53 protein-coding genes and 1 tRNA gene are annotated in these 57671 nt (G+C 71.5%); 41 read left to right on the top strand and 13 right to left on the bottom strand.

The window, feature by feature from the left end; translation table 11 throughout:
* Positions 1-34 precede the first annotated feature (34 nt).
* The 4 genes from DJ010_RS00265 (at position 35) to DJ010_RS00250 (ending at position 4915) form a co-directional block, all read left to right on the top strand.
* Positions 35-1150, top strand: coding sequence for an NAD(P)-dependent malic enzyme (locus DJ010_RS00265; RefSeq protein WP_109692437.1), 1116 nt, complete (start codon positions 35-37; stop codon positions 1148-1150).
* Between the two features lie 151 nt (positions 1151-1301).
* A complete protein-coding gene (locus tag DJ010_RS00260; protein WP_109691642.1) occupies positions 1302-2243 on the top strand; it encodes a sulfite exporter TauE/SafE family protein in 942 nt (313 codons plus the stop codon).
* Positions 2244-2253: 10 nt separating this feature from the next.
* On the top strand, positions 2254-3222 hold the full coding sequence (locus DJ010_RS00255) for a zinc-binding dehydrogenase (protein ID WP_109691641.1): 969 nt from the start codon (positions 2254-2256) through the stop codon (positions 3220-3222).
* A gap of 187 nt (positions 3223-3409) precedes the next feature.
* Entirely contained in the window at positions 3410-4915 is a 1506-nt protein-coding gene (locus DJ010_RS00250; protein WP_109691640.1) for an MDR family MFS transporter, read from the top strand.
* 55 nt (positions 4916-4970) lie between these two features.
* On the opposite strand, the gene DJ010_RS00245 is transcribed toward DJ010_RS00250, so the two are convergent.
* Positions 4971-5612 carry a TetR family transcriptional regulator gene (locus tag DJ010_RS00245; RefSeq protein WP_109691639.1) on the bottom strand — a complete coding sequence of 214 codons (642 nt, stop codon included), beginning with the start codon at positions 5610-5612 and terminating at the stop codon, positions 4971-4973.
* Positions 5613-5736: 124 nt separating this feature from the next.
* Here DJ010_RS00245 and DJ010_RS00240 point away from each other — a divergent pair, with 124 nt between their 5' ends.
* From DJ010_RS00240 to DJ010_RS00230, 3 genes are read left to right on the top strand one after another with little or no spacing between them, the layout of a single operon-like run.
* Positions 5737-6837 (top strand): ferredoxin reductase, encoded by a 1101-nt coding sequence (locus DJ010_RS00240; protein WP_109691638.1) that lies wholly within the window; start codon positions 5737-5739, stop codon positions 6835-6837.
* 44 nt (positions 6838-6881) lie between these two features.
* The gene (locus DJ010_RS00235) at positions 6882-8003 is read left to right on the top strand and encodes a fatty acid desaturase family protein (RefSeq protein WP_109691637.1); all 1122 of its coding nucleotides are present in this window, start codon (positions 6882-6884) and stop codon (positions 8001-8003) included.
* 23 nt (positions 8004-8026) lie between these two features.
* On the top strand, positions 8027-8278 hold the full coding sequence (locus DJ010_RS00230) for a hypothetical protein (protein ID WP_109691636.1): 252 nt from the start codon (positions 8027-8029) through the stop codon (positions 8276-8278).
* Here the strand turns inward: DJ010_RS00230 and ptsP are convergent.
* Positions 8275-9948: a phosphoenolpyruvate--protein phosphotransferase gene (gene ptsP / locus DJ010_RS00225; RefSeq protein WP_109691635.1), complete on the bottom strand. Its 1674-nt coding sequence runs from the start codon at positions 9946-9948 to the stop codon at positions 8275-8277. The genes DJ010_RS00230 and ptsP overlap by 4 nt on opposite strands.
* A gap of 127 nt (positions 9949-10075) precedes the next feature.
* Here ptsP and DJ010_RS00220 point away from each other — a divergent pair, with 127 nt between their 5' ends.
* Positions 10076-11032: a 1-phosphofructokinase family hexose kinase gene (locus tag DJ010_RS00220; protein WP_109691634.1), complete on the top strand. Its 957-nt coding sequence runs from the start codon at positions 10076-10078 to the stop codon at positions 11030-11032.
* Positions 11033-11060: 28 nt separating this feature from the next.
* Positions 11061-11321, top strand: coding sequence for an HPr family phosphocarrier protein (locus DJ010_RS00215; RefSeq protein WP_109691633.1), 261 nt, complete (start codon positions 11061-11063; stop codon positions 11319-11321).
* A 31-nt stretch (positions 11322-11352) separates the two neighbouring features.
* On the opposite strand, the gene DJ010_RS00210 is transcribed toward DJ010_RS00215, so the two are convergent.
* Genes DJ010_RS00210 through DJ010_RS00205 form a run of 3 tightly spaced genes read right to left on the bottom strand, consistent with a single transcriptional unit; the run spans position 11353 to position 15875 of the window.
* On the bottom strand, positions 11353-11925 hold the full coding sequence (locus DJ010_RS00210) for a hypothetical protein (protein ID WP_109691632.1): 573 nt from the start codon (positions 11923-11925) through the stop codon (positions 11353-11355).
* Between the two features lie 33 nt (positions 11926-11958).
* Positions 11959-12135 (bottom strand): DUF6104 family protein, encoded by a 177-nt coding sequence (locus DJ010_RS22215; protein WP_170124595.1) that lies wholly within the window; start codon positions 12133-12135, stop codon positions 11959-11961.
* Positions 12135-15875 carry a multifunctional oxoglutarate decarboxylase/oxoglutarate dehydrogenase thiamine pyrophosphate-binding subunit/dihydrolipoyllysine-residue succinyltransferase subunit gene (locus tag DJ010_RS00205; RefSeq protein ID WP_245927111.1) on the bottom strand — a complete coding sequence of 1247 codons (3741 nt, stop codon included), beginning with the start codon at positions 15873-15875 and terminating at the stop codon, positions 12135-12137. The genes DJ010_RS22215 and DJ010_RS00205 overlap by 1 nt, the downstream gene beginning before the upstream one ends.
* A 209-nt stretch (positions 15876-16084) precedes the next feature.
* Here DJ010_RS00205 and DJ010_RS00200 point away from each other — a divergent pair, with 209 nt between their 5' ends.
* Complete coding sequence (locus DJ010_RS00200; RefSeq protein WP_146207200.1) at positions 16085-16672, top strand: hypothetical protein; 588 nt, start codon at positions 16085-16087, stop codon at positions 16670-16672.
* Positions 16669-17577, top strand: coding sequence for an LCP family protein (locus DJ010_RS00195; RefSeq protein ID WP_109691629.1), 909 nt, complete (start codon positions 16669-16671; stop codon positions 17575-17577). Before DJ010_RS00200 ends, DJ010_RS00195 begins: the two co-directional genes overlap by 4 nt.
* 12 nt (positions 17578-17589) lie before the next feature.
* On the opposite strand, the gene DJ010_RS00190 is transcribed toward DJ010_RS00195, so the two are convergent.
* A complete protein-coding gene (locus DJ010_RS00190) occupies positions 17590-18483 on the bottom strand; it encodes a hypothetical protein (RefSeq protein ID WP_109691628.1) in 894 nt (297 codons plus the stop codon).
* Positions 18484-18779: 296 nt separating this feature from the next.
* Here DJ010_RS00190 and DJ010_RS00185 point away from each other — a divergent pair, with 296 nt between their 5' ends.
* Positions 18780-19403 (top strand): C40 family peptidase, encoded by a 624-nt coding sequence (locus tag DJ010_RS00185; protein ID WP_146207199.1) that lies wholly within the window; start codon positions 18780-18782, stop codon positions 19401-19403.
* Positions 19404-19554: 151 nt separating this feature from the next.
* On the opposite strand, the gene DJ010_RS00180 is transcribed toward DJ010_RS00185, so the two are convergent.
* A tRNA-Arg gene (locus tag DJ010_RS00180) sits at positions 19555-19627 on the bottom strand.
* Positions 19628-19722: 95 nt separating this feature from the next.
* On the opposite strand from DJ010_RS00180, the gene argS reads away from it, so the two are divergent.
* The 22 genes from argS (at position 19723) to DJ010_RS00070 (ending at position 40805) form a co-directional block, all read left to right on the top strand.
* Positions 19723-21378 carry an arginine--tRNA ligase gene (argS, locus tag DJ010_RS00175; protein ID WP_109691627.1) on the top strand — a complete coding sequence of 552 codons (1656 nt, stop codon included), beginning with the start codon at positions 19723-19725 and terminating at the stop codon, positions 21376-21378.
* An 11-nt stretch (positions 21379-21389) separates the two neighbouring features.
* A complete protein-coding gene (gene lysA / locus DJ010_RS00170) occupies positions 21390-22796 on the top strand; it encodes a diaminopimelate decarboxylase (RefSeq protein ID WP_109691626.1) in 1407 nt (468 codons plus the stop codon).
* Positions 22793-24136, top strand: a complete 1344-nt coding sequence (locus DJ010_RS00165) for a homoserine dehydrogenase (RefSeq protein WP_211318586.1) — start codon at positions 22793-22795, stop codon at positions 24134-24136. The genes lysA and DJ010_RS00165 overlap by 4 nt, the downstream gene beginning before the upstream one ends.
* Positions 24133-25224 carry a threonine synthase gene (gene thrC, locus DJ010_RS00160; RefSeq protein ID WP_109691625.1) on the top strand — a complete coding sequence of 364 codons (1092 nt, stop codon included), beginning with the start codon at positions 24133-24135 and terminating at the stop codon, positions 25222-25224. The genes DJ010_RS00165 and thrC overlap by 4 nt, the downstream gene beginning before the upstream one ends.
* Positions 25225-25312: 88 nt before the next feature.
* Positions 25313-26218, top strand: coding sequence for a homoserine kinase (gene thrB, locus DJ010_RS00155; protein WP_211318585.1), 906 nt, complete (start codon positions 25313-25315; stop codon positions 26216-26218).
* Positions 26219-26490: 272 nt separating this feature from the next.
* The gene (gene rho / locus DJ010_RS00150) at positions 26491-28128 is read left to right on the top strand and encodes a transcription termination factor Rho (RefSeq protein WP_109692433.1); all 1638 of its coding nucleotides are present in this window, start codon (positions 26491-26493) and stop codon (positions 28126-28128) included.
* A 121-nt stretch (positions 28129-28249) separates the two neighbouring features.
* Positions 28250-28471, top strand: a complete 222-nt coding sequence (gene rpmE / locus DJ010_RS00145) for a 50S ribosomal protein L31 (RefSeq protein ID WP_109691624.1) — start codon at positions 28250-28252, stop codon at positions 28469-28471.
* A gap of 153 nt (positions 28472-28624) precedes the next feature.
* The gene (prfA, locus tag DJ010_RS00140; RefSeq protein WP_109691623.1) at positions 28625-29704 is read left to right on the top strand and encodes a peptide chain release factor 1; all 1080 of its coding nucleotides are present in this window, start codon (positions 28625-28627) and stop codon (positions 29702-29704) included.
* Complete coding sequence (gene prmC / locus DJ010_RS00135; RefSeq protein WP_109691622.1) at positions 29701-30555, top strand: peptide chain release factor N(5)-glutamine methyltransferase; 855 nt, start codon at positions 29701-29703, stop codon at positions 30553-30555. The genes prfA and prmC overlap by 4 nt, the downstream gene beginning before the upstream one ends.
* Before the next feature lie 13 nt (positions 30556-30568).
* Positions 30569-31273: an L-threonylcarbamoyladenylate synthase gene (locus tag DJ010_RS00130; RefSeq protein WP_245927110.1), complete on the top strand. Its 705-nt coding sequence runs from the start codon at positions 30569-30571 to the stop codon at positions 31271-31273.
* A 3-nt stretch (positions 31274-31276) separates the two neighbouring features.
* Positions 31277-32458, top strand: a complete 1182-nt coding sequence (locus DJ010_RS00125) for an MraY family glycosyltransferase (protein WP_109691620.1) — start codon at positions 31277-31279, stop codon at positions 32456-32458.
* Positions 32459-32555: 97 nt separating this feature from the next.
* A complete protein-coding gene (locus DJ010_RS00120; protein ID WP_109691619.1) occupies positions 32556-33041 on the top strand; it encodes a hypothetical protein in 486 nt (161 codons plus the stop codon).
* 30 nt (positions 33042-33071) lie between these two features.
* On the top strand, positions 33072-33299 hold the full coding sequence (locus DJ010_RS00115; protein ID WP_109691618.1) for an AtpZ/AtpI family protein: 228 nt from the start codon (positions 33072-33074) through the stop codon (positions 33297-33299).
* A 16-nt stretch (positions 33300-33315) separates the two neighbouring features.
* On the top strand, positions 33316-34119 hold the full coding sequence (atpB, locus tag DJ010_RS00110) for a F0F1 ATP synthase subunit A (protein ID WP_109691617.1): 804 nt from the start codon (positions 33316-33318) through the stop codon (positions 34117-34119).
* A 65-nt stretch (positions 34120-34184) separates the two neighbouring features.
* A complete protein-coding gene (gene atpE, locus DJ010_RS00105; RefSeq protein WP_281271102.1) occupies positions 34185-34388 on the top strand; it encodes an ATP synthase F0 subunit C in 204 nt (67 codons plus the stop codon).
* A 48-nt stretch (positions 34389-34436) separates the two neighbouring features.
* Positions 34437-35000: a F0F1 ATP synthase subunit B gene (locus DJ010_RS00100; RefSeq protein WP_109691615.1), complete on the top strand. Its 564-nt coding sequence runs from the start codon at positions 34437-34439 to the stop codon at positions 34998-35000.
* Positions 35000-35791, top strand: a complete 792-nt coding sequence (locus tag DJ010_RS00095; RefSeq protein WP_109691614.1) for a F0F1 ATP synthase subunit delta — start codon at positions 35000-35002, stop codon at positions 35789-35791. The genes DJ010_RS00100 and DJ010_RS00095 overlap by 1 nt, the downstream gene beginning before the upstream one ends.
* A 75-nt stretch (positions 35792-35866) precedes the next feature.
* Positions 35867-37504 carry a F0F1 ATP synthase subunit alpha gene (atpA, locus tag DJ010_RS00090; protein WP_109691613.1) on the top strand — a complete coding sequence of 546 codons (1638 nt, stop codon included), beginning with the start codon at positions 35867-35869 and terminating at the stop codon, positions 37502-37504.
* A 9-nt stretch (positions 37505-37513) separates the two neighbouring features.
* Entirely contained in the window at positions 37514-38431 is a 918-nt protein-coding gene (locus tag DJ010_RS00085; RefSeq protein WP_109691612.1) for a F0F1 ATP synthase subunit gamma, read from the top strand.
* A gap of 45 nt (positions 38432-38476) precedes the next feature.
* Entirely contained in the window at positions 38477-39916 is a 1440-nt protein-coding gene (atpD, locus tag DJ010_RS00080) for a F0F1 ATP synthase subunit beta (RefSeq protein WP_109691611.1), read from the top strand.
* Between the two features lies 1 nt (position 39917).
* Positions 39918-40352, top strand: coding sequence for a F0F1 ATP synthase subunit epsilon (locus tag DJ010_RS00075; protein ID WP_109691610.1), 435 nt, complete (start codon positions 39918-39920; stop codon positions 40350-40352).
* A 9-nt stretch (positions 40353-40361) separates the two neighbouring features.
* Positions 40362-40805, top strand: a complete 444-nt coding sequence (locus DJ010_RS00070) for a DUF2550 domain-containing protein (protein WP_109691609.1) — start codon at positions 40362-40364, stop codon at positions 40803-40805.
* Between the two features lie 384 nt (positions 40806-41189).
* Here DJ010_RS00070 and DJ010_RS00065 read toward each other — a convergent pair whose 3' ends face one another.
* Together DJ010_RS00065 and DJ010_RS00060 are read right to left on the bottom strand one after the other, a co-directional pair.
* A complete protein-coding gene (locus DJ010_RS00065; RefSeq protein WP_109691608.1) occupies positions 41190-44387 on the bottom strand; it encodes a DEAD/DEAH box helicase in 3198 nt (1065 codons plus the stop codon).
* 69 nt (positions 44388-44456) lie between these two features.
* Complete coding sequence (locus tag DJ010_RS00060; protein ID WP_109691607.1) at positions 44457-45896, bottom strand: FAD-binding oxidoreductase; 1440 nt, start codon at positions 45894-45896, stop codon at positions 44457-44459.
* Between the two features lie 140 nt (positions 45897-46036).
* Between DJ010_RS00060 and DJ010_RS00055 the strand changes: the two genes are divergently transcribed.
* Complete coding sequence (locus DJ010_RS00055) at positions 46037-49411, top strand: ATP-binding protein (protein ID WP_109691606.1); 3375 nt, start codon at positions 46037-46039, stop codon at positions 49409-49411.
* Positions 49412-49417: 6 nt separating this feature from the next.
* Here the strand turns inward: DJ010_RS00055 and DJ010_RS00050 are convergent, their stop codons facing one another.
* Both DJ010_RS00050 and DJ010_RS00045 read right to left on the bottom strand, forming a co-directional pair.
* Complete coding sequence (locus DJ010_RS00050; protein WP_109691605.1) at positions 49418-50410, bottom strand: lytic transglycosylase domain-containing protein; 993 nt, start codon at positions 50408-50410, stop codon at positions 49418-49420.
* On the bottom strand, positions 50407-50985 hold the full coding sequence (locus tag DJ010_RS00045) for a cob(I)yrinic acid a,c-diamide adenosyltransferase (protein ID WP_109691604.1): 579 nt from the start codon (positions 50983-50985) through the stop codon (positions 50407-50409). Before DJ010_RS00045 ends, DJ010_RS00050 begins: the two co-directional genes overlap by 4 nt.
* Before the next feature lie 150 nt (positions 50986-51135).
* On the opposite strand from DJ010_RS00045, the gene DJ010_RS00040 reads away from it, so the two are divergent.
* Positions 51136-51447, top strand: a complete 312-nt coding sequence (locus DJ010_RS00040) for an STAS domain-containing protein (RefSeq protein WP_109691603.1) — start codon at positions 51136-51138, stop codon at positions 51445-51447.
* Positions 51448-51514: 67 nt separating this feature from the next.
* Positions 51515-53554 (top strand): protein meaA, encoded by a 2040-nt coding sequence (locus tag DJ010_RS00035; protein ID WP_109691602.1) that lies wholly within the window; start codon positions 51515-51517, stop codon positions 53552-53554.
* Positions 53555-53566: 12 nt separating this feature from the next.
* On the opposite strand, the gene DJ010_RS00030 is transcribed toward DJ010_RS00035, so the two are convergent.
* Positions 53567-53926, bottom strand: coding sequence for an ArsC/Spx/MgsR family protein (locus DJ010_RS00030; RefSeq protein WP_245927109.1), 360 nt, complete (start codon positions 53924-53926; stop codon positions 53567-53569).
* Between the two features lie 86 nt (positions 53927-54012).
* Between DJ010_RS00030 and DJ010_RS00025 the strand changes: the two genes are divergently transcribed.
* The 3 genes from DJ010_RS00025 to DJ010_RS00015 are packed head-to-tail and all read left to right on the top strand — an operon-like array spanning position 54013 to position 55737.
* A complete protein-coding gene (locus DJ010_RS00025; RefSeq protein ID WP_109691601.1) occupies positions 54013-54213 on the top strand; it encodes a hypothetical protein in 201 nt (66 codons plus the stop codon).
* Between the two features lie 44 nt (positions 54214-54257).
* Positions 54258-54782, top strand: coding sequence for a ferritin (locus DJ010_RS00020; RefSeq protein ID WP_109691600.1), 525 nt, complete (start codon positions 54258-54260; stop codon positions 54780-54782).
* A gap of 16 nt (positions 54783-54798) precedes the next feature.
* Positions 54799-55737, top strand: a complete 939-nt coding sequence (locus tag DJ010_RS00015; protein ID WP_109692431.1) for an FAD-dependent oxidoreductase — start codon at positions 54799-54801, stop codon at positions 55735-55737.
* On the opposite strand, the gene DJ010_RS00010 is transcribed toward DJ010_RS00015, so the two are convergent.
* Positions 55721-56284, bottom strand: coding sequence for a DUF952 domain-containing protein (locus tag DJ010_RS00010; RefSeq protein WP_109691599.1), 564 nt, complete (start codon positions 56282-56284; stop codon positions 55721-55723). The two genes, DJ010_RS00015 and DJ010_RS00010, sit on opposite strands and share 17 nt — an antisense overlap.
* Positions 56285-57108: 824 nt before the next feature.
* Here DJ010_RS00010 and DJ010_RS00005 point away from each other — a divergent pair.
* The coding region (locus DJ010_RS00005) for a DUF222 domain-containing protein (RefSeq protein ID WP_146207198.1) at positions 57109-57671 on the top strand (563 nt) is incomplete at its 3' end.

Here is a 57671-nt window from a genome sequence, read left to right as displayed (position 1 = left end):
AGACCCGGTCTTCGACCTGCACGTCGGCGGCAAGATGGAGACCGTCGCGACGGTCGGGCTGACGAACAAAGCAGAGCTCTCGCTCGCCTACACGCCCGGCGTCGCCGAGGTGTGCGAGGCGATCGCCGCCGACCCCGGGCTCACCCGCCACTACACGTGGGTCCCCAACACGGTCGCCATCGTCACCGACGGCACCGCGGTGCTCGGCCTCGGCGACATCGGCCCGGCCGCGGCGATGCCGGTGATGGAGGGCAAGGCCGTCCTCTTCAAGCAGTTCGGCGGTGTCGACGGCGTCCCGATCTGCCTGGCCACCACCGACGTCGACGAGATCATCGAGACCGTCGTCCGTCTCGCGCCGAGCTTCGGCGGCATCAACCTCGAGGACATCTCGGCACCGCGGTGCTTCGAGATCGAGGACCGCCTCAAGGAGCGGCTCGACATCCCGGTCTTCCACGACGACCAGCACGGCACCGCCGTGGTGACGCTCGCTGCGCTCGTCAACGCCCTCAAGCTGACCGGCCGCAACGCCGAGTCGACGCGGGTCGTGATCTCCGGAGCCGGCGCGGCCGGTGTCGCGATCGCCAAGATCCTGCTCGAGGCCGGCATCAAGGACCTCGTCGTCACCGACCGGAAGGGCGTGGTGAGCTCCGACCGCCACGACCTGACCCCGCAGAAGTCGGCGCTGGCCGAGCTCACCGCCGACCGCACCGGCCGCAGCGGCACCCTCGCCGAGGCGTTCGTCGGCGCCGACGTCTACGTCGGTGTCTCGGGTGGCACGGTGCCGGAGGAGGTCGTCGCCACCATGGCGGACGACGCCATCATCTTCGCGATGGCGAACCCCAACCCCGAGGTGCACCCCGAGGTCGCCCACCGGCACGCGCGGGTCGTCGCCACCGGCCGCTCCGACTTCCCGAACCAGATCAACAACGTGCTCGCGTTCCCCGGCATCTTCCGGGGTGCGTTCGACGTGCACGCCTCGGCGATCACCGAGGGCATGAAGGTCGCTGCGGCCACGGCGCTCGCCGATCTCGTCGGCGACGACCTGGCCGAGGACCTGGTCATCCCCTCGCCGTTCGACCCCCGGGTGGGTCCCGCGGTCGCCGCAGCCGTCGCCGCCGCCGCTCGGCGCGACGGCGTCGCCCGCGCCTGACGCGGGTCTCCCGACCCGGCCGGCACCCCGGCCGGGGTGCAAGCGCGCCTCCGACACGCCGGAGGAGTTGTGCTCCTGTCAAGACCTAAAGTAGATTGGATTTGTCAACATACAAAGTTTGTTTGTTTAACCGTTAAAGGGTGCCCCTGTCATGTGGATCCTCGCCGTGTTCGCCGTCGCCGGCGGCCTCGCCCAGTTCATCGACGGCACGCTCGGGATGGGCTTCGGCGTCACCTCCGCGACCGTGCTGCTCTCCATGGGCGTCGCTCCGGTGACCGCCAGCGCCGCGACCCACGCCGCGAAGCTGCCCACGACGCTCATCAGCGGGCTGTCGCACTGGCGTGCGGGCAACGTGGACGGCCGGATCCTCGCCCGGGTCGCCATCCCCGGCGCGCTCGGCGGCTTCCTCGGCGCCGTGGTCCTCACCAACATCAGCCTCGCGTCCGCGAAGGGCTGGATGTCGGGGCTGCTCGTGTTCTTCGGCGCGGTGATCTTCGCCCGGTTCGGCTTCGGCGCGAAGCTGATCCCCACGCCCCGCAACGGCCACACCGCGCGCTGGCTGGCCCCGATCGGCGTGGTCGGCGGCTTCGTCGACGCCACCGGTGGCGGCGGCTGGGGCCCGGTCGTGACCCCCAGCCTGATGACGGTCACCAAGCACGAGCCCCGCAAGGTCGTCGGCACGACGAACGCCGCCGAGTTCGTCGTCGCCGTCTCGGTCTCGAGCGGCTTCCTGACCGGCGCCGCGCAGCACGGCATCCCGTGGCTGCCCGTGCTCGGACTGGTCCTCGGCGGCGTCATCATGGCGCCGATCGCCGCGCGGCTGGCCGGCCGACTTCCGCACCGCCCGATGGGCACCCTCGTCGGCGGCCTGGTCATCCTCGTCAACGGCGTCACGATCATCGCCGCTCTCGGGGGCATCCCGCTCTGGCTCGACTGGACCCTGTTCGGTGTCGCCGTCGCGGTCCCGGCGATCGTCGCCTGGCGGGCCTGGCAGACCGAGCGCGCGGAGAAGGCCGCGTCGACTGCGGCGCCAGGCGAGCAGCCCGAGCAGCCCGAGCGGGCCGAGGTCGAGGCGGGCACCACCGCTCGCTAGCGTTCTCCGCATGTTCGCCGTCACCGCCCAGTCCTTCAGCAACGACGACCCGCTGTCCGGCCTGGTGCTGGGCGAGCGGCCCGACCCGGAGGTGCCGGACGGCTGGACCACCGTCACGGTCAAGGCGGCGTCCCTCAACCACCACGACCTCTGGTCGCTGCGCGGAGTGGGGCTGAAGGAGGAGGCGCTCCCGATGATCCTCGGCTGCGACGCCGCGGGTCACGACGAGGACGGCAACGAGGTGGTCGTCCACGCGGTGGTCAGCAGCCCGGACTGGACGGGCGACGAGACCCTCGACCCGCGCCGGTCGCTGCTGTCGGAGCGCTACCAGGGCACGTTCGCCGAGCGGGTCGCCGTGCCCCGGCGCAACGTGGTGCCCAAGCCCGCGTCGCTGTCCTTCGAGGAGGCTGCCTGCCTCCCGACCGCCTGGCTCACGGCGTACCGGATGCTCTTCACCCAGGGCGGCCTGAAGGCGGGCGACACCGTCCTGGTCCAGGGCGCCGGCGGCGGCGTGGCCACCGCGTTGATCTCGCTGGCCCGGGCCGGCGGCCTGCGGGTCCTCGCCACCAGCCGTGACGAGGCGAAGCGCACCAAGGCACTGGAGCTGGGGGCCCACGAGGTCTTCGAGTCCGGCGAGCGGCTCCCGGTCAAGGTCGACGCGGTCATGGAGACCGTCGGGCGCGCCACCTGGCAGCACTCGATCCGCTCGCTGCGTCCCGGCGGCGCGGTCGTGATCTCGGGCACCACCTCCGGCCCGAAGCTCGACGACGCCCTGCTCACGAACATCTTCTTCCTCCAGCTCCGCGTGATCGGCTCGACGATGGGCACGCGCGCCGAGCTCGCATCGCTCGTCACGATGCTCGACGCCACGGGCGTCCGGCCTCTGATCGACCGCGCGATCCCGATGGACCGGGCGCGCGACGGCTTCGCGGCGATGGCCGGTGGCGACGTGTTCGGGAAGATCGTCCTCACCCGCTGAGCAATAAATGCTTGGCCCGATGTCGGCGGCATCGGGAAGCATGGGTCCTGCGATCGCGTTGCGGCAGACCGATGAGAAATCTTTCGCCGCCGTGTCGAAATGAGCACCGCCGGTTCGTGGAACACATGAACGGCGGGCCCGACACGACCGATCGGCTCCGCTCCCTCGACGTAGACAGGACCCAGAGATGACTGCGCCCGCAACCCCCGCAGGGCCGGGAGGCCTCTCCCCGGAGGAGAGCCCCGAAGCCGACGTCGCCGAGTTCGAGCACGAGTTCACCGGCGCCCGCAAGACGCCGCTCGTCGTGAAGCTGCTCGTCGCGGCGACCTTCGTCGTGATCCTCAACGAGACGATCATGATCAACGCCGTCCCCACGCTGATGGAGGACTTCCGGATCGACGAGCGCGCCGCCCAGTGGCTCTCGACGATCTTCATGCTCACGATGGCGGCGGTCATCCCGGTCACCGGCTGGTTCCTGCAGCGGGTGAGCACGCGGTCGGCGTACGCGACCGCGATGACGACCTTCGCCGCCGGCACCCTCCTCGCCGCCGTGGCCCCGGCCTTCGAGGTGCTCCTCGTGGCCCGGGTGATCCAGGCTGCCGGCACCGCGGTGATGATGCCGCTGCTGATGACGACGCTGATGACCGTCGTCGCCGAGAGCGACCGCGGCCGGGTCATGGGTCAGGTGACCCTGGCGATGTCCTGTGCTCCCGCGCTGGGTCCGGCGGTGTCGGGCGTGCTGCTCCAGCTCGGCTCGTGGCGGCTGATCTTCGCCGTGGTGCTGCCGATCGCGGTGGCCGTCGGCCTCTTCGGGTTCCGCCAGCTCGAGAACGTCGGCGAGCCCCAGGCGAGCTCGGTGAGCTGGACCAGCGTGGTGCTCGCGGCTCTCGGCTTCGGCACCCTGGTCTACGGCCTCAGCGAGATCGGCAGCGGCAACGACGGCACCGCCGCCTACATCACCGTCGGCGCCGTGCTGGTGGCGGCGTTCGTCGGCTACCAGCTGTTCCTGCAGCGGTCGGACTCGCCGCTGCTCGACCTGCGCACGCTGCTGCACCGCACCTACGCGACGTCGCTGCTGCTGATGGCGGCGGGCTTCATGGCCTTCCTCGGCTCGATGATCCTGCTGCCGCTCTACCTGCAGGACCCCCAGGTGCGCGACCTGAGCCCGCTGCAGACCGGCCTGATGGTGATGCCCGGTGGTCTCGTCATGGGGCTCATGGGACCGCAGGTCGGCAAGCTTTACGACCGGTTCGGCTCGCGGCCGCTGGTGATCCCGGGAGCGATCGGCATGGTCGGTGCGCTGGTGACGCTGGCACAGATCTCGCTGACCACGCCGCTGTGGCTGATCGTCGCGGTCCACATCGGGCTGATGGCCTGCCTCGCCGCGATCTTCACGCCGGTGTTCACGCTGGGTCTCGGCGACCTGCCGCCGCAGCTCTACTCCCACGGCAGCTCGCTGCTCGGGACGCTGCAGCAGGTGGCCGGCGCGGTTGGCACCGCGGTGCTGATCGTCGTGATGTCGAACCGCAGCGAGGACCTCGCCGCCGGTGGCACGCCGGTGCCGGAGGCGTTCGTGGGCGGCCTGCAGTGGGCGTTCTACGGCGGGGCGATCATGGGTGTCGTGGTGGTCGTGCTGGCACTGTTCCTGCCCTCGCGCGTGGAGTCGCCGGCCGGCGCTCCCGCCGTCCACTGACGCCGACCCGGCTCCACCTCGACCCGGCTCGTTCGAACGAGCCGGGTCGACGTGCTCAGCGGGACGAGTCCCAGCCGAGCGCGCCGATCAGGACCATCCGGAGCTGACGGCGTGCGGTGGTCTCCACCCGGCGGACGACGTCGTCGCGGTTGCCGGCCAGTGCCAGCTCCTCGGCATGGGTGAGCATCGCGCTCACCAGCAGGTTGGCGAGGATCCGCAGGTCCTCGGTGGTCCAGCGGCCGGCGCCCGGCACCCGCGCGATGTCGGTGGCGAGCTCGCGCTCGATCAGCTCGAGCTGGTGGCGGACCGCTTCCCGCACCGGCGCGGGGCCCGCGAGCCGCTCGCGTGCGATGAACCGGAAGTGGCGTTGGGCGCGCGGCACGTGGGTGACCAGCGCCTTGACCGAGTTGTCGGCGACGGCGTGGAAGAGCGCGCGGTCGTTGGGCGGGGGAGTGTCGAACGTCCGCGCCGCCCGCAGCAGGTCGCGCAGCGAGGAGAAGGACTCGTCGACGAGCACCAGGCCGAGGTCCTCGATCGACTCGAAGTGGCGGTAGAAGGCGGTCGGCACGATCCCGACCTCCTTGGCGACCTGGCGCAGCGACAACGCGGCCAGCGGCTGGGTCTCGCAGAGCCCGAGGGTCGCGTCGAGGATCGCGCGGCGGGTGCGTTCCTTGCGCTCGACGCGGGTCTCAGTCACTAGCCCAGCCTACCGTTGGTGAACATGTGTGCACGCTCACGCCGCTGGGTCCTTGCCAGCACGCGTCGCGCTCCGGCACTCTTTTGAGAGTACACACGTACACTCAAACTTCCGGAGGTACCCGATGAGCATCGTCGCCGACGCGACCACCCGGGTCTTGCGCTCCCGCCTCGCGGCAACCCTGGCCACCCCGCACGGTGTGGACCGCTACCTCGAGCTGGTCAACCCGATGTGGGCCGCCCACGAGGTGCGTGCCCGCATCGTCGACATCACCCGTGAGGTCGACGTGCTCGGCCACCCGCCGGTCGCCACGCTGACCCTGCAGCCGACCTCGACCTGGCGTGGGCACCGTGCCGGTCAGCACGTCCAGCTGGGCGTCGAGGTCGACGGCGCGCGTCGTACGACGCGGGTCTTCACCATCTCCAGCCCCGAGTCGAAGCCGGGGGACCGGTTCACGATCACGATGCGCGCCAACCCCGACGCTCCCGATGGAAAGGGTGTCTCGCGCTACCTGGTCGAGCGCGCGCAGGTCGGCACGATGGTGCACCTGTCGCAGGCGCAGGGCGACTTCGTGCTGCCGGACCACGTGCCGGACCACATCGTCTTCATCACCGGCGGCTCCGGCATCACGCCGGCGATGTCGATGCTGCGCTCGTTGCAGCGCCGGACCCATCGCGGCCGGATCACCTTCCTGCACTACGCCCAGAGCCCGCAGCACCAGATCTTCGCCGCCGAGCTCGAGGAGGTCCGGCGCTCGGGCTACGGCATCGACGTGCACCTCCTGCACCCCGAGCTCGGCGACCCGGCGCTCTCGCCGGCCTACCTCGAGCGGCTGGTCCCCGGCTACCGCGACGTGCCCACCTGGGCCTGCGGCCCGGCGCCGCTCATCGAGGCGGTCCACGGCGCGTACGACGGCAGCGACGCCCTGCGCGTGGAGTACTTCAAGCCGCCGCGGGTCTCCACCGGCAAGGTCGAGGGCGACGTCTCGTTCACCCGCTCCGGCACCACCGCCGCCAACTCCGGCGCCACCCTGCTGGAGCAGGCCGAGGCCGCCGGGCTCACCCCGCAGTTCGGCTGCCGGATGGGCATCTGCTTCTCCTGCACCGCCACGAAGAAGGAGGGGACGGTCCGCAACGTGCTGACCGGCGAGACCTCCTCCCTGCCCGACGAGGACATCCGCATCTGCGTGAGCTCTCCCGAGGGCGACTGCGCGGTCGAGCTCTGACCACCCCGAGAACCAGCCGACCCACCACGAACAGGAGCGTTGCTGTGAGCGCCACTCAGACGAACGAGGAAAGCAAGTACACCCTCACCCCCGAGGAGCTCGAGCGCTTCGGCGAGGAGCTGGACGCCATCCGTCAGCGCATCGTCGCCGACCTCGGCGAGGCCGACGCCGACTACATCCGCAAGGTCGTGAAGTACCAGCGCGGCTTCGAGGTCGCCGGCCGGGCGATGTTCTACCTCCCGCCGCTGTGGCCGGCCGCCGTCGCCTCGCTGTCGATCTCCAAGATCCTCGACAACATGGAGATCGGCCACAACGTGATGCACGGCCAGTACGACTGGATGGGCGATCCCGGTCTCAACTCGCGGATGTTCGAGTGGGACACGATGGCGCCGTCGGAGAACTGGAAGTACGGCCACAACTACATGCACCACACCTACACCAACATCGTGGGCAAGGACCGCGACGTGGGCTACGGCATCCTCCGGATGGACGAGGACCAGGAGTGGCGCCCCTACTACCTGGGCAACCCGGTCTACGCGTTCCTGCTCATGACGTTCTTCGAGTGGGGTGTCGCCCTGCACGACCTGGAGGTCGACGAGCTGGTCGCCGGGCGTCGTACCTGGGCGCAGAACCGCGAGATCGCCGCGCGGATCTGGAAGAAGGTGCGCAAGCAGGTGGCGAAGGACTACGTCGTCTTCCCCGTGCTCAGCGGTCCCTTCTTCTTCTCCACGCTGGCCGGCAACGCCGTGGCCAACCTGGTCCGCAACCTGTGGACCTTCAACATCATCTTCTGCGGCCACTTCCCGGCCGGCGTCGCGACGTTCTCGATCGAGGAGACCGAGAACGAGACCCGCGGCGGCTGGTACTACCGCCAGCTGCTCGGCTCGGCCAACATCACCGGCAGCAAGCTGATGCACGTGATGAGCGGCAACCTCAGCCACCAGATCGAGCACCACCTGTTCCCGGACATCCCGGCGCGGCGCTACCCGGAGATCGCCGTCGAGGTGAAGGAGATCTGCGAGCGCTACGGGCTGCAGTACAACACCGGCCCGCTGCACAAGCAGCTCGGCAGCGTCTTCGCCAAGATCTGCCGGCTGGCCCTGCCGGACCGGAAGAAGCCGGCTCCGGACCCGGCCGGTGTGACCGAGACCCCGTTGGCGGCGTGACCCCGAGCGGTCACACTGATCCCATGACTCCCGAGGGCCAGGACCACCTGAGCAAGGCCGAGATCTCCAAGGACGCCCTGCAGGCCGGCGCCCAGGCGGCGGCGGCGACGGTCGGCGAGGTCGCGACGATCATCACCGGCGCCGTCAAGGACGTGGCCGGAGCGCTCGGCGGTCTGGCGACCGAGCTGTTCGAGATCCGCGACGCCTCGCAGAAGGCGATCGCTGACCACGGCGAGGACCCGGGCGACCGGGCGGCACCGACCGACCCGGCCTAGGCCCCGGCGACGGCGAGCGCGGCGCTCCGCGCGGTGGCCGGGTCCACTGCCGCGAGCGCCGCCTCCGCCATCTCCTCGCAGGTCGCGGCCACGACGCCCGAGACCCGGGCGCCCACCGGACGTACGGCGGCGGCCGCCATCGACAGCGAGGTGATGCCGAGCCCGACCAGCACGCACGCGAGGAGCGGGTCGGCAGCGGCCTCACCGCAGACGCCGACCGGCTTGCCCGCGCGGCGACCGGCCTCGGCAGCGATCGCGACCAGCTGCAGCACGGCGGGCTGCCACGGGTCGGTGAGGTGCGCCAGGTCGGTGGCCATCCGGTCCGCGGCCATCGTGTACTGCGTGAGGTCGTTGGTGCCGATCGACAGGAAATCGACCTCCTCGAGCACCTGGTGCGCCAGCAGGGCCGCACTCGGGACCTCGATCATCACGCCCGGCTTGAGCCCCCGCTCGCGCACGGCGCTGCCGAAGTCCCGCGCCTCGGCGACCGTCGCCACCATCGGTGCCATCACCCAGGTCTCGGTGCCGGTGCGCTCGGCGGCGATCGCAACGGCGTCGAGCTGCCGGTGCAGCAGCCCGGGGTCGGCGAACGACAGTCGCAGACCGCGCACGCCCAGCGCGGGGTTCTCCTCGTCGGGGTGGGTGGCGAACGCGATCGGCTTGTCCGAGCCGGCATCGAGGGTGCGGACGACGACGTGCCTCCCCTCTCCGGCGTACGGCGCCAGCACGCGGGCGTAGATCTCGGCCTGCTCCTCGACGCTCGGCTCCTCCGCGCGGTCCAGGAAGCACAGCTCGGTGCGGAAGAGGCCGATGCCGGTGACCGGCTCGGAGCCGGCCGCGACGGCCGAGGCGGCGTCGGCGACGTTGGCGAGCAGCTTCACCGGGCGCCCGTCGGCGGTGCCCGCGGGCCCGGACCACGACGCCAGCGCGGCCCGCTGGGCGCGGTCCTCGGCGACCCGGTCGGTCGCCTTAGCCTGCTCGGGATCGGCCTCGACGGTGCCGCTCTCGCCGTCGACGAGCGCCCTGCGCCCCTCCAGCACGGCGATCGCGCCGCTCGCGCCGACGACGCAGGGGATGCCGAGCTGCCGGGCGATGATCGCGGTGTGGCTGGTCGGGCCGCCGCGCTCGGTCACGATCGCGACGACGCGGGCGGGGTCGAGCCCGGCCGTGTCCGCAGGCGCGAGGTCCGTCGCGACGAGGACCGACGGCGTGTCCGGCACCGGCACGCCGGGCTCGGGCTCGTCGACCAGGCGGGCCAGGATCCGGGCGTGGATGTCCCGCAGGTCGGTCACCCGCTCGGCCATCAGCCCGCCCATGCCGGCGAAGACGGTGACGAACTGGTCGATCGCCGCCTCGACCGCGGGCACCAGCGGCTGCCCGGCCTGCAGGTTCTTGCGGACCGCGGATCGCAGCCCGCGGTCGGTCGTCAGTCCGGCGCTGGCCGTGAGCACCTCGGCGGTCGCCCCGGTGGCCGCGGCGGCCTTCGCGCGGAACCCGTCGGCCACCCGGGTCGCGGCATCGTCGTAGGCCGCCAGCGCCGCGTCCTCGTCGGCGTGGCCTCCGTCGCCGTAGGCGGCGACGGCGTCGGGCGAGACCTCGGAGGTGGCGACGAGGACTGGTCCGTAGGCCAGGCCCGGGACGACAGGAGTGCCGTGGATCGAGGTGACCATGTCGCGACGATAGGTGCTGACCGACTTGACATGCAACACATTCGGGCATAAAAACAACAGAAACACAGATTCGGATCGGGAGGCCTCACGTGGACGCAGACCGGCGGCACTCCGCCATGGTGGTCGCGTGATCGTCACCGTCACCCCCAACCCCAGCATCGACCGCACGGTCGTGCTGCCGTCGACCCTGCGTCGTGGCGCGGTGCACCGCGCGGACGCCGTGCTGTTCCAGCCCGGCGGCAAGGGCGTCAACATCTCGCGGGCCTGCGTGGCCGCCGGTGTGCCGACGGCCGCGGTGCTGCCGGCCGACCCCGGCGCCGACGTGGTCGCCGAGCTCGAGCACACCGGCGTCGCCGTACGCCCCGTGCCGCCGGCGGGTCCGATGCGGATCAACCTGACGATCAACGAGCCCGACGGCACCACGACCAAGATCAACACCGCCGGAGCCACCGTCGGACCCGAGGAGCTGCGCCGGCTCACCGAGGTGGTCCTCGACACGGCGACGACCGCCCGTCCCGGCTGGGTGGTGCTCGCCGGCTCGCTGCCGCCCGGCGCGCCGGCCGACTGGTACTCCCGCGTCGTCGCAGAGCTGCGCACGGCCGGACACCGGGTCGCCGTCGACACCAGCGAGGAGCCGCTGGAGGCGCTGCTCCGGGCCGGGGGGACCGCGGCCCCCGACCTGGTGAAGCCCAACGCCGAGGAGCTGGCGTCGGTGACCGGGGGCGACCCCGAGGCCATCGAGGCGGACCCCGAGCGGGCCGCCGCCGCGGCCGCGACCCTGGTGGGCACCGCCGCAGGAGCGGTGCTGGCCACGCTGGGGGCGGCCGGCGCGGTGCTCGTCGACAGCACCGGTGCCTGGTACGCCGCCCCGCCGCCGATCACCGTCGTCAGCACCGTCGGCGCCGGTGACGCCAGCCTGTGCGGCTACCTGCTGGCCGACCTGCGTGGCGCCGGCCCGGGGGAGCGGCTCGCCTCGGCGGTGGCGTACGGCGCCGCGGCGACCGCTCTGCCCGGCACCACCACCCCCACCCCCGCCCACGTCCGCACCGCCGAGGTGCGGGTGCGCCCGCTCGTCACCGTCTGAAGCGCAACCCGAGAGAAACGAGGAACCCATGCCCACCAGGTCCGTCGTCGTCGGCTCCGCCGTCGGCCTCCACGCCCGCCCGGCCGCGATCATCTCCGAGGCCGCGGCCGAGCTCGGCTCCGAGGTGCTGATCGGCCTCCCGGACGGCGACCCCGTCGACGCCAGCTCGTCGCTGATGATCATGACCCTCGGTGCCGGGAACGGCGCGACGGTCGAGGTGTCCGGGGACGTCGAGGCGGACGTGGACAAGATCGCCGCGCTCGTCGAGCAGGACCTCGACGCCGACTGAGGAGAGCGGCCGACCGGGACGAGAGGGCTGGCTAGGCCGTCGGGCCGACGCCGCGCGCGGCCCGCTCGACCGCCGCGCCGACGTCGATGACCGTGACGTCGCGGAGGTAGGGCTTCGTGAGCTCCTTCGTGACGTACTTCGCGACGAACCGCTTCAGCTCGCCCTCGACGCCGGCCACCACCTGCATCAGCTGGGCGCGGAGTCCCTGCGCCTGCAGGCCCACCTTCACCTGCGTCGCCGTCGGCGGCGTGATGTCGATGACGATCGCGAGGTCCTCACGCGCGTGGGCCGCGATGACCAATGGCACCTCGATGTCCGCGTGGAAGCGGTGCTTGTCCATGCCGAGGTCGATGACGAGCTCCAGCGGGACCGGCAGGGTGACGTGGAAGGACACCGGCTCGTCGCCGATCCTCTGCCCGGTCGCCGTGCCGATCTGCCCGGTCGCGGTGACCTTGACCAGGCGCCCGGGGCCCACGCCCATCGGTCCGAAGTCGATCGGCCGCCCGGACAGGGCGTTGACCCCGCGCAGCACCCGCTCCTCGGTGACGGCGCGGTGGAAGAACTCCACGCCCCACGCTCGATAGTCGATCAGGTCGTCCGCCACGGCCCTCAACCTAGCGGCGCGAGCCCGGGGCGATCAGTCCTCCGGGTCGTCCAGCCGCGCCAGCCAGGTTGCGAACCGTTCCACGGCCGACTCGAATTCCGGGTGGACGTCGGTGAACTCCCGGAGACGCTCGGCGAGCCAGGCCAGGCTGACCTCCTCCTCACCCCGGCGCTGCTCGAGCTCCTCGATGCCGCGATCGGTGAAGTACATCAGCCCATCGCCGCGGCGACGAGGACCTTGGCCTCCTCGAGGTGCCGCTTGGCAGTGCCGACCGCGGTCGTCGACGACGCGGCACGGGTGATCGGCTCGATCTCCCGGCCGAGCTGCGGCACCACGTTGAGGTGGTACGACGGCCACGGGCCCTGGTTGAACGGCTCGTCCTGGACCCACCGCACCTTGGCGTCGGGGTACTTGTCGAGCTCGGCCTTGATCTCCTCGACCGGCCACGGGTAGAGCCGCTCCACGCGCACGATCGCGACGTCCTCGCGCTCCTGCTTCTTGCGCTCGACCACGAGGTCCCAGGTCAGCCGCCCCGAGACGAGCAGCACCGTGGAGACCTTGTCGGGGTCGACGGTGTCGTCGCCGATGACCGGGCGGAACGAGCCCGAGGTGAAGTCGGAGGGCTGCGAGGCGGCCTCCTTGCGCTTGAGCATCGACTTCGGCGTGAAGATCACCAGCGGCTTGTGCTCGCCGCCCAGCGAGTGCATCCGCAGCAGGTGGAAGTGCGACGCCGGCGTCGACGGCTGCGCGACCACCATCGCGTCGTCGGCGCACAGCGTCAGGAACCGCTCGATGCGCGCGGAGGAGTGGTCGGCGCCCTGGCCCTCGTAGCCGTGCGGCAGCAGCAGCACGACGCCGGAGTCCTGGCTCCACTTGGTCTTGCCGGCGGAGATGTACTCGTCGATCACGGTCTGCGCGCCGTTGACGAAGTCGCCGAACTGCGCCTCCCACAGCACCAGCGCCTCGGGCCGTGCGACCGAGTAGCCGTACTCGAACCCGAGCGCGGCGTACTCCGAGAGCAGCGAGTCGTAGATGTGGAACTTGGCCTGGTCCTCGGTGAGGTGGGCCAGCGGCGTCCACTCGTCGGCGTTGACGCGGTCGATGATGGTCGCGAACCGCTGCACGAACGTGCCGCGGCGGGAGTCCTGGCCGGCCAGCCGGACGGCGCGGCCGTCCATGAGGAGCGAGCCGAACGCGAGGATCTCGCCGGTGCCCCAGTCGATCGGGCCGTCGGTGATCGCTGCCGCGCGGCGCTGCAGCTGCGGCATCACCTTCGGGTGCACGGTGAAGCCGTCCGGCGGCGTGACGTAGGCGTCCGCGATCGCCTTCAGCGTCTCGAACGACACCGCGGTCTGGGCCTCGCCCTCCGGCTTGTCCGGGTAGTCGGGCACGGTCGTCCACGACGTCGGTGTCGCGTCGGCCTCGCGGACCTCCGTGAACACCCGTTCCAGCTGCGCCTGGTAGTCGCGGATGACCTGCTCGGCCTCCTCGATCGTGATGTCACCACGACCGATGAGCGACTCGGTGTAGAGCTTGCGCACCGAGCGCTTCTGCTCGATCAGGTCGTACATCAGCGGCTGGGTGTACGACGGGTCGTCGCCCTCGTTGTGCCCGCGCCGGCGGTAGCAGACCAGGTCGATGACCACGTCGCTGTGGAACGCCTGGCGGTACTCGAACGCCAGCCGGGCCACCCGGATGCAGGCCTCGGGGTCGTCTCCGTTGACGTGGAAGATCGGCGCCTGGACCATCCGCGCGACGTCGGTGCAGTAGAGCGAGGAGCGCGACGAGCCCGGCGAGGTGGTGAACCCGACCTGGTTGTTGATGACCAGGTGGATGGTGCCGCCGGTGCGGTAGCCCCGCAGCTGTGAGAGGTTGAGCGTCTCCGCGACCACGCCCTGGCCGGCGAACGCGGCGTCGCCGTGGAGGAGCAGCGGGAGGACCGGGAACGCCTCGCCCTGGTCGAGGACGTCCTGCTTGGCGCGGGCGATGCCCTCGAGCACCGGGTCGACGGTCTCGAGGTGGCTCGGGTTCGCGGCGACCGACACCTTGATCTTCTCGCCAGTGCCCGCCGAGAACTCGCCCTCGGCGCCGAGGTGGTACTTCACGTCGCCCGAACCCTGGACCGTGCGCGGGTCGATGTTGCCCTCGAACTCGCGGAAGATCTGGTTGTAGGACTTGCCGACGATGTTGGCGAGCACGTTGAGCCGGCCGCGGTGGGCCATGCCGATGCAGACCTCGTCGAGCCCGGCCTGCGCGGCCGCCTCGCAGATCTCGTCGACGACCGGGACCGTGGTCTCGCCGCCCTCGAGCGAGAACCGCTTCTGGCCGACGAACTTGGTCTGGAGGAACGTCTCGAACGCCTCGGCCTGGTTGAGCTTCTGCAGGATCCGCAGCTGCTCCTCGCGCGGCTCCTTGGTGTGCGGACGCTCGACCCGCTCCTGGATCCAGCGGCGCTGCTCGGGATCCATGATGTGCATGTACTCGATGCCGGTGGTGCGGCAGTAGGAGTCGCGGAGGATCCCGAGGATGTGCCGCAGCTTCATGAACCGCCGGCCGGAGCCGCCGAACTCGCCGGTCGGGAACTCGCGGTCGAGGTCCCACAGGGTCAGGCCGTGGGACTCGATGCGCAGGTCCGGGTGGCTGCGCTGCTTGTACTCCAACGGATCGGTGTCGGCCATCAGGTGGCCGCGCACGCGGTAGGCGTGGATCAGCTCGAGGATCCGGGCCTGCTTGTCGATCTCGTCGTCGTGCGACGTCGCGATGTCGGAGTTCCAGCGGATCGGCTCGTAGGGGATCCGGAGGGAGCGGAAGATGTCGTCGTAGAACCCGTTCTCGCCCAGCAGCAGCTGGTGGACGCGCTTGAGGAACTCGCCGGACTGGGCGCCCTGGATGACCCGGTGGTCGTAGGTCGACGTGATCGACATGACCTTGCCGATGCCGTTGCGGGACAGCGCGACCTCCGAGGCGCCCTGCCACTCGGCGGGGTACTCCATCGCGCCGACGCCGATGATCGCGGCCTGGCCGGCCATCAGCCGGGGGACCGAGTGCACGGTGCCGAGGCCGCCGACGTTGGTCAGGCTGACCGTCGTGCCGGAGTAGTCCTCCATCGTGAGCTTGTTGTCACGGGCCTTGCGGATCATGGTCTCGTAGGCCGTCCAGAACGCCGCGAAGTCCATGGTCTCGCAGGCCTTGATCGACGGCGCGACGAGCTGCCGGGTGCCGTCGGGCTTCTGCTGGTCGATCGCGAGGCCGAGGTTGATGTGGGCGGGGCTGACCTGGGTCGGCTTGCCGTCCTTCTCGGCGTAGGAGTTGTTCATCTCCGGCATCGCCTTGAGCGCCTGGACCAGCGCGTAGCCGATGATGTGGGTGAACGACACCTTGCCGCCGCGCGCCCGGGCGAGGTGGCTGTTGATGACGATGCGGTTGTCCCAGAGCAGCTTCACCGGCACCTGCCGCACCGAGGTGGCGGTGGGGACGGTGAGCGAGACCTCCATGTTCTTGGCGGTCGCGGCGGGGATGCCCTTCAGCACCGTGTAGGTCGGCTCGTCCTTGGCGGCGGCCGGCGTCGGACGCGGGGCGTCCTTGGGCGTCGGCTTGATGTCGGTCGACGGGGTCGGCGTGGTCTGGGAGGCCGGGCTCACCTGCGGCGCCGGCGTGGCGCGCGGGGTGTTCCGGGTCGCGGGCGCCTCGGCCTCGGTGTCCGTCTTGGTCTTGGTCTCGGTCTTGGTCTCGGCCTTGGCGGCGGGCGCGGGCTCGGCCTTCTTCTCGGCCTTCTCCCCGGCCTTCTCCCCGGCCTTCTCCCCGACCTTCTCCTCGGTCTTCGTCGCGGTCTTCGCAGGTGCCGCAGCGGTCGAGCGACCGTTGCCACCCGACCCGCCACCGGTGCCGCCGAAGTACGCCGCCCAGGCGGGGTCGACGCTCGAAGGATCGGCGTCGAACCGTTCCTTCATCTCTTCGACGAGCCACTCGTTGGCTCCGAAGTCGGGGGTGTTCGACTCGCTACTTGTCGATGGGCCTGTCGACTGCGACACGACGTGCTTCGCCTCTTCCGGTGAGCTGCTGGCGTAGGGTCTGTCCGACCTGGACCGAGACCGGAACCAAGGCTAGACCCACGGCGAAAAGTATGTGGCGTCAGTCCGTAGCAGAGGAGTCGCGAGTCGTGCGCCGAACGCCCCTGGGAGCGCTCGTGCTGGCGCTGACCCTGGTCGTGGGTCTGAGCAGCTGCACTGGTGACGACGACGACGGGTCGGGCGGCACCGGCCCGGAGACCGGTGGTTCGGACACGGCCTCCGGGATCGAGACCCGGGTCGAGGTCGGCGCCGTCGCCGGCAAGCTCCCCAAGGGTCCCGCCCGCGACGTCGCCGCCGACGTCGCCCGGGTGGTGGACGGCTGGCTGGACGCGGCGTACGTCGATGGCGACTACCCGCGCTCGGACTTCGGCGACGCGTTCCCCGGGTTCACGAAGGACGCCGCCGCCCTCGCCTCGAAGCAGGCCGGCCTGATGAGCAACAAGGCGGTCGGCGACCAGGTCGACAGCGTCACCGCCACCCGGCGGGTCGTGCGGGTCGACGTGCTCGCGCCGAAGGGGAAGGCCGCGGCAGCGACCGCCCACGTGAACCTCGTCATCGAGCTCACCGGCGACCAGGAGCGCACCGACCAGGTCCGCGGCCGGGTGCTGCTGACCAGGACGAAGGGTGACTGGAAGGTGTTCGGCTTCGACGTCGAGCGTGGCGAGGTGCGCGGATGAGCGCGGTGGTGAAGCGGCTCCTGCGCACGACCGTGCTGACGGTCGTGCTGGCCGTCGTGGCGGTCGTGATCCCCAACGGCGGCGTCGCGCCGACGTACGTCACGCTCGTGAAGTTCGAGCACGCCGCCGGGGTGGACACCGACCCGGACGTGATCTGGATCCTGGCGGTCGGCTCCGACGCGCGGCGCGGGCAGGACCCGCTGCGCAGCCGCGGCGACACCCTCCAGCTGGTCGGCATGGACACCCGCACCGGCGCGGCGACGGCCATCGGCATCCCGCGCGACAGCTGGGTGTCGATCCCCGGGCACGGTTCCAACCGGATCAATGCCGCGTTGTACTTCGGTGGCCCGCAGCTGATGGGTGAGGCCGTCGCAGGCTTGATCGGGATCGAGCCCGACTACGTCATGGTCACCACGTTCTGGGGCGTCGAGCAGATCGCCAAGGACGTCGGCCCGATCACGGTCGACAACCCGGTGGCCTTCACCGACCCCTACCTCAAGCCGAAGGGCTTCAAGTCCGGCAAGATCAGCCTCAGCGGCTACAACGTCGTCTCGTTCGCCCGGATCCGCAAGAACCTCGCCGGCGGCGACTTCGACCGGTCGGCGAACCAGCAGCGGGTGCTGAAGGGCTTTCAGGCCAAGGCGGCGGCGAACGCCGACGAGCCGGGCTGGATCGAGAACGGCGTGCTGTCGGTGATGGACAACGTCGACACGAACCTCGACCCGGCCGAGCTGTTCACCATCGCCCAGGCGGTCGCCCAGGTCGACCCGGGGAAGATCAGCACCTGCGTGGTGCCCGGCGGCATCGGCAACGTCGGCGGCGCCAGCGTCGTCATCCCGAGCACGTCGACCGCCCAGCGGTACGGCGACGACGCCCGAGCGGACGCCACGATCAAGCGCTGCTGATCGGAGCAGGCGCTACTCGGAGGCCCGCGCTTCCTCGAGCACGTCGTTGAGCTCGTCGAGCGCGGCACCCGAGGGGGCGCCCTCAACGCCCTCCCAGTCGGGCTGCGGCAGGACCTGCTCGGTGGCTTCGCCGTTGCGGACCGCCTCGATGGCGTCGACGATCTCGTCGATGTTGTTCGGGATGGCGAGGCCGCACTGGCCGAGCTCCGACTCGAGCTTGAGCGTGAACCGGTTGGTGCCGTCCGCAACGGCGTCGGCCGTGGTGCCGGACTTGATGTCGGAGCTCCGCGACAGGTCGGAGACCCCGTCGCACGGGTGCGAGGCCGCGCCGCCCTTGACCCAGTAGACCTTGTCCTCACCGAGCAGCTGGATGACGGCCTGCTGGTCGGCGGTGTACTCCTCCTGCGACGGCGGGTCGTAGTTGACGCCGAGGGCGACCGCGATGAGTGCGAGGACGATCCCGACGCCGCCGGCCCAGCCCTTCTGCTGCTTGCTCATGTTCCTGTTGAGGAAGATGAACACGATGATCGGCACGAACGCGATCAGCGGCACGATCGCGCCGAGCTGGCTCTTGAGGAAGAACGTGACCTTGTTCTTCTCCGACGGCGGGTCCAGCGCCTGCGCCCGCTTCCACAGGAAGGACCCCGCGACGGTCAGGATCGACATCGCCACGAGCAGCGCGATGATCACCCAGAACGCCCAGTCCGGGAACGACTGCTCGGCCGTCACCGTCCCGTCGTCCGCGACCGACGTGCTGTCCTCGAGGATGCCCTCGTTGAGGAGGATGCCGAAGATCCCGTAGGCCTCCAGCCCGATCGCCACCAGCCACAGCCCGCCTGCGATGAGACGGAACATGCTCGCCTTGCTGTTCGCCTCCGCCGTCGGCTGCCAGGTCTTGCTGGACATCGATCCTCCCGAGTGTCGGGCCGCACCGCCGTCGGCGTGGCGACAGGAGGCTATTGGCATCCCCGCGCAGCGTGCCAGTGTCCGGCGTCACGGACGGGATGTGGCGCGGGCCACGGCAGCACCCGCTTGCTCCAGCTAGCGTCGACGGCTGGTCGTGACTGCACGACCCTGTCCTCGGCAGCCATGACCCGAGGCCGCCCGTGTCGCGCCGAAGCCCGTCACGCACGGGGAGACGTCGATCTCGATGTTGATGACGGGCGCAGTTCTCGCAGGCGTCGCCATGAAGGACCTCTTCGATGCACACCAGGACCGTGCGCGCCGTCGCGCGCCGTACCGCCCTGGCCGCGACCGCCGCGGCCCTCGCCACGACCACCCTCGTCGACGGCACCCCGTCGACCGCCACGCCGGTCCTCGCCGCCTTCCACGGCGAGGCCCCGCAGCTGAGCGACACCTTCGCCGCCCACCCGAAGCGGGTGGAGCGCACGGCCGAGCTGCGCGAGAGGCGCAAGGCCCGGGAGCGCGCCGAGCGCCGCAAGGAGCGCCGTGAGGAGCAGCAGGCCGCCGAGGAGGCGGCCACCCGCGGCGAGCGGGTCGTCGCCCTCGCGAGCCAGGAGGCCGGCGACCCCTACGTCTACGGCGCCGCCGGCCCGAGCTCGTTCGACTGCTCGGGCTTCACCCAGTACGTCTACGCCCAGGTCGGCGTATCGCTGCCGCACTCCTCCTCGGCGCAGGCCGGCGTGGCCCAGGAGGTCTCGGACCCGCAGGTCGGCGACCTGGTCTTCTTCACCGGCTCCGGTGGCGTCTACCACGTCGCCATCTACGCCGGCGACGGGATGCTGTGGCACTCGCCCAACAGCGGGTCGGTCGTAAGCCTCGAGCCGATCTGGACCAGCAGCGTGTTCTACGGCCGGGTGCTGTAAGCCGCCAGTGGACCTTGGTCGACGACCACCTCGACTGCGCGGCCGGCAGCGCGGCGGGAGACGTCGTCGCCGGTATCTCGGCCGTGAGCCGACGACGGTCGGTCAAGACTCGGCGGCGGCGTCGGAGACGCGCTCGGCCAATCCGACCGTGCGCCTCCGGCAGGATTCGAACCTGCGGCACCTGGTACCGGAAACCAGTGCTCTATCCCCTGAGCTACGGAGGCATCGCGCCGTACCTCGGGGAGGAGTGGCGCGGTTCGGAACCTTACCGGTCGATATCCGTGCGAGAGAAACCGGAGGCCGCCGATACCCTTGGGCGGTGACCCCAGAGCAGCTCTCCACCACCATCGTCGACGGTCTGTCGACGCTCGTCGCCGAGGGTGCGATCACCCTGGCCGACGGCGTCCCCGCTGAGGTGACGGTGGAGCGCCCGCGACAGAAGGGACATGGCGACTACGCGACCAACGTCGCGCTGCAGCTGGCGAAGAAGGCGGGGATGAACCCGCGGGCGTTCGGCGAGCTGCTCGCCGGGCAGCTGCTCGAGGCCGACGGCATCGGCGCGGTCGACATCGCCGGTCCGGGTTTCCTCAACATCACCGTCGAGGCCGGGGCGCAGGGGCAGGTGGCGGCCGAGATCGTGGCGGCGGGCGCGTCGTACGGCTCCTCGGACGCGTTCGCCGGGGAGAAGATCAACCTGGAGTTCGTCTCCGCCAACCCGACCGGACCGCTCCACATCGGCGGTGTCCGCTGGGCGGCGGTCGGCGACGCGCTCGGCCGGGTCTTCACGATGACCGGTGCTGACGTCACCCGCGAGTACTACTTCAACGACCACGGCGCCCAGATCGACCGGTTCGCGCGGTCGCTGCTGGCCAGCGCGAAGGGCGAGTCGGCGCCCGAGGACGGCTACGGCGGGCAGTACATCCACGACATCGCCGCCGCGGTGGTCGCCGAGCGTCCGGATGCCGCGACGCTGCCCGACGAGGACGCGCAGGAGGTCTTCCGCGCGCTCGGCGTCGAGATGATGTTCGACGAGATCAAGAAGTCGCTGCACGAGTTCGGCGTCGACTTCGACGTCTACTTCCACGAGGACGAGCTGCACAAGAGTGGTGCCGTCGACCGGGCGGTCGCCCGGCTGCGGGAGCTGGGCACGATCTACGAGAAGGACGGCGCCGTCTGGCTCGCCACCGAGCAGTACGGCGACGACCAGGACCGGGTCGTCATCAAGTCCGACGGCAAGGGTGCCTACCTGTCGGGGGACCTCGCCTACTACCTCGACAAGCGCGAGCGCGGCTTCGACCGCTGCTTCATCATGCTCGGCGCCGACCACCACGGTTACGTGGGCCGGATGATGGCGATGTGCGCGGCGTTCGGCGACCAGCCGCACGTGAACCTCGAGATCCTCATCGGCCAGCTGGTGAACCTGCTCAAGGACGGCGAGCCGCTGCGGATGTCGAAGCGGGCCGGCACCGTCGTGACGATCGAGGACCTGGTCGACGCGATCGGCGTCGACGCCGCCCGCTACGCACTGGCCCGCTACCACACCGACAGCCCCATCGACATCGACCTCGACCTGTGGGCCCGGCAGACCAACGACAACCCGGTCTTCACCGTGCAGTACGCCCACGCCCGGATCGCCAGCCTGCTGCGCAACGCGGCCGACCTCGGCGTCGAGGCGGCGTCGCACCCCGACCTGCTCACCCACGAGAAGGAGGGCGAGCTGCTCCGCGTGCTCGCCGAGTTGCCGCGCGTGGTCAAGGCCGCCGCTGAGCTGCGCGAGCCGCACCGGGTGGCGCGCTACCTCGAGGAGCTGGCGCCGACGTACCACCGGTTCTACGACAGCTGCCGGGTGCTCCCACGCGGCGACGAGGAGACCAGCGACCTCCACCGGGCCCGACTCATGCTGGTCGAGGCGACCCGGGTGGTGCTGGCCAACGGCCTGGGGCTGCTGGGCGTCAGCGCCCCGGAGCGGATGTAGGTAGATCCGCTGTGACCCACGAAGCCGGCTGGGCCCACGCGCCCGGCGCCCTCCGCGGACCTGCGTGGCTGCAGGCACCCCGCGACGTCAACGCCCTGGTGCCGCAGCTGTGGTCCTCCACCGCGCACAAGACCGACGACGGCGACCTGGTCGTCGGGGGAGTGCCGGTCGCTGACCTGGTCGCCGAGCACAACACCCCGGCCTACGTGCTCGACGAGGAGGACTTCCGCGCCCGGGCCCGCGCCTTCCGCGACGCGTTCGGCGGCTGGGACGTCTACTACGCCGGGAAGGCCTTCCTCTGCACCGCGGTCGCCCGTTGGATCGCGGAGGAGGGGCTGTGCCTCGACGTCTGCTCGGCGGGCGAGCTCGAGGTCGCGCTCCGGGCGGGCTTCGACCCGGCCCGCATCGGCTACCACGGCAACAACAAGTCGGTGGCCGAGCTGCGCCGCGCGGTGGCCGAGGGCGTCGGGCGGATCATCGTCGACTCGGTCCAGGAGATCGAGCGGCTGGAGATGATCACGGCGGACCTCCCGGCAGGCTCGACCGCCAAGGCTCGGGTCATGGTCCGGGTGACCGCCGGCGTCGAGGCCCACACCCACGAGTACATCGCCACCGCCCACGAGGACCAGAAGTTCGGGTTCTCGATCACGTCGGGAGACGCCTTCGAGGCAGTACGACGACTCGAGGCCGCTCCGGGCATCGAACTGCTGGGCCTGCACTCCCACATCGGCAGCCAGATCTTCGACTCCTCGGGCTTCGAGGTCGCCGCGCGCCGGGTGCTCGCGCTGCACGCCCGGGTCTCCGAGGAGCTCGGTGTCACGATGCGCGAGCTCGACCTGGGCGGTGGTTTCGGCATCGCCTACACGACCCAGGACGACCCGTCGGACCCGGCGCAGCTCGCGACCGAGATGGGCAAGATCGTGGAGCACGAGTGCCGTGCCCTCGGCCTCGAGGAGCCGCGCCTCTCGATCGAGCCCGGCCGCGCGATCGTCGGCCCGGCGGTGTGCACCGTCTACACCGTCGGCACCGTGAAGCCGGTGACGCTGGACGCAGGCGCGGTGCGCACCTACGTCAGCGTCGACGGCGGGATGAGCGACAACATCCGCACCGCGCTCTACGACGCCGACTACTCGTGCACGCTCGCCGGTCGCGCGTCCGGGGCCGCCCCGGTGCTCGCGCGGGTCGTCGGTATGCACTGCGAGGCGGGCGACATCGTGGTGCGCGACGAGTTCCTCCCCGGTGATGTCGCGCCCGGCGACCTGCTGGCGGTCCCCGGCACCGGTGCGTACTGCCGGTCGATGGCCTCGAACTACAACCACGCGCTGCGACCTCCGGTGATCGCGGTGCGGGACGGCGCCGCTCGTGTCATCGTGCGGCGGGAGACTGTGGACGATCTTCTTGCTACGGATGTCGGGTGAGTGTGGTGACGGTGGAGGGACAGAAGCCCCTCAAGGTGGCGGTGCTGGGGTGTGGCGTCGTCGGCTCGCAGGTGGTGCGGCTGCTCGACGAACAGGCCGGTGACATCGCCGCGCGGGTGGGCGCTCCGGTCGAGATCGCCGGCGTCGCCGTACGTCGTCTCGACGCGCCGCGCGACGTCGACGTCCCGTCGGACCTGCTGACCACGGACGCCCTCGGGCTGGTGAGCCGCGACGACGTGGACCTGGTCGTCGAGGTGATCGGCGGCATCGAGCCGGCCCGGTCGCTGATCCTCGCCGCGCTCGAGAACGGCGCCTCGGTCGTCACCGCCAACAAGGCATTGCTGGCCGAGGACGGGCCGACCCTCTACGAGGCGGCCGAGAAGGCCGGGCGCGACCTCTACTTCGAGGCCGCCGTCGCCGGCGCCATCCCGATCCTGCGGCCGCTGCGCGAGTCGCTCGCCGGGGACAAGGTCACCCGGGTGCTCGGCATCGTCAACGGCACGACCAACTACATCCTCGACAAGATGGACACCCAGGGTGCCGGCTTCGAGGAGGCGCTCGAGGAGGCGCAGGCGCTCGGCTACGCCGAGGCCGACCCGACCGCCGACGTCGAGGGTTTCGACGCCGCGGCCAAGGCGGCGATCCTGGCCAGCCTCGCGTTCCACTCCCGCGTGACGGCCGCCGACGTCCACCGCGAGGGCATCAGCGACGTGACCTCCGGCGACGTGCGCTCGGCCACCGACATGGGCAGCGTCGTGAAGCTGCTCGCCATCGCGGAGCTGGTCTCGACAGGCTCGACCACCGGGGGCGGTCCGGCGGAGCCGGGCGTCAGCGTGCGGGTGCACCCCGCGATGATCCCCAGGACCCATCCGCTGGCCAGCGTGCGCGAGGCCTTCAACGCGGTGTTCGTGGAGTCCGAGGCCGCCGGCCAGCTGATGTTCTACGGCCCCGGCGCCGGAGGCGCCCCGACTGCGAGCGCCGTGCTCGGCGACCTGGTGACGGTGGCGCGCAACCACCGGCAGGGGACGCGCGGCGTCGGCGAGTCGGCGTACGCCGACCGCGCGGTGCTGCCGATGGGGGAGACCCGCACCCGCTACCACGTCGCGATCGACGTCGACGACCGCGCCGGCGTGCTTGCCGCGGTGGCGACCGCGTTCGCGACCCACGGCGTCTCCATCCAGACCGTCCGGCAGGAGGGCCGGGGCGACGACGCCCAGCTCGTCGTCGTGTCGCACGAGGCGACAGACGCGCAGCTGTCGGCGACGGTCGCGGAGCTGCGGGACATGGACATCGTCCACGACGTCACCTCGGTGATGCGCGTGGAAGGGACCGACGAATGAGCGAGACCGCCGTCCGGACGCGCCAGTGGCGCGGCGTGATCGAGGAGTACCGCGACCTCCTCGACATCCCGGCCGACACCCCCGCGGTCACCCTGCGTGAGGGCGGGACGCCGCTGGTGCACTCCGAGTGGCTCTCCGAGCTCACCGGCGCCGAGGTGCACCTCAAGGTCGAGGGCGACAACCCGACCGGGTCGTTCAAGGACCGCGGCATGACCGCGGCGATCTCCGTCGCCAAGCACGAGGGCGCGCAGGCCGTGGTCTGCGCCTCGACGGGCAACACCTCGGCGTCGATGGCGGCCTACGCGGCCAAGGCGGGGCTGACCCCGATCGTGCTCGTGCCCGAGGGCAAGATCGCCGCCGGCAAGATGGCGCAGGCGATCCTGCACGGCGCCCAGGTGATCATGGTGAAGGGCAACTTCGACGACTGCCTCCGGCTGGCGAAGGAGCTCGCGGCGTCGTATCCCGTCGCGCTGGTGAACTCGGTCAACCCGGTGCGCCTCGAGGGCCAGAAGACCGCCGCGTTCGAGATCGCCGACTTCCTCGGCGACGCCCCCGAGTTCCACCTGCTCCCCGTCGGGAACGCCGGCAACATCTCGGCGTACTGGCTCGGCTACCGGCAGTACGCCGACCTCGGGCGGATCACGCGCAAGCCGGTGATGCGCGGCTTCCAGGCCGCCGGCGCCAGCCCGCTCGTCACGGGGGAGCCGTTCCCGGAGCCCGAGACCCGCGCCACCGCCATCCGGATCGGAAACCCCGCGTCGTGGCACCTTGCCGAGGACGCGGCCGCCGAGTCGGGAGGCCGGTTCGCGTCGGTCACCGACGAGCGGATCCTCTCGGCCCAGCAGGACCTGGCCCGCAAGGACGGCCTGTTCGTCGAGCCGGCCAGCGCGGCCGGGGTGGCCGGACTGCTGCAGGAGCTCGAGCAGGGCGAGACCTACGCCGGTGCGACGCTCGTCATCACCGTGACCGGTCACGGCCTCAAGGACACCGCGACCGCCCTGGAGGGCTTCACCGAGGCGGGCGGCACGATCGTCGACGACGTCGTCGCACCCGAGGTCACCGAGGTCGCCGAGGCTGCCGGCCTGTGAGTGAGCTGCGCGGCCGGATCGGGCCGGTGAGCCGACGACGGTCTGCCAACCGAAGGCTCGCGCGCGAGCGAACGAAACTGGTCGGCCTGTGACCGGCGGCTCCCGGTTCGCGGTCGGGCCGGTGCGGGTGTCGGTGCCCGCCACGTCCGCCAACCTCGGTCCCGGCTTCGACGCGCTCGGCCTGGCCCTCGACCTGCGGGACCGGCTCGAGGCCGAGGTCCTCGACGAGGGCCTCGTCGTCGAGGTCGACGGAGTCGGCAGCGACGACGTGCCGCGCGACGAGCGCCACCTGGTCGTGCGGGCGATGCGCGCCGCCTTCGAGGAGCTCGGCGTGCAACCGCCGGGCCTTCGGCTCGGCTGCGTCAACGTGATCCCGCACGCGCGCGGCCTCGGGTCGTCCTCGGCCGCGATCGTCGCCGGCGTGTGGCTGGCCCGGGAGCTGGTCGCCGGCGGCCGGCTCCTGCTCGGCGACGAGGGCCTGCTCGACCTCGCGGCCCGCATCGAGGGACATCCCGACAACGTCGCTCCGGCGCTGATGGGCGGGTTCGTGATCGCCGGCCAGGACGCCGACGGGACGTTCTACGCCGTACCTTCCGAGGTCGACCCTCGGATCGGCGCCGTCGTCTTCGTGCCGCCCGAGCCGGTGTCCACCGAGCTCGCCCGCGGCCTGCTGCCGGAGGAGGTGCCGCACGCTGACGCTGCGCTCAACGCCGGCCGTGCGGCGCTGCTGGTCGCGGCGCTCGGCGGCCGCCCCGAGCAGCTGCTGCGGGCGACGGCCGACCGGCTGCACCAGGACTACCGCCGCTCGGCGATGCCGGCCAGCCTCGACCTGGTCGACGCGCTGCGGGCCGACGGGGTGCCGGCCATCGTGTCCGGCGCCGGCCCGACCGTGCTCGCCTTCACCGACACCACCGACGGGCTGCTGGCCCGGTGCCCCGAGGGGTGGGCCGCCCATCAGCTCGAGGTCGACTCGCGCGGCGCCGTTTCCTGGTGAATGCCCCCGTAGGTCACCGCGGTGCTATCCTGGCTGTGCGCCAACTCACCGATCCATCGGTTTCCGGCGCCGCGCGTTGATCGCGCGCCTCTCCTTCCTCGCGACAGTCGGCTCCACGCGAGAGCACGGGGCACACGTGCGGGGAAGATCTGACCAATGCCCTCTGCTCCTGGGAGCGGATCGGCCGTATTACGTGGGAAGGACCTCACGTGACCGACACTCTCGAGAGCCCCCCGGCCGCGCCCAAGAAGCGCGGAGGTGGACTCAACACCATGCTGCTCGCCGACCTGAAGGCGATGGCGGGCGGGATGGGCATCGCCGGCGCCGGCAGCATGAAGAAGGCGGACCTGGTGGCGGCGATCAAGGCCGCCCAGTCCCAGCCGAAGAGCGCACCTTCCGGCGACCAGGCCCCGGCCGAGAAGCGCGCCGACGGCCCCCAGGGCGAGGACCAGCCCAAGGGTGGGTCGAAGGGCGACCAGGCCAAGTCCGGCGACCAGCCGAAGAGCCAGGACAAGCAGGACAAGCAGGTCAAGCAGGACGGCCAGCAGAAGCAGGGCCAGCAGGACAAGCAGCAGGGCCAGGAGAAGCAGCAGGACCGGCAGCAGGGCCAGGACCGGCAGCAGCAGGACCGGCAGGGCCAGGAGAGGCAGGACCAGGCCGACGACGGTGAGGGCGGCAGTCGCCGCAACCGGCGTCGTCGCGGCCGTGACCGCAACCGCCCCGCCACCGGTGGTGGCCGTAACGAGCCGGACACCACGATCCTCGAGGACGACGTCCTGGTGCCGGCCGCCGGCATCCTGGACGTGCTCGACAACTACGCCTTCGTCCGGACCAGCGGCTACCTCGCGGGCCCCGACGACGTCTACCTCTCGCTGTCGATGGTGCGGAAGTACGGCCTGCGCCGTGGCGACGCGATCGTCGGCCAGGTGCGCCAGCCCCGCGAGGGCGAGCGCCGTGAGAAGTTCAACCCGATGGTGCGGATCGACAACGTCAACGGCGTCGACCCGGAGCAGGCGCGGCACCGCGTCGACTTCGCCAAGCTGACCCCGCTCTACCCGAGCGAGCGGCTGCGCCTGGAGACCGAGCCGACGAACATGATCGGCCGGGTCATCGACATCGCCAGCCCGATCGGCAAGGGCCAGCGCGGCCTCATCGTCTCGCCCGCCAAGGCCGGCAAGACGATGATCCTGCAGTCGATCGCCAACTCGATCACCGCCAACAACCCGGAGTGCCACCTGATGGTCGTCCTGGTCGACGAGCGGCCCGAGGAGGTCACCGACTTCGAGCGCTCGGTCAAGGGCGAGGTCATCGCCTCGACCTTCGACCGCCCGGCCAGCGACCACACCACCGTCGCCGAGCTCGCCATCGAGCGGGCGAAGCGGCTGGTGGAGCTCGGCCACGACGTGGTCGTGCTGCTCGACGGCATCACCCGTCTGGGCCGCGCCTACAACCTGGCGGCGCCGGCCAGCGGCCGGATCCTGTCCGGCGGCGTCGACTCCGCGGCACTCTACCCGCCGAAGAAGTTCTTCGGCGCGGCCCGCAACATCGAGAACGGCGGCTCGCTGACGATCCTGGCGACCGCGCTGATCGACAGCGGCTCGAAGATGGACGAGGTGATCTTCGAGGAGTTCAAGGGCACCGGGAACATGGAGATCCGGCTCCGGCGCGACTTCGCCGACAAGCGGATCTTCCCGGCGATCGACGTCATCCAGTCCGGTACCCGCCGGGAGGAGCTGCTCCTCAGCAAGGAGGAGATGGCGATCATCTGGAAGCTGCGCCGGGTGCTCTCCGCGCTCGACAGCCAGCAGGCGCTCGAGGTGCTCCTGGAGAAGCTGAAGAAGGCGCCGACCAACATCGACTTCCTGATGCAGGTCCAGAAGACCACGCCGGCGCCCGAGCACGGCGAGTAGCCCGGGCGGCACGGCCGCTGCGGAATAGGCGGAGCGGCAAAAGCGCTCTTACACTGATCCGTCGGCTCCGGTTCACGCCGTACATCGGTACGGCGACCCGGCGCACCTGAGAGAGGACACCATGAAGAAGGACATCCACCCCGACTACGTCGTGACCCAGGTGACCTGCACCTGTGGCAACAGCTTCACGACGCGCAGCACCGCGACCTCCGGCACGATCCACGCCGACGTCTGCTCGCAGTGCCACCCGTTCTACACCGGCAAGCAGAAGATCCTCGACACCGGCGGCCGCGTCGCTCGCTTCGAGGCCCGCTACGCCAAGAAGCAGGACGCCAAGAAGTAGCTTGCTCCGAGCGCCGGTCGCCCCATCCTCGCGGTGGGCGACCGGCGTTCGTCATTTGGTCTCGACAAGCTCGACCAACCAGGGTCAGCTCGACCAACCAGGGTCAGCTCGACCAACCAGGGTCAGCTCGACCGACAAGCGTCAGGAGGACCGGTGTTCGAAGCCGTTGAGGGCATGCTCGCCGAGCACGCCGAGCTCGAGGGCCGGCTCGGCCTGCCCGAGACGCACGCCGATGCCCGGCTCGCGCGCACGCTCAATCGCCGGTATGCCGAGCTCGGGGCGATCATCGCGGTCTGGCGGGAGTGGCAGCAGCACGGCGAGGACGCCGGCGCGGCCGAGGAGCTGGCCGCCGACGACCCCGCCTTCGCCGAGGAGGTCACCGCGTTGCGCGCCCAGCAGGAGGACGCCGCCGAGCGCCTCCGCAAGCTGCTCGTGCCGCGCGCCCCCGCGGACGACAAGGACGCGATCCTCGAGGTGAAGTCGGGGGAGGGTGGCGAGGAGAGCGCCCTGTTCGCCGGCGACCTGCTGCGGATGTACACCCGCTACGCCGAGCGCCGGGGGTGGAAGACCGAGGTCCTCGACGCTGCCGAGTCCGACCTCGGCGGATTCAAGTCGGTGACCGTCGCGATCAAGGGTGGCAGCGCGAGCAGCGAGGGGCCGGGGCAGGCGCCGTACGGCCTCCTCAAGTTCGAGGGCGGCGTGCACCGGGTGCAGCGGGTGCCGGTCACCGAGTCGCAGGGCCGGATCCACACCAGCGCCGCCGGCGTTCTCGTCGTGCCGGAGGCCGAGGCCGTCGACGTGGAGATCCACGACAACGACCTGCGCATCGACGTCTTCCGCAGCAGCGGGCCCGGCGGGCAGAGCGTCAACACCACCGACTCCGCGGTCCGGATCACCCACCTGCCGACCGGCATCGTCGTCAGCTGCCAGAACGAGAAGAGCCAGCTGCAGAACAAGGAGCAGGCGCTCCGGATCCTGCGCGCCCGGCTGCTGGCCGCCGCCCAGGAGGCCGCCGACGCCGAGGCCAGCGAGGCCCGCCGGAGCCAGGTCCGCACCGTCGACCGCTCCGAGCGGATCCGCACCTACAACTTCCCCGAGAACCGGATCTCCGACCACCGCACCGGCTACAAGGCCTACAACCTCGACCAGGTGCTCGACGGCGACCTCCAGCCGGTGCTCGACTCGTGCGTCGAGGCCGACCTCGCGGCCCGGCTGGCCGCGCTCGAGGAGTGAGCAGCGACGCCCGGGCGCTGGTCCGGGAGGCCGCCGAGCGGCTGCGGGCCGCCGGCGTCGCCAGCCCCGACCACGACGCGGCCGAGCTGCTGGCCCACGTGCTCGGCACCACCCGCTCGGGGCTGGCGCTGGTCACCGAGCTGCCCGCCGCGGCGCTGACGTCGTACGACGCGCTCGTGGCCCGTCGCGCAGCCCGCGAGCCGCTCCAGCACCTCACCGGCGTCGCCTGGTTCCGCCACGTCGAGCTCGCCGTCGGGCCGGGAGTCTTCGTGCCCCGCCCCGAGACCGAGCTGCTCGCCGGCTGGGCCATCGACCAGCGACCGGGCGTGGTCGTCGACCTCTGCACGGGCTCGGGGGCCATCGCGAAGGCGATCGCCGACGAGGTGCCGGACGCCGAGGTGCACGCCGTGGAGCTCGATCCGGCGGCGCACGCCTGGGCCGAGCGCAACCTCGTGGGCACCGGGGTGGACCTGCGCCAGGGCGATCTCCGGACCGCGTTCGACGACCTGCTCGGCACCGTGGACGTCGTCGTCTGCAACCCGCCCTACGTCCCGCTCGAGGCGTGGGAGTCGGTGGCCGTGGAGGCGCGCGACCACGACCCCCACCTCGCCCTGTTCTCGGGCGACGACGGGCTGGACGCCATCCGCGCGCTCGCGGTGCGCGCGGCGGAGCTGCTCCGTCCGGGCGGGGTCGTCGGCGTCGAGCACGCGGACGCCCAGGGCTCCTCGGCGCCCGCAGTCTTCGCGGCGCAGGGCTCCTGGGAGGAGGTCCGCGACCACCGCGACCTCAACGACCGGCCGCGGTTCGTGACGGCACGACGGGCGCTCGGGGCGGGCGCCACGGGGGAGTGACAGGATGGGCGCCGTGAACGAGTCCGGATCGGCACAGGTCTTCGAGGTGGACGGCTCGGGTTCCGAGGACGAGCGGGCGGCCGCCATCGACGCCGCCGCGCTCGCGATCCAGCGCGGACAGCTGGTCGTGCTGCCCACCGACACCGTCTACGGGCTCGCGGCCGACGCGTTCGACCCGGGCGCGGTGTCCCGGCTGCTCGAGGCGAAGGGCCGGGGCCGCGAGATGCCCCCGCCGGTCCTGGTGAGCACCGCGACCACGCTCGACGCGCTGGCGTCGAAGGTGCCGGACTACGCGCGGGCGCTGACCGGTGCGTTCTGGCCCGGACCGCTCACCGTCGTGTGCCACGAGCAGCCCTCGCTGCGCTGGGACCTGGGGGAGACCCGCGGCACCGTGGCCGTCCGGATGCCCGACCACGCCCTGGCCCGCGACATCCTCGACCGCACCGGCCCGCTGGCGGTCAGCTCGGCCAACCTCACCGGGGAGCCGGCCGCCACCACGGGCGCGGAGGCGGTGAGCATGCTCGGCGACCGGGTGTCGGTGATCGTCGACGGCGGCCCGACCCCGGGCGCGGTGCCGTCCACGATCGTCGACGTCACCGGCGACCGGCCGCGGGTGCTGCGCCTCGGCGCCATCAGTGTCGCCGAGCTCGACGAGGCGCTCGCCGAGGAGGGCGTGACCGTGGCGCCCGACGACGAGCCGGAAGAGACCACCCCCTAGCCCATGCGTGAGTACGTCGTCGTCTTCCTGGTCGCCGCGGCGGTCACCTACCTGCTGACCGTCGTCGCGCGGGAGATCGCCGTGCGCACCGGCGCGGTCGCCAAGGTCCGTGACCGCGACGTGCACGCCGAGCCGGTGCCCTACCTGGGCGGGCTGGCGATGCTCGGTGGCCTGTTCGCGGCGTTCCTGGTGGCGCGCGAGCTCCCGTTCCTCGCCACGAGTCCGCCGTGGGTCTTCGAGGACTCCCTCTCCGTGCTGCTGGCCGGCGCGGTGGTGTGCGCGGTCGGCGTCCTCGACGACATCTTCGACCTCGACGCGTTGACGAAGTTCGGCGGTCAGGTGGTCGCGGTCGGGCTGCTCGTCTACTCGGGCATCCAGTTCAAGTACTTCTTCGGCCGGGACGGCTCCCAGCTCGCCCTCGACGCGACCCAGGGTGCGCTGCTGACCGCGGTGATCGTGCTCGCGACGGTCAACGCCGTGAACTTCATCGACGGGCTCGACGGCCTCGCGGCCGGGGTCATCGGCATCAGCGCGATGGCGTTCTTCCTCTTCTGCTACCAGCTCACGGTCGCCAACGAGGTCACCCGGGCGACGACGGGGGCGCTGCTGTCCGCGGCGCTGGCCGGCGCCTGCGTGGGCTTCCTCGTGCACAACTTCCACCCGGCGCGCCTGTTCATGGGCGACAGCGGGTCCATGCTCCTCGGCCTGGTGTTGTCGGCCTCCACGATGACGGTGACCACGCAGTTCTTCCCGACCGACATCTCCCAGGGGATGGGCGGCACCCGGGCCAGCCTGATGCCGATGCTGCTGCCGCTCGCGGTCCCGATCCTGATCCTGATCGTGCCGCTCGCCGACCTCCTGCTCGCCGTCGTCCGACGTACGGCGGCCGGCCGCTCCCCGTTCGCGCCGGACAAGCAGCACCTGCACCACCGGCTGCTGGAGATCGGTCACTCCCACCGCCGGGCGGTGGTCATCATGTGGCTGTGGGCCGGCCTCATCGGGTTCGGCACGGTGGCCGCCAGCCTCTTCGACGACGACCGGGTGTGGTTCGGCATCGGCGGCGCCTTCGTCCTGACCGTCGGCCTCACCTTCGTGGTGCCGTTCCTGCCGCACTGGGGGCGCCGTCCCCGGCCCGCGGCGACCCTTCCCGACGCTGCTCCCGAGGCGGTACCGGGGGCCGATTGAAGGCTCGCGGCGACTTTGTGATAACTTTCACGAGCGATCAGGAAGTGCTCCCGAGGCGCCCCTGGCCACCCCTCGACACCCTGAAGGGCGACCACTGATGCTGACGACCACCACCCACGGAGCCCCGGTCCTCGCGGCCGCGGCGACACTGGGGGTGGGCGCGGTCGTCGTGGCCGTCGCTGCGGTGGTGGACGGCGTTCCCGGCGCGTACGGCGCCCTGGTCGGCACCGGCTTCGCGCTGGCGGTGTTCTCCTTCGGCGTCTTCGCCGTCGGGGCGGTCGCCCGGTTGATGCCGACCGCCTCGCTGCTGGTCGCGATGCTGACCTACACCACCCAGGTGCTGTTGATGCTGGTCTTCTTCGTGGCCCTCAACCGGTCCGGGGCGATCGAGGGCTCGGTGAGCCGGGAATGGCTCGGGGGAGCGATCATCGTGGCGGTCCTGGCATGGACCCTCGCCCAGCTGACCGCCTTCTCCCGAGCCCGGATCCCGCTCTACGAGCTCGTCCGGGAGGAGCGGTCCGAGCCCCTCGGCAACGGCCTGTCCGAGGGTGTCCGGTCGGCGACGGAGGGCGGTGCGCGATGACGTTCACCCCCTGCTATTGTCCGGGGCGAAATGAGTCAGCCCGAGGCGAAGTCGAAGGGCGATCCGTGGCACGCGTTCGGCTACATCGTGGCCGGGGTCGCGGTCTACGGAGTTGCGGGTTGGCTCGCCGACCGCTGGCTCGGCACCGGGTTCCTCGTTGCGGTGGGCATCGTCATCGGTGCTGCGCTCGGGATCTACCTGACCGCCGCACGGTTCCGCACGGATCCCGACCGGCCCGACAGCACGACGACAGAGTGAACGCAGAGGAGACCTGGTGATCACCGCAGCCAGCACCGTCACCGCTCAGGGTGACGGCTTCACGGCGCCCGGGCCGGCCAACTTCCAGTACCCCGAGCTGTTCTCGGTCGGGGGCGTCGACGTCACCAAGCCGATGGTGCAGCTGCTGCTGGCCGCCGTCCTGGTCTTCGGCTTCTTCTGGCTGGCGACCCGCCGGGTCGCGATGGTCCCGAGCCGCATGCAGTTCGCGGGCGAGGGTGCCTACGACTTCGTCCGCAACAGCGTCGGCCGCGACATCATCGGCAGCCGCGAGTTCCAGCGGTTCGTCCCCTACCTGCTCGCGCTCTTCTTCTTCGTGCTGGTCAACAACATCTTCGCCAGCATCCCGTTCGTCCAGTTCCCGACCTTCAGCCGCGCCAGCATGGCCTACGCACTGGCCGGTCTCTCGTGGCTGGTCTACAACGGCGCGGGCATGGCCAAGCACGGCCCGCTGGGCTACCTGAAGCTCCAGAGCGTCCCGACGGGCGTCCCGAAGGTGATGTACCCGCTGCTGGTCCCGCTGGAGTTCTTCTCCAACATCCTGGTCCGGCCGGTCACCCTGGCCCTCCGACTCTTCGCCAACATGTTCGCCGGGCACCTGCTGCTGATCCTGTTCGCCACCGGTGGTCTCTACCTGGCCACCGAGTACGGCGGCGCGATCGGCATCGTCTCCGGGGTGCTCGCCTGGGTGATGGCGATCCTCGTCAGCTTCCTGGAGATCCTGGTGCAGTTCCTGCAGGCCTACGTCTTCGTGCTGCTGAACGCCATGTACATCCAGGGCGCGCTCGCCGACGAGCACTGAAACGCCTCTCCCGAACCCTCCTCGTCCTGCTGAACAACTGAAGTAACAACCGAAAGGAAATCGCCGTGGACGGCAACCTCAACATGATCGGTTACGGCCTGGCCGCCATCGGCCCGGGCATCGGCATCGGTCTCATCTTCGCCGCCTACATCAGTGGTGTCGCTCGTCAGCCGGAGGCCCAGGGCCGCCTGCAGTCGATCGCCATCCTGGGCTTCGCTCTCGCCGAGGCGCTGGCGATCATCGGTATCGCGCTCGCGTTCGCCCTCTAGACGCGCGAACCCGCGCGTCTTCCAGACCAGCTGCGATAGGTCAGGTCCATGAAGTCACTGTTCCTCATCCTCGCCGAAGGCGAGGAGGGTGGTCACACCCCCGAGAGCCCGCTCGCGATCGAGTGGATCGAGATCGTGCTCTCGCTGGTGGTGTTCGGCCTCCTGTTCTTCGCCATCAAGAAGTTCGTCGTGCCTCGGTTCGAGTCGACGTACGCCGAGCGCACCGCGGCGATCGAGGGTGGTCTGGCTGCGGCCGAGACCAAGCAGGCCGAGGCTGACGCCAAGCTGGCCGAGCTCGAGCAGCAGCTCGCCGACGCTCGCCACGAGGCGGCTCGCATCCGCGAGGAGGCACGCGAGCAAGGGGCTGCCATCATCGCCGAGATGCGTGAGCAGGCGCAGGCCGAGTCGAGCCGGATCGTCGAGCACGGCAAGGCGCAGATCGAGGCCGAGCGCCAGCAGGCGGTCACCTCGCTGCGGGCGGAGGTCGGCAGCCTGGCGACCAACCTCGCGGGTCGCATCGTCGGCGAGTCCCTCGAGGACGACGCCCGTCAGGGTCGAGTCGTCGAGCGCTTCCTCGCCGAGCTCGAGACCGGGACGCCGGGGGCCAACTGATGCAGTCCTTCCGAGCGGCGTCCTCCGACGCGCTGGCCGCCCTGGCCGAGCGCGTCGAGGGGTCGGCCACGGCGGCCGACGACTTGTTCTCGGTCGCGGCCAGCCTCCGCGCCGAGGGTGCGCTTCGCCGGTTCGTCACCGACGCGTCGCTACCGGACGACGCCAGGTCCGGTCTCGTGGCCGAGCTCTTCGACGGCAAGGTCGAGTCCGGCACCGTCGAGCTGCTCAAGGACGCGGTGCGTCGTCGGTGGACCCGCTCGCGCGACCTCGCCGACGCCCTGGAGCACCTCGGCGTCGTCGCGGCCGTCCGGTCCTCGGGTCAGGAGGCCGGTCGGGTCGTCGACGAGCTGTTCGCCGTCCGCGGCCTGGTCGACGACAACGCCGCGCTGCGCGATGCCTTCTCCGACCGGGCCAGGTCCGCGGCGGACAAGGCGGGGCTGGTCGACAACCTGCTGGGCGGCAAGGTCCTCCCGGCCACGCTCGTCCTGGTCAAGCAGGCCCTGGCTGGCACCCACCGCAGCGTCGCTGCCGCGCTGGAGGAGTACGAGCGCGTCGCCGCCGACGCCTACGGCCAGGACGTGGCGACGGTCCGGGTGGCCCGACCGCTCGACGACCGAGAGACCGACCGGCTCACCACCGCGCTGTCCCAGCAGTACGGGCGCGCAGTGCACCTCAACGTGGTGGTCGACCCCGCCGTCATCGGCGGGATCAAGGTCGAGATCGACGGCGACGTCATCGACGGGACGATCTCCAGCCGCCTCGACGCCGCCCGCCGCAAGATCGCCGGCTGAGCCGGGTCCCTCGACCCGACAGCCACCCACACCGACTTCACACCCGTTCAGCAAAAGCAGAGAGAAGGCACAGAGATGACGGAACTCTCCATCCGTCCGGACGAGATCCGCGACGCCCTCGCCAAGTACGTCGCCGACTACGAGCCCGACGCGGCGAGCAAGGAGGAGGTCGGCACGGTCGCCTCCGCGGGCGACGGCATCGCGCGCGTCACCGGTCTCCCCTCGGCGATGGCCAACGAGCTGCTCGAGTTCGAGGACGGGACGCGCGGCCTGGCCCTGAACCTCGAGGAGCGCGAGATCGGCGTCGTCATCCTCGGTGACTTCGACAAGATCGAGGAGGGCCAGACGGTCCGACGCACCGGCGAGGTCCTCTCGGTCCCCGTCGGCGCCAACTTCCTCGGCCGCGTGGTCGACCCGCTCGGCAACCCGATCGACGGCCTCGGCGACATCGAGCCCGAGGGTCGCCGCATCCTCGAGCTCCAGGCTCCCGGCGTGATGGCCCGCAAGTCGGTCCACGAGCCGCTCGCGACCGGCATCAAGGCGATCGACGCGATGACCCCGATCGGCCGGGGCCAGCGCCAGCTGATCATCGGTGACCGGGCGACCGGCAAGACCACGGTCGCGATCGACACGATCATCAACCAGAAGCAGAACTGGGACTCCGGCGACCCGGAGAAGCAGGTGCGCTGCATCTACGTCGCGATCGGTCAGAAGGGCTCGACCATCGCCTCGGTGCGCGGTGCCCTGGAGGAGGCCGGCGCGCTGGAGTACACCACCATCGTGGCGGCTCCGGCCTCGGACAGCGCGGGCTTCAAGTACCTCGCGCCCTACACCGGCTCGGCCATCGGCCAGCACTGGATGTACGACGGCAAGCACGTCCTCATCGTGTTCGACGACCTCACCAAGCAGGCCGAGGCCTACCGCGCGGTGTCGCTGCTGCTGCGCCGCCCGCCGGGCCGCGAGGCGTACCCCGGTGACGTCTTCTACCTGCACAGCCGGCTGCTGGAGCGCTGCGCCAAGCTCTCCGACGACCTCGGTGCGGGCTCGATGACCGGGCTGCCGATCATCGAGACCAAGGCCAACGACGTCTCGGCCTACATCCCCACCAACGTCATCTCGATCACCGACGGGCAGATCTTCCTGCAGTCCGACCTGTTCGCGGCCAACCAGCGGCCCGCGATCGACGTCGGCATCTCGGTGTCGCGCGTGGGTGGTGCGGCCATGACCAAGGCGATGAAGGCGGTCACCGGCTCGCTGAAGGTCGACCTGGCCCAGTACCGCGCGATGGAGGCGTTCGCCATGTTCGCCTCAGACCTCGACGCGGCGTCCAAGCAGCAGCTGGCCCGCGGCCAGCGGCTGATGGCCCTGCTCAAGCAGCCCGCCTACAGCCCCTACCCGCTGGCGGAGATGACGGTCTCGCTCTGGCTGGGCACGTCGGGGCGCCTCGACGAGGTGCCGACCGAGGACGTGCTGCGGTTCGAGCACGAGTTCCTCGACTACCTGCGCCGCTCGCACGAGGGCCTGCTGAACGCGATCCGCGAGACCCAGAAGTTCGAGGACGAGGACGGCGTGGCCGCGGCCTACGACTCCTTCCTGGACCAGTTCGAGACCTCCGAGGGCGGCAGCATCAAGGTCGGCCACGAGCCCGAGGCCGAGGCGATGGCCGACGACGAGCTCGAGCAGGAGCAGATCGTCAAGCAGAAGCGAGGCTGAGGACCGACCATGGCTGTATCGCTGCGCGAGTACCGCGCGCGGATCAGGTCGACGGAGTCGATGAAGAAGATCACGCGCGCCATGGAGCTGATCGCTGCGTCGCGCATCATCAAGGCGCAGCAGCGGGCCCAGCAGGCCGCGCCGTACGCACGGGAGCTCACCCGGGCCGTGTCGGCGGTGGCGACGTTCTCCAACGTCGACCACCCGCTGACCCGCGAGGAGGAGAACCCCAAGCGCGCGGCGGTGCTCGTCATCACCAGCGACCGCGGCCTGGCCGGCGCCTACTCCTCGAGCGTGATCAAGGAGGCCGAGCGGCTCGCCGAGCGGCTGCGCGACGAGGGCAAGGAGATCGACTGGTTCCTGGCCGGTCGCAAGGCCGAGGCCTACTTCAAGTTCCGTTCGCGGGACTTCGTGGAGTCCTGGACCGGCTTCTCCGACCAGCCCGGCTACGACGTCGCGGCAGAGATCGGGAAGGCGTTGATCGACGCCTTCCTCAAGGAGCAGGGCGAGGAGGGCGACGTCGACGAGGTCCACGTCGTCTACACCCGGTTCCGCTCGATGCTCGTCCAGGAGCCCACCGCGATCCGGCTGCTGCCGCTCGAGGTCGTCGAGGGCGAGGAGCCCCCCGGTGACGCCGAGCTGCTGCCGCTCTACGAGTTCGAGCCGTCCCCGTCCGAGGTGCTCGACGGACTGCTGCCGCAGTACGTCGTGAGCCGGATCTTCTACAGCCTGCTGCAGGCGGCGGCCTCCGAGCTCGCGGCCCGGCAGAAGGCGATGAAGGCGGCGACCGACAACGCCGACGAGCTGATCAAGAAGCTCACCCGGATCGCCAACCAGGCGCGCCAGGCCGGCATCACCCAGGAGATCAGCGAGATCGTCGGCGGCGTGAACGCGCTCGCCGACGCCCAGGCCGCTGCCAACGACTGAGCACCACGACTACACCGACTGACCCACGAAATATCGGAGAACACAATGACTGCTACCGCTGAAGAGACGACCACCACCGGTCGCGTCGCGCGGGTCATCGGCCCGGTCGTCGACATCGAGTTCCCGGCCGACGCGATGCCGGAGATCTACAACAAGCTCGAGGTCGAGGTCACCCTCGCCGGTGAGACCTCGACGCTCCCGCTCGAGGTCGCCCAGCACATCGGCGACGGCCTCGTGCGCGCCATCTCGCTGAAGCCGACCGACGGCGTGGTCCGCGGGTCGCAGGTCACCGACACGGGCGGCCCGATCTCGGTGCCCGTCGGCGACGTGACCCTGGGCCACGTGTTCAACGCGACCGGCGACGTGCTCAACCTCACCGAGGGTGAGTCGTACGAGGTCACCGAGCGGTGGGGCATCCACCGGAAGGCTCCGGCGTTCGACCAGCTCGAGTCGAAGACCCAGATGTTCGAGACCGGCATCAAGGTCATCGACCTGCTCACGCCGTACGTGACCGGCGGGAAGATCGGCCTGTTCGGCGGCGCGGGCGTCGGCAAGACCGTGCTCATCCAGGAGATGATCGCGCGCGTCGCGAAGAACCACGGCGGTGTGTCGGTGTTCGCCGGTGTCGGCGAGCGCACCCGCGAGGGCAACGACCTCATCGAGGAGATGAAGGAGGCCGGCGTCTTCGACAAGGTGGCCCTGGTCTTCGGTCAGATGGACGAGCCGCCGGGCACCCGTCTCCGGGTCGCGCTCTCCGCGCTGACGATGGCGGAGTACTTCCGCGACGTCCAGAACCAGGACGTGCTGCTCTTCGTCGACAACATCTTCCGGTTCACGCAGGCCGGCTCCGAGGTCTCGACGCTGCTCGGACGCATGCCCTCCGCGGTGGGCTACCAGCCGAACCTCGCCGACGAGATGGGGACGCTCCAGGAGCGCATCACCTCGACGCGTGGTCGTTCGATCACCTCGATGCAGGCGATCTACGTGCCCGCGGACGACTACACCGACCCGGCTCCGGCGACGACGTTCGCCCACCTGGACGCGACCACCGAGCTCTCGCGTGAGATCGCCTCGCTCGGCATCTACCCCGCGGTGGACCCGCTGACGTCGACCTCGCGGATCCTCGACCCGCAGTACATCGGCCAGGACCACTACGACTGCGCGATCCGGATCAAGCAGATCCTCCAGCGCAACAAGGAGCTGCAGGACATCATCGCGATCCTCGGCGTCGACGAGCTGTCCGAGGAGGACCGCATCATCGTCAGCCGCGCTCGCCGGATCCAGCGCTTCCTGTCGCAGAACACCTACGTGGCCAAGCAGTTCACGGGCATCGAGGGCTCGACGGTCCCGGTGTCGGAGACGATCGAGGCGTTCAACAAGATCGCTGACGGCGAGTACGACCACGTGGCGGAGCAGGCGTTCTTCATGTGCGGCGGTCTCGACGACGTCGAGGCCAAGTGGGCCGAGATCCAGAAGAGCCTCTGACATGGCCGACCGAGCGGGCGCGGAAGCGCTGCACGTCGAGCTGGTCGCCGCCGACCGCACGGTGTGGTCGGGCGACGCCGCCATGGTGATCGCGCGGACGACGGAGGGCGACGTCGGCGTGCTGCGTGACCACGCGCCGACGCTGTCGCTGCTGGCGCCGGCGGTGGTCGAGATCCAGGTCGACGGCACCGAGGACGTGGTCGTGGCGGCCGTCGACGGCGGCTTCCTCTCGGTGGCCAACAACCGGGTCTCGGTCCTCTCCGAGCACATCGACCTGGGCGACGACATCCACGTCGACAAGGCGAAGGCGGAGCTCGAGGAGGCGCGCGGCCTGCTGGGTTCCAACGACGAGGCCGAGCGGCGCATCCGCCGTGCGGAGGCGCGGATCCGGGCTGCGGAGAAGGTCTCCGGCGGCTCCCTCACCTCGAGCCACTAGCCGACATCGATGGCGTGGTGGGAGTGGCTGCTCGACGTGTCGGGCATCGTGCTGCTCCTGCTGCTGGCCTTCGGCATCGGCCTGGTGGTCCGGAGGCGGGTCCTCGCCCGCCACGGCGGCACCTTCGAGCTGAGCCACCGGCTGACCGCTGACGAGGGCGGCCGTGGCTGGGTGCTCGGCATGGGGCGCTACTCCGGCGAGAAGCTCGAGTGGTTCCGCATCTTCACCCTCTCGCCGCGGCCGAAGCGGGTGTGGGAGCGCGACCAGCTGTCGTACGACGGCCGTCGCGAGCCCATCGGGGCCGAGCAGGCCTCGCTCTACCCCGACCACGTCGTCATCCGGTGCGCCTCCCGCGCCGGCGACGTCGAGCTCGCCATGAGCCCCGCCTCGCTCACCGGCTTCCAGGCCTGGCTCGAGGCGAAGCCGCCGGGGTCGGACTGGAACTCGCGCTGACGCGAGATTCGCTGCGCGGATGTTCGCTGCGCGGCTTGCTGTCGGCTCCTGGACGGCCGTGAGGCCTGCGCGTGAGGGCTCGCGCCGGCGGGGCAACCACATCCGTCCTCCAGCAGCGCGGTCGCTGCGCTCCCGCGGTGCTGGATGACGAAGCCAGACCCATCCACGCCCCGCCGGCGCGACCCTCCCGCTCCGGCATCGAGCGGCCGCCCACGAGCCGGCCGCGGGGTGATCGACCCCGTGTGCGGCGTGGCCGTCGGCGCTCATTGGTAGGTCAACCCGAAGGTCGGCCCGCCCACGGCAGCCGCGGGACGAGGTCGACAAGCCGCGCGCAGCGCCCCTTCGCCGCCGGCTGCGACCTTCACGGCGACCGACGTACGTCCGCTACTCGTCAAACAACCCTCTAATGTCGTCCGCGTCGATGCCGAGCGACATGACGCCCTCGCCGTCGATGACCTGGGCGAAGAGCTCGGCCTTGCGGCCCTTGAGCTCCATCACCTTCTCCTCGATCGTGTCGGTGGCGACCAGCCGGTAGACGTGGACGTGGGCGGTCTGGCCGATGCGGTGGGCGCGGTCGACGGCCTGGGCCTCGGCGGCGGGGTTCCACCAGGGATCGAGGACGAAGACGTAGTCGGCCTCGGTCAGGGTGAGGCCGACGCCGCCTGCCTTGAGCGAGATGAGGAAGACCGGGGCGCCGCCGGAGCGGAACTCCTCGATGACGCCGGCCCGGTCGCGGGTGGAGCCGTCGAGGTAGGTGGCGCCGATGTCCTCGGCGGCGAGCCGGTCGCGGACCCGGCCGAGGAAGGACGTGAACTGGCTGAAGACCAAGGCGCGGTGGCCCTCGGCGGTGATCTCCTCGAGGTGGTCGACGAGGAGGTCGAGCTTGGCGGACCCGACCGCGTCGTGGGCGGGGTCGACCAGACCGGGGTCGAGGGAGAGCTGGCGCAGTGTGGTGAGGGCGCTGAAGATGGCGACCCGGTTGCGGTCGAAGTCCTCGACCAGGCCGAGGATCCGCTGCCGCTCCTTGGCCAGGTGGGTGTCGTAGATCTTGCGGTGGCGCGGCTCGAGCGCGACGTCGAGGACCTGCTCCTGCTTCGGCGGCAGGTCGGCGGCGACCAGCTCCTTGGTCCGACGGAGGAGGAACGGCCGGATCCGGGCTCGGAACCGCGCGAGCGCCTGCTGGTCGCCGCCCCGCTCGACCGGTCGGGCGACCCTCTCGTTGAAGAGGCGCGGCCAGGGGTAGAGGCCGGGGACCGTGATCGACAGCAGCGCCCACAGCTCCATCAGCCGGTTCTCGAACGGGGTGCCGGTGACCGCGAGCTTGAACGGCGCGTCGACGGTGCGCACCGCGGCGTAGGTCTTGCTCTGGTGGTTCTTCACCTGCTGCGCCTCGTCGAGCACCAACCCGCCCCAGTCCACCTCCGCGTAGCGGGCGTGCGCCAGCCGGAGCACGGTGTAGGTCGTCACGACCAGGTCGCTCTCGGCGGCGATCGCCGCGACGTCGTCGGTGCGACGGCCGCACACGCCGATGCGCAGGTCCGGCGCGTGCTGCGCCGCCTCGTGCGCCCATGCGGTGACCACGCTCGTCGGCGCCACCACGAGGAACGGCCCGTCGTCGGGCCGCCGCTCGCGCGCGTGCCGGACCAGCGCGAGCACCTGGAGCGTCTTCCCGAGCCCCATGTCGTCGGCGAGGATGCCGCCGAGACCGTGCTCCCAGAGGAAGGCGAGCCACCAGAAGCCCTCGCGTTGGTAGGACCGCAGCCGGGTGGTGAGCCCGACCGGCTCGGGCCGCGGGATCTCGACCAGGTCGCGCAGCGCCCGGGCCCGCGCGACCCACTCGCCCGCCTGGGCGTCGACGATGCCGGTCTCGGCGAGCTGCGCCCACAGTCCCAGGTCGTGGGTGCCGACGCCGATCCGGTCGCCGTCGCGCTCGCGGAGCTCCGCCGCGGCGGCCACCACCTCGCGCAGCCGGTCGAACTCCGGCCGGTCGGTGGTGATGAACAACCCGCTCGGCAGCACGAGGAACTCGCGGTCGAGGGTGAGCGCCGCGAGCACGTCGGGCAGCGGTATCCGCTCACCCTCGACGCTGACCGTCACGGCGAGGTCGAGCCAGTCGGTGCGCCCGTCGTCGGCCTCCTCGTCGGGCTCGAGCACCTCGAACGTGATCTCCGGTGCGGAGACGGCCTCGCGGAAGTCGGGCCGCTGGTCCTCGACGACCGCGACGTCGGGCAGCTCGCGCAGGTGGGGCAGGTCGTGGATCGCGAGCGAGAGCGCGTCGCCGTCGCGGACGGAGCGGCGGCCGAGCAGGTCGGTGGACACCGTCGCGCGGATCGTGGCCTCGGCCGACCGGTCGCGCAGTCCGTCGAGGAGGTCGCGGGCGTCCAACCCGCAGCGGTGCGCGTCGTCGTAGCGCCACTCCCAGGTGAGGTCGGCCGCCGTCGCGCTGCGCCAGACCACGGTGACCAGCAGCGTCGGCCGCACCGGGGCCGGGACGTCGACGGAGCCGTCGGGGGAGCGGATGGCCAGGTGGCGCAGCAGGGCGGCCAGCCGGCCGCGCAGCGCGTCGAGCTCGCCGACCGGCACCTCTAGCGGGTCGTCCTCGATCAGCCGCCGCGCGACGGTCGGCACGTCGCGCTCCAGGTCGGCGATGCGGAGCCGGCCGCCGTCGAGCAGCGCGACCACCCGGTTGTGGTCGGTCAGCAGCACCCGATCGCCGCGCCAGAGCTCGCCGTCGAGGTCGACGCCGAGGGTCAGCCGGGCCTGCTCGCCGTCGCTCGTGACCTCGGCCGCCAGCCCGACCGGCTTCTCGAGCACCGTGACCTCGGTGAGCGGCGCGGCCGGCAGCAGCTCGACGCCGGCCGCCTCGGCGGCCCGGAGCAGGCGCGGGAGGTGCGGGCCGAACTGGGCGAGCGTCGGGATCGTCCCGGGCGCGTGGTAGCCGCGGTGCCGGGTGAGCTCGGTGTGCAGCGCGCCGATCGCGTCGGCCTGCTCGGGCAGCAGGCTGCGGGCGAGCACCGCCCCGGGGATGTCGGACCAGTCGGCACCGGACTTGATCCAGGCCTGCTTGGCGCCGGGCCGCAGCGGGCGGAGGCCGACCGTGGGGCCGCCGCCGTCACGGTAGGAGTGGATGCGCCGCTCGTCGAGGGTGACCTGGAGGGCGAGCGGGAAGCGCTCGACCTCGCGGTCGGCGGTGCGCGCCAGGTCCTCGACGAGCGTGCCGAGCCGCCGCTCCCACTCCGGCACCCGCTCGCCGGTGGTGTGGCCCTCGCGGATGCTCAGCGCGACCGCGGCGCCGTGCTTGCACATGTTGCGGACCGGACAGGTGCACAGGCTGAAGATCCAGCCGCGGGTGTGGCTGCGGCTGCGGCCGCTCGGCCGTCCGACCTCGCAGTGCAGCTGGACGTGGTAGGCCGTGGGTGCCGAGCCGTGGACGAACGCGGTCGCCGTCACCGACCCCTCGCTGAGCCGCTGGAGGGTGGGCGGCCCGTCGAGACGATCGAGGTAGCCCAGGGCGCGCTCGATCGTCTCGGGGGCGAAGTGCTCCTCGAGGAAGTCGTCGGTGAGTGAGGCAAGGACGTCCACGGCCCGTCCATCGTGGCACGCGGGGACGACACCTCGACCCGTCCTCCACAGGCCGCCGGTCCGCAGTCCTCAGGCCGTGGGCCCACCGTCCTCGAAGAGCCGCGGCACCCGGTGGTTGGCCAGGAACAGGCCGTGCGGGTCGACGGCGCTGCGGATGCCGACCAGCTGCCGCCACGCGTCGGGGCGGTAGCCGGTGCTGGCGTCGGTGAGGCTCTCGGCGAAGTTGAGGTACTGCCGGCCGTTGGCGTACGGCGCCAGCGCCTCGGTGACCTGCGCGGCGTCCTTCTCGCCCTGCTCGGCGGTCTCCGGCGTCGGCGCCATCGCGAGGTTGAGCGTCGCGAAGCCGCCGTCGAGGTACGACAGCACGCCGCCGCCCTCGTGGGGGCGGGCGAGCGCACCGCCGAGCTGGCGGAGCTCGACGATGTTGAGCGAGGTCGTCGCGTCCGGGCCGGCCTGCTCCAGCCAGGCGTCGACGGCCGCGTCGGGAAGCTCGGCCAGCATGCTGGAGCCGGAGACGGCGGGAGCGCCGCCCTCGGGGTCGAGGTGCAGCCGGTCGAGGGCCTTGGCCGGCATCCGGCCGAAGGTGTCGAGCTCGGGCCCGAGTGCCCGCAGGGGCGCGAGCAGCTCCGCACCGCGCTCGTCCGACCCGAGCACCGCGCCGTCGATCATCGCGACGGCCCGGCCGGCGAGGAACGGCGGGACCTCCGGGATGGGCGGGAAGCGGAGCGCCCGGAACGCAGTCGTGATCTCCTCCGGGGCGCCGGGGGCCCACGCCGCCCAGGTGCGCAGGACGGGCTCGACGTCGGCCAGGTCCCACAGGAGGAACCCGGCGTACGCGTCCTGGATGTCGTACATCCGGAACTCGAGCGCGGTGACGACGCCGAAGCTGCCGCCCCCGCCGCGGAGCGCCCAGAACAGCTCGGCGTTGCGGGTCGCGTCGGCGCGGACCAGCGTGCCGTCGGCGACGACGAGCTCGACCGCGGTGAGGCTGTTGGTGGCGAGCCCCAGCTTGCGGGCGTACCAGCCGATGCCGCCGCCCAGGGAGTAGCCGGCGATGCCGACGTCGGGGGAGGAGCCGTGCAGGACGGCTTTCCCGTGGGCGGCCGCGGCGAGGACCGCGGGCTCCCAGGTCGCGCCACCCTCGACCCGGACGACGCCGCGGGCCGGGTCCGCGACGACGGTGTTCATCTCGGACGTCCTCACGATGACGACGTCGTCGAGGCCCTGCTCGGCGAGCGGGCGGGCGTTGTGGCCGGTGCTCTGCGGCGCGACCCGGAGGCCGGCCTCGGCTGCGACGCGGACGACGGTGGCGACCTCGCTGGCCGACCGCGGCAGCGCGACCGCGGCGGGACGCTGGTCCACAGCGACGTTCCACGGCAGGCGGGCGGCGTCGTACTGCGGGTCGCCAGGAAGGTGGACGCGGCCGCCGAGCAGGCCGCGGAGCGCGTGCCCGGCGGCGATGGTGTCGGTGGGGCGGGTGGTGGGGAGCTGGTCGCTCTCGATGGTCATCGGGGTTCTCCTCGGATCTCGGTTGACGAGCAGACGATGCGTCGGACCACTTGGGATCGACTTGGGGTCGGCTGGGCGCCGGCCGGAGCGGGTTGGCGAAAACCCCCGAGCCGGGTGCCGGTGGTCCGTAGGCTGCGGCCGTGCAGTTGTCCGTCCTCGGAGCTGTCGAGGTCCGCCGGGACGGCGTGCCGGTCGACCTAGGGACGCTCAAGCAGCGCGCGCTGGTCGCCGTGCTCGCACTCGCGCACGGTTGGCCGGTCTCCGTCGACGCGATCGTCGACGCGCTCTGGGGAGAGACGGCGCCGCCGGGCTATGCCGGGACGCTGCAGAGCTACGTCTCGGGGCTGCGGCGGGCCCTGGAACCGGACCGGGCGCCGCGCACGCCGGCATCGGTGCTGGTCACCGCCTCGCCCGGCTACGCCCTCCGGGTGCCGGACGAGCAGGTCGACGCCCACCGGTTCGAGCAGGCGGTGAGCCGCGCCCACCGGGCGCTCCAGCCCCTCGGTGGCTGGGGGCCCGCGGCCCTGGACGCGGCGACGATCGAGGCCGAGCGCGCCCGGCTGGACGCGGCGCTGCGGCAGTGGCGGGGCACGCCGTACGCCGAGCTCGGTGACGCCGACGCCGCCGTCGCCGAGCGCGCCCGGCTGGAGGAGCTCCGGCTGCTCGCGGTCGAGGACCGTGCCGTCGCGGCGCTCGCGCTGGGAGACCACGCGACGGTGACGGCCGAGCTCGAGGCGCTGACCGGAGCGCACCCGCTGCGGGAGCGGCTGTGGGAGCTGCGCGCGGTCGCGCTGTTCCGCTCCGGCCGCCAGGCCGATGCCCTAGCGGTCCTGACGACGTTGCGCGACGTGCTCGACGAGGAGCTGGGGCTCGAGCCGTCGCCCGCCGTGCGGGAGCTGCAGACGGCCGTGCTGCGGCAGGACGAAGCACTGGCATGGGTGCCACCGGCGTCCGCCGCACCGGCAGCTGCAGCGGCGCCTGCGGCGGTCGCGCCGGTCGCGCAGGCTGCGCCGGTGCCGCCGGGTGACGTAGCGGCCCCCGGACGGAGCGCTGCGCAGGAGCAGGTCGCGCCCTGGCCGATGGTGGGCCGCGACGCGGAGCTGGCGGCCCTGATGAACGCGGTGGCGGCGGCGGAGGGCGGGCAGCCGTCGTACGCGGTGATCACCGGGGAGCCCGGCATCGGCAAGTCGCGGCTCGCCGGCGAGATGCTGCTGCAGGCCCGGCGCCGGGGTGTGCGGGTGCTGCACGGCCGGTGCGCGCAGGACGAGGGCGCGCCGCCGTTGTGGGCCTGGCAGGCGGTCCTCGAGGGGATCGGGGTGGACCTGCTCGGCCTGGTCGGCGAGGCCGGAGCCGACGAGGGAAGCCGGTTCCGGGCGTGGGAGCGGATCGTCGCCACGGTGCTGGACGCCGCTCGTGACGAGCCGGTGGCACTGCTGATGGACGACCTGCACTGGGCTGACCCGCCGACCCTCCGCGTGCTCCGGATGCTGGTGGAGTCGGCGAGCACGGAGCGGCTGCTCGTCGTCGGCGCCTGGCGCGCTCACCCGCCGCCGAGCGGACCGCTGGCCGACCTGACCGAGACGTTCGCGCGGGCGCACGCGCTGCGGCTCGACCTGGAGGGCCTGCCCCAGCGCGCGGCCGGCACGGTCTTCGAGGCCGTCACCGGCAGGGGCGTCGGGCCCGCCGACGGCGACCTGCTGGTGCAGCGCACCGACGGCAACCCGTTCTTCCTCGTCGAGCTGGCCCGGCTCGCGGCCGGGCGCGGTGGGGGCGTGGACCTGGCGGCGGGCGAGATGCCGGTGGCGGTGGGGGACGTGATCGACCGGCGCCTGTCCCGGCTGCCGGAGGAGACGGTGTCGGCGCTGCGGTTCGCCGCTGTCCTCGGTCGCCGTTTCGACCTCGGCACGCTCGCGCTGGCGGCGCGGATCGACGAGGACGACGCGCTCGACGTCGTCGAGCCCGCCCAGGCCGCGGGACTGCTGCGCGAGCACGGGGTCGACCACTACCTGTTCACCCACGCGCTGGTGCGCGACCGGCTCCGGGAGAGCATCGGCGCCAGCCGCAAGGCTCGCGTGCACGCCCGGATCGCGGAGGCGCTCTCGCGCGAGCCGGGCCGTGAGTCGGAGGAGGCGCAGCACTGGCTGGAGGCCGGCCCGTCGTACGCCGGCCGCGCCTGGCGCTCCGCCGTGGCCGCCGCGGCACTCGCGCGACGGTTGCACGACCACGACCGGGCCGCCAGCCTGCTGGACGGGGCGGTCGCCAGCATGGCGGCGGACCCGGCCGCGACCGTCGCGGACCGGTTCGAGGTCCTGATGGACCAGGCCGAGAGCTACCGCTGGGCCGGTCGGCAGGGCGACCTGGTGCGGGTGGCCGAGGAGGCGATCGCCGCCGGCCACGAGCTCGACGACGCGGACCGGGTCGCCCGGGCCGCTGTCGCCGTCTCGACGGGCGTGCTCTGGCGGTCGGCCCCTGACGGCGAGCGCAACGACGTCGTCGTCGGCGCTCTCGAGCAGAGCCTGGACCGGCTGCCGGCCGTCGACAGCGAGCTGCGCTGCAGGGTGATGCTGGGGCTCGCGGTCGAGGCCGAGGACGACGCCGGCAAGGCGCGCTGGGCGGACGAGGCGCTGGCGATGGCGCGGCGGCTCGACGCGCCGACGCTGGTGATGGCCGCCCACCAGGTCGCGCACATGGAATGGCTGCCGTCGACGGCCGAGCGCCGGCTGGAGCGGATCACCGAGGCGCTGGAGATCGCCCGCGAGATCCGCGACGAGCGCGCCCTCGTCGTCTGCGGGACGCTCAGGGCGGGCACCCTCGGCGAGGTCGGTCGGGTCCCGGAGATGTTCGAGCAGGTCGAGGAGACCCTCGCCGACGCCCGCCGCCTCCGGATCGCGTACGGCGACCTGGTGCTCACCGGCGTCCGGATCTCCTGGTGGGCGCTGGCCGGTGCGTGGGAGGAGTGTGAGGCGGGTCTGGAGCACCTGGTGGCCCTGGCCGAGGACCTCGACCACGACTCGGTCGCCGGGTCGCTCGAGATCGCCCGGGTCGCCATCGCGTACTGGCGGGACCGTCCGGCCGAGGCCGTCGCGCCGTTGCAGGCATTCCTCGAGATGGGTGCGCCGTTCGCGATGACCCTCGCCGTGTGCCAGTGGCGGGCGGGCGACGAGGACGCCGCCCGGCGCACCTACGCGGAGGCGGGACCACCGCCGGAGGCGGAGTCGAACGTCTCGCCGCTGGTCTGGTGCCACGGTGCCGAGCTGGCTGCCTACCTCGGCGACGCCGACCTCGCCGAAGCGGCCCGTCGACACCTGCAGCCGTGGTCGGGACGGCCGTGCGTGGTCGGCGTGGCGATCGCGATGGCGCCGGTCGACGCCTACCTCGCCCTCGCGCTGGCGGCCTGCGGGCGGCCCGACGAGGCCACCACCCACGCCGACGCGGCGCTCGCGCAGTCGGCGGCGTGGGGGACGCCGATCGTCACCGACTGGCTGACCGACCTGCGCGCCCGCTACGGGTTCTGAGCCGGGTCAGCGGGTGTCGGTGCCGAGGTGCCGCTCGGGATGCTGCCGCACGTAGGCCCGCACCGGCACCGGCGCGGTCTCGCGGTAGCCGACGGGCAGCCACAGGTCGCCGATCGTCGACAGGTAGACGATCTGCCACCGCACCAGGCCGTGGAGCGCGCGCGGGTCACGCTCGAGGACCGACGCGTAGGCGAGGATGCCGTCGACGTAGCCCGGGTGGTTGTTGTACCGGTAGAGCGCGTTCTCGACGCCGGGCCCGGTGGTGGTGCCGGTGCCGCCACCGTTGGCGGCGAGGTAGTTGGCCGCGCCGAGGATCGCGTCGTGGGGGTCGGTGACGTCGCCCTCGCCGTACGCCGCCCAGGTCGAGGGGATGAACTGCATCGGCCCCTGCGCGCCCGCCGACGACAGCCCGCGGATCTTGCCGAACCCGGTCTCGACCAGGTTGATCGCGGCGAGCAGCTCCCAGGCGACACCGTGGACGCGCTCGCCCTCGCGGTAGAAGCGGCGCAGGTCGGCGGTCGGCGCCGGCTCGACGATCTCCCAGGCGGGCAGCTCGGCGGACAGCGTCGTCAGCACGCTGCGCAGGGAGCGGCGGGCGGTGAGGTGAGCGTCGAGGTCGGCCCGGTAGCGCGGCGGTACGGCGGCGCGGGCGCGGCGCTCCCACTGCGGTGTCCGTGCGAGCTGGCGGTAGAGCAGCTGGGTCTCGAACGCCGCCGCCGCGCGGACCGCTTCCTCGGTGGCCGGGTCGCGGGCGAGGTCCTCGGCGCGGCCGAGCCGGGCGCCCAGCTCGGGCGCGCTCTCGGGCGGGACGAACTCCTCGGTCAGCGGGGGAGCGCTGGGCAGGGGCTCCTGCTTCTCCGGCCGGTCGCTGCCGAGCTGGTCGTCGAGCTCGGCGACGGACGGCGGCTCACGGCGCGCCGGCTCGTCGTCCTCGCCCCCGCAGGCGGCGGTGCCGAGCAGCAGCGCGCTCGTGACGACGAAGGCGGCGAGCCGGCTCACTTGCCTCTCTCGCCGCCCGGGACCCAGAGCACGTCGCCGTTCTCGCGGTTGGCGTAGCGGGCGAGGATGAACACCAGGTCGGAGAGCCGGTTCAGGTAGGTGATCGCGAGCTTGTTCATGGTCTCCCCGTGCACGGCGTACGCCGCCCAGGCCGCCCGCTCCGCGCGGCGGACCACCGTCCGGGCGACGTGCAGGTGGGACGCGGCCGGCGTGCCGCCGTTGAGGATGAACGAGCGCAGGTTCGGCACGAGCGCGTTGTAGTGGTCGCACCAGGCCTCGAGCCGGTCGACGTACTCCTGCTCGATCCGCAGCGGCGGGTACTCCGGGTTCTCGCTCACCGGGTTGCAGAAGTCGGCGCCCACGTCGAACAGGTCGTTCTGCACGTGCACCAGCACGTCGACGACGTCGTCGTCGAGCCCGCCGGCCGCGAGCGCCACGCCCAGGTGGGCGTTGGCCTCGTCGACGTCGGCGTAGGCCTCCAGCCGCGGATCGGTCTTCGTCGTGACGCTCATGTCGCCGAGCCGGGTCTCACCGGCATCGCCGGTGCGGGTGTAGATGCGGGTGAGGTTGACCATGGGCCGAGCCTACGGCTGGACGCAGTGTGACCGGCGACACACCGAAACGAACTTCGCTCCGGATGCAACCGTTTCGGACTGTCCGGCGTCATGGTGGGTAAGAGAGTCGAAAGCGTTCTCGGGAAGACGCCCGAGCGGGAGGGGTAGGACGTGCAGATCATCGCCGACGGCCCGACGCTGGTGCTGAGCGGAGACCTCGACGTCCGGAGCACCGGCGAGATCCGCAACGCCGTCTACGACCATCTGCGCCGCAACGACGCCGGCGCGGTCGTCCTCGACGTCTACGACGTCGAGACCATCGACCTCACCGCGCTCCGGGTGCTCGCGATGGCCAGCCGGGTCGCCCTCAACGACGGCCAGCGGATCGTCCTGCGCGGGGCCGGCCCGGCCGTGCTGCGCATGCTCCACCTGAGCCACCTGATCCGCTTCTTCGAGGTCGAGCGGGCCGCCGTTCCGGCTTGATCCGTGTCGGAAACCCCACATGTCCGGGGAGTTACCTGGGGGTAGCAACGGCCCTAGGCTTCGCGTTATGAGCGAGTCTGAGTCGAAGGGCGCCGCCCTGCCCCAGAAGGACCGTCCGTGGGTGATGCGCACCTACGCCGGTCACTCCACGGCCGAGGCGTCGAACGCGCTGTACCGCACCAACCTGGCCAAGGGCCAGACCGGCCTGTCGGTGGCCTTCGACCTGCCGACGCAGACCGGCTACGACCCCGACAGCCCGCTCGCGCGCGGCGAGGTCGGCAAGGTCGGTGTGCCGGTGCCGCACCTCGGCGAGATGCGGAAGCTCTTCAAGGACATCCCGCTCGCCGAGATGAACACCTCGATGACGATCAACGCGACCGCCATGTGGCTGCTCGCGATGTACCAGGTGGTCGCGGAGGAGCAGAACCCCGACGCCTCGCCCGACGAGGTGGCGGCCCAGCTCGCGGGGACCACCCAGAACGACATCATCAAGGAGTACCTCTCGCGGGGCACCTACGTGTTCCCGCCCGAGCACTCGCTGCGGCTGATCGCCGACATGATCGCCTACACGGTCCACCAGATCCCGAAGTGGAACCCGATCAACATCTGCAGCTACCACCTGCAGGAGGCCGGCGCGACGCCGACGCAGGAGCTCGCCTACGCGCTGTGCACCGCGATCGCCGTGCTGGACCAGGTGAAGAACTCCGGCCAGGTCGACGAGGCGGACTTCGAGAAGGTCGTCGGCCGGATCTCGTTCTTCGTCAACGCCGGTGTCCGGTTCATCGAGGAGACGTGCAAGATGCGCGCCTTCACCCAGCTCTGGGACGAGATCACCCGCGAGCGGTACGGCGTGAAGGACCCGAAGATGCGCCGGTTCCGCTACGGCGTGCAGGTGAACTCGCTCGGCCTCACCGAGGCCCAGCCCGAGAACAACGTGCAGCGGATCGTGCTCGAGATGCTCGGGGTGACGCTGTCGAAGAACGCGCGCGCCCGCGCCGTCCAGCTGCCGGCCTGGAACGAGGCGCTCGGCCTGCCCCGCCCCTGGGACCAGCAGTGGTCGCTGCGGCTGCAGCAGGTGCTCGCGTTCGAGTCGGACCTGTTGGAGTACGACGACATCTTCGACGGCTCGCACGTGATCGAGGCGAAGGTCGCGGAGCTGGTCGAGGGCGCGAAGGCCGAGATCGACCGGGTCCAGGCGATGGGCGGCGCCATCGCCGCGGTCGACTCCGGCTACATGAAGCAGGAGCTGGTCTCCGCGCACGCCGCCCGCCGCGGGCGGATCGAGGCCGGCGAGGAGGTCATCGTCGGCGTCAACAAGTTCGAGACGACCGAGCAGAGCCCGCTGACCGCCGACCTGGACTCCGCGATCATGGCTGCCGACCCGGAGGCCGAGAAGTCCGCGCTCGCCTCGCTCGAGGCGTGGAAGGAGCAGCGCGACGACACCGAGGTCGCCGAGGCACTGGCGAAGCTCGCCGAGGACGCCAAGAGCGGCGTCAACCTGATGACCGCGACCCTGGCCGCCGCCCGGGCCGGCGTGACCACGGGGGAGTGGGCCGGCACCCTGCGCGAGGTCTTCGGGGAGTTCCGCGCACCCACCGGGGTGAGCGGCGCGGTCGGTGTCGCCGAGGCGGGCGCGGAGCTCACCGCGGTCCGCGAGGCCGTCAAGCGCACCGGCGAGGAGCTGGCCGGCCACAGCGGCGGCCGGCTGCGGCTGCTCGTGGGCAAGCCGGGCCTCGATGGGCACTCGAACGGCGCCGAGCAGGTCGCCGTACGCGCTCGGGACGCGGGGTTCGAGGTCATCTACCAGGGCATCCGGCTCACCCCGGAGCAGATCGTCGCGGCCGCCGTGGCCGAGGACGTCCACTGCGTCGGTCTCTCGATCCTGTCCGGCTCCCACATGGAGCTGGTGCCGAGCGTGCTCGAGGGCCTGCAGGCCGCAGGGATGAGCGACGTGCCGGTGATCGTCGGCGGCATCATCCCCGACTCCGACGGCCGACGGCTGCGCGAGCTCGGTGTGGCTGCGGTCTACACGCCGAAGGACTACGGGCTGACCGAGATCATGGGCGGCATCGTCGAGGTGATCCGCAAGGCCAACGGTCTGTCCTGACGCGGACGACCGTCAGCCCGCGTCGATCACCCGTGCGACCGAGGCGGGGTCGCGGCCGATGACGGTGGTGCCGTCGGTCGCGGTGATGATCGGGCGCTGGATCAGCCTGGGCTGGTCGACCATCGCCTCCAGCCACGCGTGCCGGTGAGCGGCGTCCTTGGCCGGCAGGGTGACACCGAGCCTCGCGGCGTCCGCGGTGCGGGTGATGTCCCACGGCTCCAGACCGAGCCGGGCCAGCACGTCCTCGAGCTCGGCGACCGTCGGCGGCTGCTCGAGGTAGCGGCGGACGACGTACTCCTTGCCCGACGCGTCCAGCTCGCCGACGGCCGTGCGGCACTTCGAGCAGGCGGGGTTCAACCAGATCTCGATCACCCCGGCAGCCTACGGGCCGCGGCTGTGGGGTCCAGGTGCTGAACCCGACATAGGCAAGCCTTCCCTGCGGCCTCTACCCTCGGACCGTGGGCAAGGGCAAGAAGCCGACGGCGCGCAAGCTGCCGAAGACGGAGTGCTGCGCGTCGAAGAAGAAGTGCGACCGCTGCCCGCTGCGGATGCTGAAGGAAGGGACCCTGCCGGACGGCTACACCGTCAAGAAGCGGGTCCTGGTGAAGGTCAAGAACGGCAAGAAGGCGTCCAAGAAGGCCCTGAAGAAGGCGGCGTGACGCCGCGTCGTACGACGTCCGCGTCTCCCACTACGCTTTCGGCCATGGCTGCACCCCGGTTCACCGACCAGCTCAACGCCCAGATCGGCAACGAGTTCGCCGCGCACAACCAGTACCTCGCCTGCGCGGTGTACTACGACGCGCTGACCATGCCGCAGACCGCGGCGTTCTTCTACAACCAGGCGCTGGAGGAACGCGAGCACGCGATGATGATGGTGCAGTACCTCCTCGACACCGACGCCGAGGTGCGCATCCCCGGAGTCGAGGCGCCGGTCTCCGACTTCGCCGACGTGATCGCTCCGATCAAGCTCGCGCTCGACCAGGAGAAGCGGGTCACGGAGCAGATCAACGGCCTGCTGCGGATCGCCCGCGAGGAGAACGACTTCGCCTCCGAGCAGTTCATGCAGTGGTTCATCAAGGAGCAGGTCGAGGAGGTCGCGACGATGAACGACCTGCTCGCGATCGTCACCCGCAGCCAGCACGACCTCAACGACATCGAGGAGTACGTCGCCCGCGAGCAGGGTGACGCAGGCGCCGACCCGACGGCGCCGCCGGCGGCCGGCGCCTGAGCCGCCGGTCGGGACAGTGGCCAGGGTCATCGTCGTCGGGGCCGGCGTCGCCGGCCTGACCAGTGCCGTGCGCCTGGCCGAGGACGGTCACCGGGTCGACGTGGTCGCGCGGGACCTGCCGCGCGAGACCACGTCGGTCGTGGCTGCGGCCCTCTGGTACCCCTACCTGGCGCTGCCCCAGGACCGGGTCACTGCTTGGGCGGCGCGGTCCTACAGCCGGTTCGCCGAGCTCGCCGTCGACCCCGCGACCGGGGTCCGGATGCTCACCGGCACCGAGCTCTTCCGGTCGACGACCGCCGACCCGTGGTGGCGCGAGGCGGTGCCGTCGCTGCGACGGCTCACGCCGACCGACGGCCTGCCCCGTGGCTACGTGGACGGCTGGTCGTTCCACGCCCCGGTCGTCGACATGCCGGCCTACCTGGACTGGTTGGTCGGCCGGCTCGGTGAGCTCGGCGGCACCGTCACCCGCCTCAACCTGGGCGGTCTCCCGGACCTCCACGAGGCCGGAGCCGAGGTCGTCGTCGACTGCGCGGGGCTCGGCGCCCGGCTGCTGGCCGCCGATCACACCGTCGTCCCCGTCCGTGGCCAGGTGGTCGTGCTCGAGCAGGTCGGGCTCGACGAGTGGTGGCTGGCGACCGAGGGCGACCGCCCGACCTACGTCGTACCGCGGACCGACGAGATCGTCGTCGGCGGCACCGAGGAGCACGACGAGTGGAACCGAACCCCGGACCCCGCCACCGCCGAGGACATCCTGACCCGGGCCACCGCGCTCGTCCCCGCGCTGGCCGGGACGAAGGTGCTCGCCCACCGGGTCGGCCTGAGGCCCGCGCGACCGTCGATCCGCCTCGAGCGCGAGGGCGACGTCGTGCACTGCTACGGGCTCGGCGGCGCCGGCGTCACGCTGAGCTGGGGCTGTGCCGACGAGGTGGCCTCCCTCGTCAGTGGTGCCGCCTGACGTAGAGCCACCGGGCGAGGGCGAGGCCGACGAGCGCGCCGGCGACCAGTCCGACCAGCGCCGGCACCTCCTCGCCGATCGCTCCTCCGATACAGAGGCCGATCGCGGTCGCGGCCAGGATCAGGACCACGAGCGTCACGTTGAAGAACATCTCGCGCAGGTAGAGCGTGCCGAACGGCTCCGAGGGACCCGTCGCTGCCGGCGGGTCGCTGGTCGCGGCGCCGCGGGCGGGCATCGGGAGCACCTTCACCACCGCCTCCACCGGGAGCGGCCCGTAGATGTGCGGGAACGTCTCCGCCACCCCCGGCGCCGGCGGCTCCTCGACCACCGGCACGTCGAGCAGGTCGGTGTCGATCTGCAGCAGCACCATCGGCTCCGTCACGTCGCTGTAGAACAGCTCCCGCACCTTCGGCCACTGGTCACCCCTGCTCGCGTGGATGAACCCCTCCTCCGCCAGCGTGCGGCCCCTCGTGGAGATCGTGTACACCCCCACCTCGTTCGCCGCCGCCCAGTCGGACGCAAGGGCGAGGTGGAAGATCGTGGCCATGGTGTGGCCGAGGCTAGCGGTCGCGGGTGGCCGATCGGTCGTCGCCGTCGCCGTCGGCGTCGGTCGTCGAGTAGGCCGAGCGCTTCGGTCGCTCTTCGGTCGTCGAGTAGGCCGAGCGCTTCGGTCGCTCTTCGGTCGTCGAGTAGGCCGAGCGGATCGGTCGCTATCGGTCGTCGAGTAGGCCGAGCGCTCTGGCGCGAGGCCGTATCGAGACGCGGTGTGATCCCTGCGGCCTTGCGGCTGCGGGTGGTAGCGACCGAAAGGGCTTTGGACGGGAGCGAGGGCGCGGGTGGTTGCGCACCGCCGCCGGCTTACGGACTCGTCGTCGGTGGTCGAGTAGGCCCAGCGCTCTGGCGCCCCTCGGTCGTCGAATAGGCCGAGCGCTCTGCCGCCCCTTGTTCGTCGAGTAGGCCGAGCGCTCTGCCGCCCCTTGGTCGTCGAGTAGGCCGAGCGCTCTGGCGCGAGGCCGTATCGAGACGCGGTGCGATGCCTGCGGCCTTGCAGCTGTGGGTGGTCGCGACCGAAAGGGCTTTGGACGGGAGGGAGGGGGTGCGGGGCTGGGCGCCGCCGCCGGCCTTCGGGTCTGCTGCGGTGTAGTCCGGGGGTCGAGTAGTCCGAGCGCTCTGGCGCGAGGACGTATCGAGACCCCGCAAGCCAAGAAACCGCCGTACTTTCGTGCAATTCGCCGCGTTCGACCCTTCCATCTTGAGTCGAACTGGTGTACGATCGACGTACGTCGAACCCCTCGACCAGCCGTCCACGAGACTCAGATCTAGGACACCCCGGCACCAGGCCACCGGACCCGTAGCAGCCTGGGAGTCCGGATGAGCGAGCACACCGCCCTCCATCCGATCCGTGCTGCCGCCGCGACCGCGAAGGCCGCGTTCAAGGACGTCCGCGACGTCCAGCCGGTGTTCATGTCCCCGGCCGACCAGGAAGCAGCGGTCCGCGAGCTCGCCGAGCTCGAAGCGATGGTGGCCGAGGCACGGCTGCGGGTGGTAGTAGCAGCCCAGGACACCGCGTCGCGTTCCGGGGCCCGTGACCTCGGCGCCTGGCTCTCCACCCTGACCCTGACCGACTTCAACCACGGCCATGCCGATGCCCGCCTCGCCGAAGCACTCGACCGGAGGTGGGGGAAGGTCGCCGCCGGCATGGCCGACGGCGCCGTGTCCGCCGACCAAGCACAAGTGGTCGTGCACGCCTTGGACGCTTTACCGGCCAATCTCGATCCCGAGCTCGTGGCGAAGGCCGAGCAGCAGTTGGTCGACTACTGCAAGGACTTCCGTCCCCGCGACCTCCGCAGGCTCGGGCGGCGGATCCTGGAGCTCGTGGCCCCCGACATCGCCGAGGCCGAGGAAGCCAAACGCCTCGAGGACGAAGAGCGACG

This window comes from Nocardioides silvaticus, assembly GCF_003160695.1.
In the GTDB taxonomy this organism is placed as follows: Bacteria; Actinomycetota; Actinomycetes; order Propionibacteriales; family Nocardioidaceae; genus Nocardioides; species Nocardioides silvaticus.
Note: the sequence above shows the minus strand (reverse complement) of the source record. Positions and strands in the feature narration are given on the sequence as shown.

Bases quoted from the DNA above. Each gene is read 5' to 3' on its own strand.
- DJ010_RS00265 (WP_109692437.1), top strand. From the start codon at position 35: ATGGAGACCGTCGCGACGGTCGGGCTGACGAACAAAGCAGAGCTCTCG.
- DJ010_RS00260 (WP_109691642.1), top strand. From the start codon at position 1,302: ATGTGGATCCTCGCCGTGTTCGCCGTCGCCGGCGGCCTCGCCCAGTTC.
- DJ010_RS00255 (WP_109691641.1), top strand. From the start codon at position 2,254: ATGTTCGCCGTCACCGCCCAGTCCTTCAGCAACGACGACCCGCTGTCC.
- DJ010_RS00250 (WP_109691640.1), top strand. From the start codon at position 3,410: ATGACTGCGCCCGCAACCCCCGCAGGGCCGGGAGGCCTCTCCCCGGAG.
- DJ010_RS00240 (WP_109691638.1), top strand. From the start codon at position 5,737: ATGAGCATCGTCGCCGACGCGACCACCCGGGTCTTGCGCTCCCGCCTC.
- DJ010_RS00230 (WP_109691636.1), top strand. From the start codon at position 8,027: ATGACTCCCGAGGGCCAGGACCACCTGAGCAAGGCCGAGATCTCCAAG.
- ptsP (WP_109691635.1), bottom strand. From the start codon at position 9,948: ATGGTCACCTCGATCCACGGCACTCCTGTCGTCCCGGGCCTGGCCTAC.
- DJ010_RS00215 (WP_109691633.1), top strand. From the start codon at position 11,061: ATGCCCACCAGGTCCGTCGTCGTCGGCTCCGCCGTCGGCCTCCACGCC.
- DJ010_RS22215 (WP_170124595.1), bottom strand. From the start codon at position 12,135: ATGTACTTCACCGATCGCGGCATCGAGGAGCTCGAGCAGCGCCGGGGT.
- DJ010_RS00205 (WP_245927111.1), bottom strand. From the start codon at position 15,875: ATGAAGGAACGGTTCGACGCCGATCCTTCGAGCGTCGACCCCGCCTGG.
- DJ010_RS00195 (WP_109691629.1), top strand. From the start codon at position 16,669: ATGAGCGCGGTGGTGAAGCGGCTCCTGCGCACGACCGTGCTGACGGTC.
- DJ010_RS00190 (WP_109691628.1), bottom strand. From the start codon at position 18,483: ATGTCCAGCAAGACCTGGCAGCCGACGGCGGAGGCGAACAGCAAGGCG.
- DJ010_RS00185 (WP_146207199.1), top strand. From the start codon at position 18,780: ATGCACACCAGGACCGTGCGCGCCGTCGCGCGCCGTACCGCCCTGGCC.
- thrC (WP_109691625.1), top strand. From the start codon at position 24,133: ATGAGCGAGACCGCCGTCCGGACGCGCCAGTGGCGCGGCGTGATCGAG.
- rho (WP_109692433.1), top strand. From the start codon at position 26,491: ATGCTGCTCGCCGACCTGAAGGCGATGGCGGGCGGGATGGGCATCGCC.
- rpmE (WP_109691624.1), top strand. From the start codon at position 28,250: ATGAAGAAGGACATCCACCCCGACTACGTCGTGACCCAGGTGACCTGC.
- DJ010_RS00125 (WP_109691620.1), top strand. From the start codon at position 31,277: ATGCGTGAGTACGTCGTCGTCTTCCTGGTCGCCGCGGCGGTCACCTAC.
- DJ010_RS00120 (WP_109691619.1), top strand. From the start codon at position 32,556: ATGCTGACGACCACCACCCACGGAGCCCCGGTCCTCGCGGCCGCGGCG.
- DJ010_RS00115 (WP_109691618.1), top strand. From the start codon at position 33,072: ATGAGTCAGCCCGAGGCGAAGTCGAAGGGCGATCCGTGGCACGCGTTC.
- DJ010_RS00100 (WP_109691615.1), top strand. From the start codon at position 34,437: ATGAAGTCACTGTTCCTCATCCTCGCCGAAGGCGAGGAGGGTGGTCAC.
- DJ010_RS00095 (WP_109691614.1), top strand. From the start codon at position 35,000: ATGCAGTCCTTCCGAGCGGCGTCCTCCGACGCGCTGGCCGCCCTGGCC.
- atpA (WP_109691613.1), top strand. From the start codon at position 35,867: ATGACGGAACTCTCCATCCGTCCGGACGAGATCCGCGACGCCCTCGCC.
- DJ010_RS00085 (WP_109691612.1), top strand. From the start codon at position 37,514: ATGGCTGTATCGCTGCGCGAGTACCGCGCGCGGATCAGGTCGACGGAG.
- atpD (WP_109691611.1), top strand. From the start codon at position 38,477: ATGACTGCTACCGCTGAAGAGACGACCACCACCGGTCGCGTCGCGCGG.
- DJ010_RS00075 (WP_109691610.1), top strand. From the start codon at position 39,918: ATGGCCGACCGAGCGGGCGCGGAAGCGCTGCACGTCGAGCTGGTCGCC.
- DJ010_RS00070 (WP_109691609.1), top strand. From the start codon at position 40,362: ATGGCGTGGTGGGAGTGGCTGCTCGACGTGTCGGGCATCGTGCTGCTC.
- DJ010_RS00060 (WP_109691607.1), bottom strand. From the start codon at position 45,896: ATGACCATCGAGAGCGACCAGCTCCCCACCACCCGCCCCACCGACACC.
- DJ010_RS00045 (WP_109691604.1), bottom strand. From the start codon at position 50,985: ATGGTCAACCTCACCCGCATCTACACCCGCACCGGCGATGCCGGTGAG.
- DJ010_RS00035 (WP_109691602.1), top strand. From the start codon at position 51,515: ATGAGCGAGTCTGAGTCGAAGGGCGCCGCCCTGCCCCAGAAGGACCGT.
- DJ010_RS00020 (WP_109691600.1), top strand. From the start codon at position 54,258: ATGGCTGCACCCCGGTTCACCGACCAGCTCAACGCCCAGATCGGCAAC.
- DJ010_RS00010 (WP_109691599.1), bottom strand. From the start codon at position 56,284: ATGGCCACGATCTTCCACCTCGCCCTTGCGTCCGACTGGGCGGCGGCG.